The sequence below is a fragment of the Chryseobacterium proteolyticum genome, assembly GCF_046591535.1.
GTDB lineage: Bacteria > Bacteroidota > Bacteroidia > Flavobacteriales > Weeksellaceae > Chryseobacterium > Chryseobacterium proteolyticum.
The window spans coordinates 288357-346027 of the sequence record NZ_JBJLWK010000003.1 but is presented as its reverse complement, the minus strand read 5'-3'; the positions used below and the strand labels follow the sequence as shown (position 1 = coordinate 346027).

The 57671-nt window shown below is 35.2% G+C and carries 54 protein-coding genes and 4 pseudogenes (2 of these 58 cut by a window edge); 33 read left to right on the top strand and 25 right to left on the bottom strand.

What is annotated here, in order from left to right:
* Positions 1–856, top strand: partial view of a tRNA 2-thiouridine(34) synthase MnmA gene (mnmA, locus tag ACJ5H0_RS12480; protein ID WP_411249794.1) — the 3' portion only. Its footprint begins 332 nt before the window's first position; only the last 856 of its 1188 coding nucleotides appear in the window; its start codon lies off the left edge, out of view; it ends in the stop codon at positions 854–856.
* A 445-nt stretch (positions 857–1301) separates the two neighbouring features.
* Here mnmA and ACJ5H0_RS12475 read toward each other — a convergent pair whose 3' ends face one another.
* The 10 genes from ACJ5H0_RS12475 to ACJ5H0_RS12430 form a co-directional block, all read right to left on the bottom strand.
* Complete coding sequence (locus ACJ5H0_RS12475) at positions 1302–2045, bottom strand: LytR/AlgR family response regulator transcription factor (RefSeq protein ID WP_411249793.1); 744 nt, start codon at positions 2043–2045, stop codon at positions 1302–1304.
* A 63-nt stretch (positions 2046–2108) separates the two neighbouring features.
* Complete coding sequence (locus ACJ5H0_RS12470; protein ID WP_411249792.1) at positions 2109–2405, bottom strand: 2TM domain-containing protein; 297 nt, start codon at positions 2403–2405, stop codon at positions 2109–2111.
* Positions 2389–2688, bottom strand: a complete 300-nt coding sequence (locus tag ACJ5H0_RS12465; RefSeq protein WP_411249791.1) for a 2TM domain-containing protein — start codon at positions 2686–2688, stop codon at positions 2389–2391. The genes ACJ5H0_RS12470 and ACJ5H0_RS12465 overlap by 17 nt, the downstream gene beginning before the upstream one ends.
* A 234-nt stretch (positions 2689–2922) precedes the next feature.
* Entirely contained in the window at positions 2923–3486 is a 564-nt protein-coding gene (locus tag ACJ5H0_RS12460) for a methyltransferase family protein (RefSeq protein WP_411249790.1), read from the bottom strand.
* Between the two features lie 55 nt (positions 3487–3541).
* Entirely contained in the window at positions 3542–3847 is a 306-nt protein-coding gene (locus ACJ5H0_RS12455) for a 2TM domain-containing protein (protein ID WP_172281753.1), read from the bottom strand.
* Entirely contained in the window at positions 3834–5165 is a 1332-nt protein-coding gene (locus ACJ5H0_RS12450) for a 2TM domain-containing protein (RefSeq protein ID WP_411249789.1), read from the bottom strand. The genes ACJ5H0_RS12455 and ACJ5H0_RS12450 overlap by 14 nt, the downstream gene beginning before the upstream one ends.
* 140 nt (positions 5166–5305) lie before the next feature.
* Positions 5306–5956 carry a hypothetical protein gene (locus ACJ5H0_RS12445; protein ID WP_172281749.1) on the bottom strand — a complete coding sequence of 217 codons (651 nt, stop codon included), beginning with the start codon at positions 5954–5956 and terminating at the stop codon, positions 5306–5308.
* Between the two features lie 80 nt (positions 5957–6036).
* On the bottom strand, positions 6037–8280 hold the full coding sequence (locus tag ACJ5H0_RS12440) for a TonB-dependent receptor (RefSeq protein WP_411249788.1): 2244 nt from the start codon (positions 8278–8280) through the stop codon (positions 6037–6039).
* Positions 8281–8374: 94 nt separating this feature from the next.
* On the bottom strand, positions 8375–9118 hold the full coding sequence (locus ACJ5H0_RS12435; RefSeq protein ID WP_411249787.1) for an AraC family transcriptional regulator: 744 nt from the start codon (positions 9116–9118) through the stop codon (positions 8375–8377).
* Positions 9051–9278 (bottom strand): AraC family transcriptional regulator, encoded by a 228-nt coding sequence (locus ACJ5H0_RS12430; RefSeq protein WP_411249786.1) that lies wholly within the window; start codon positions 9276–9278, stop codon positions 9051–9053. The genes ACJ5H0_RS12435 and ACJ5H0_RS12430 overlap by 68 nt, the downstream gene beginning before the upstream one ends.
* A 150-nt stretch (positions 9279–9428) precedes the next feature.
* Between ACJ5H0_RS12430 and ACJ5H0_RS12425 the strand changes: the two genes are divergently transcribed.
* Positions 9429–9932, top strand: coding sequence for a superoxide dismutase family protein (locus tag ACJ5H0_RS12425; RefSeq protein ID WP_172281741.1), 504 nt, complete (start codon positions 9429–9431; stop codon positions 9930–9932).
* Positions 9933–10090: 158 nt separating this feature from the next.
* Here ACJ5H0_RS12425 and ACJ5H0_RS12420 read toward each other — a convergent pair whose 3' ends face one another.
* A complete protein-coding gene (locus ACJ5H0_RS12420; protein ID WP_345991147.1) occupies positions 10091–12220 on the bottom strand; it encodes a carboxy terminal-processing peptidase in 2130 nt (709 codons plus the stop codon).
* Between the two features lie 146 nt (positions 12221–12366).
* Between ACJ5H0_RS12420 and surE the strand changes: the two genes are divergently transcribed.
* Positions 12367–13137, top strand: a complete 771-nt coding sequence (gene surE / locus ACJ5H0_RS12415) for a 5'/3'-nucleotidase SurE (protein ID WP_411249785.1) — start codon at positions 12367–12369, stop codon at positions 13135–13137.
* Positions 13137–13799 (top strand): GNAT family N-acetyltransferase, encoded by a 663-nt coding sequence (locus ACJ5H0_RS12410; RefSeq protein ID WP_411249784.1) that lies wholly within the window; start codon positions 13137–13139, stop codon positions 13797–13799. Before surE ends, ACJ5H0_RS12410 begins: the two co-directional genes overlap by 1 nt.
* A 65-nt stretch (positions 13800–13864) precedes the next feature.
* Here the strand turns inward: ACJ5H0_RS12410 and ACJ5H0_RS12405 are convergent, their stop codons facing one another.
* From ACJ5H0_RS12405 to ACJ5H0_RS12395, 3 genes are read right to left on the bottom strand one after another with little or no spacing between them, the layout of a single operon-like run.
* Complete coding sequence (locus tag ACJ5H0_RS12405; protein ID WP_411249783.1) at positions 13865–15268, bottom strand: radical SAM protein; 1404 nt, start codon at positions 15266–15268, stop codon at positions 13865–13867.
* A gap of 9 nt (positions 15269–15277) precedes the next feature.
* Entirely contained in the window at positions 15278–15514 is a 237-nt protein-coding gene (locus ACJ5H0_RS12400; RefSeq protein WP_273650264.1) for a hypothetical protein, read from the bottom strand.
* Positions 15515–15516: 2 nt separating this feature from the next.
* Positions 15517–16272 carry a prolipoprotein diacylglyceryl transferase gene (locus tag ACJ5H0_RS12395; RefSeq protein ID WP_411249782.1) on the bottom strand — a complete coding sequence of 252 codons (756 nt, stop codon included), beginning with the start codon at positions 16270–16272 and terminating at the stop codon, positions 15517–15519.
* 59 nt (positions 16273–16331) lie between these two features.
* On the opposite strand from ACJ5H0_RS12395, the pseudogene ACJ5H0_RS12390 reads away from it, so the two are divergent.
* Positions 16332–17373: pseudogene (locus tag ACJ5H0_RS12390) on the top strand (GMP reductase).
* A 52-nt stretch (positions 17374–17425) separates the two neighbouring features.
* On the opposite strand, the gene fabG reads toward ACJ5H0_RS12390, so the two are convergent.
* From fabG to ACJ5H0_RS12370, 4 genes are all read right to left on the bottom strand, one after another.
* A complete protein-coding gene (fabG, locus tag ACJ5H0_RS12385; protein ID WP_273650261.1) occupies positions 17426–18169 on the bottom strand; it encodes a 3-oxoacyl-[acyl-carrier-protein] reductase in 744 nt (247 codons plus the stop codon).
* Positions 18170–18337: 168 nt separating this feature from the next.
* Entirely contained in the window at positions 18338–19810 is a 1473-nt protein-coding gene (locus ACJ5H0_RS12380) for a WG repeat-containing protein (protein ID WP_411249781.1), read from the bottom strand.
* The gene (gene rsmI / locus ACJ5H0_RS12375) at positions 19811–20485 is read right to left on the bottom strand and encodes a 16S rRNA (cytidine(1402)-2'-O)-methyltransferase (protein ID WP_411249780.1); all 675 of its coding nucleotides are present in this window, start codon (positions 20483–20485) and stop codon (positions 19811–19813) included.
* An 8-nt stretch (positions 20486–20493) separates the two neighbouring features.
* Positions 20494–21897, bottom strand: coding sequence for a ring-infected erythrocyte surface antigen domain-containing protein (locus tag ACJ5H0_RS12370; protein ID WP_411249779.1), 1404 nt, complete (start codon positions 21895–21897; stop codon positions 20494–20496).
* 61 nt (positions 21898–21958) lie between these two features.
* Between ACJ5H0_RS12370 and ACJ5H0_RS12365 the strand changes: the two genes are divergently transcribed.
* From ACJ5H0_RS12365 to ACJ5H0_RS12335, 7 genes and pseudogenes are all read left to right on the top strand, one after another.
* The gene (locus ACJ5H0_RS12365; RefSeq protein WP_172281718.1) at positions 21959–22549 is read left to right on the top strand and encodes a thymidine kinase; all 591 of its coding nucleotides are present in this window, start codon (positions 21959–21961) and stop codon (positions 22547–22549) included.
* A gap of 185 nt (positions 22550–22734) precedes the next feature.
* Positions 22735–25182 carry a bifunctional UDP-N-acetylmuramoyl-tripeptide:D-alanyl-D-alanine ligase/alanine racemase gene (locus tag ACJ5H0_RS12360; RefSeq protein WP_411249778.1) on the top strand — a complete coding sequence of 816 codons (2448 nt, stop codon included), beginning with the start codon at positions 22735–22737 and terminating at the stop codon, positions 25180–25182.
* A 4-nt stretch (positions 25183–25186) separates the two neighbouring features.
* Positions 25187–27344: pseudogene (locus ACJ5H0_RS12355) on the top strand (patatin-like phospholipase family protein).
* A gap of 4 nt (positions 27345–27348) precedes the next feature.
* Entirely contained in the window at positions 27349–27759 is a 411-nt protein-coding gene (gene ybeY / locus ACJ5H0_RS12350; RefSeq protein ID WP_273650255.1) for an rRNA maturation RNase YbeY, read from the top strand.
* A gap of 183 nt (positions 27760–27942) precedes the next feature.
* A complete protein-coding gene (gene mnmG / locus ACJ5H0_RS12345) occupies positions 27943–29805 on the top strand; it encodes a tRNA uridine-5-carboxymethylaminomethyl(34) synthesis enzyme MnmG (RefSeq protein WP_411249777.1) in 1863 nt (620 codons plus the stop codon).
* Between the two features lie 111 nt (positions 29806–29916).
* Entirely contained in the window at positions 29917–30738 is an 822-nt protein-coding gene (locus tag ACJ5H0_RS12340; protein WP_411249776.1) for a class I SAM-dependent methyltransferase, read from the top strand.
* An 860-nt stretch (positions 30739–31598) separates the two neighbouring features.
* The gene (locus ACJ5H0_RS12335) at positions 31599–32480 is read left to right on the top strand and encodes a C1 family peptidase (protein ID WP_172281696.1); all 882 of its coding nucleotides are present in this window, start codon (positions 31599–31601) and stop codon (positions 32478–32480) included.
* A gap of 70 nt (positions 32481–32550) precedes the next feature.
* Here the strand turns inward: ACJ5H0_RS12335 and ACJ5H0_RS12330 are convergent, their stop codons facing one another.
* Positions 32551–33741, bottom strand: coding sequence for a phosphoglycerate kinase (locus tag ACJ5H0_RS12330; RefSeq protein WP_411249775.1), 1191 nt, complete (start codon positions 33739–33741; stop codon positions 32551–32553).
* Positions 33742–34292: 551 nt separating this feature from the next.
* Here ACJ5H0_RS12330 and rpiB point away from each other — a divergent pair.
* The 8 genes and pseudogenes from rpiB (at position 34293) to tsaB (ending at position 41578) form a co-directional block, all read left to right on the top strand.
* Positions 34293–34727 carry a ribose 5-phosphate isomerase B gene (gene rpiB, locus ACJ5H0_RS12325; protein WP_411249774.1) on the top strand — a complete coding sequence of 145 codons (435 nt, stop codon included), beginning with the start codon at positions 34293–34295 and terminating at the stop codon, positions 34725–34727.
* Between the two features lie 269 nt (positions 34728–34996).
* On the top strand, positions 34997–35761 hold the full coding sequence (locus tag ACJ5H0_RS12320) for a hypothetical protein (protein ID WP_411249773.1): 765 nt from the start codon (positions 34997–34999) through the stop codon (positions 35759–35761).
* Positions 35762–35811: 50 nt separating this feature from the next.
* The gene (gene rnr, locus ACJ5H0_RS12315; RefSeq protein WP_411249772.1) at positions 35812–37917 is read left to right on the top strand and encodes a ribonuclease R; all 2106 of its coding nucleotides are present in this window, start codon (positions 35812–35814) and stop codon (positions 37915–37917) included.
* A gap of 66 nt (positions 37918–37983) precedes the next feature.
* Positions 37984–38670 carry a LysE family translocator gene (locus ACJ5H0_RS12310; RefSeq protein ID WP_172281688.1) on the top strand — a complete coding sequence of 229 codons (687 nt, stop codon included), beginning with the start codon at positions 37984–37986 and terminating at the stop codon, positions 38668–38670.
* Positions 38667–39597: pseudogene (locus ACJ5H0_RS12305) on the top strand (S66 peptidase family protein). Before ACJ5H0_RS12310 ends, ACJ5H0_RS12305 begins: the two are co-directional and overlap by 4 nt.
* Before the next feature lie 49 nt (positions 39598–39646).
* Positions 39647–40018, top strand: a complete 372-nt coding sequence (locus ACJ5H0_RS12300) for a YraN family protein (RefSeq protein ID WP_411249770.1) — start codon at positions 39647–39649, stop codon at positions 40016–40018.
* A 63-nt stretch (positions 40019–40081) separates the two neighbouring features.
* Complete coding sequence (locus ACJ5H0_RS12295) at positions 40082–40831, top strand: SDR family NAD(P)-dependent oxidoreductase (RefSeq protein WP_172281682.1); 750 nt, start codon at positions 40082–40084, stop codon at positions 40829–40831.
* A gap of 66 nt (positions 40832–40897) precedes the next feature.
* A complete protein-coding gene (gene tsaB, locus ACJ5H0_RS12290) occupies positions 40898–41578 on the top strand; it encodes a tRNA (adenosine(37)-N6)-threonylcarbamoyltransferase complex dimerization subunit type 1 TsaB (protein WP_411249766.1) in 681 nt (226 codons plus the stop codon).
* A 16-nt stretch (positions 41579–41594) separates the two neighbouring features.
* Here the strand turns inward: tsaB and porW are convergent.
* The 4 genes and pseudogenes from porW to ACJ5H0_RS12265 form a co-directional block, all read right to left on the bottom strand.
* A pseudogene (porW, locus tag ACJ5H0_RS23155) lies at positions 41595–44217 on the bottom strand (type IX secretion system periplasmic lipoprotein PorW/SprE).
* An 86-nt stretch (positions 44218–44303) separates the two neighbouring features.
* Positions 44304–44858: a Maf family protein gene (locus ACJ5H0_RS12275; protein WP_172281676.1), complete on the bottom strand. Its 555-nt coding sequence runs from the start codon at positions 44856–44858 to the stop codon at positions 44304–44306.
* A gap of 9 nt (positions 44859–44867) precedes the next feature.
* Positions 44868–45386, bottom strand: a complete 519-nt coding sequence (locus tag ACJ5H0_RS12270) for a KdsC family phosphatase (RefSeq protein ID WP_172281674.1) — start codon at positions 45384–45386, stop codon at positions 44868–44870.
* Positions 45376–46125: a Rossmann-like and DUF2520 domain-containing protein gene (locus ACJ5H0_RS12265; protein WP_411249756.1), complete on the bottom strand. Its 750-nt coding sequence runs from the start codon at positions 46123–46125 to the stop codon at positions 45376–45378. The genes ACJ5H0_RS12270 and ACJ5H0_RS12265 overlap by 11 nt, the downstream gene beginning before the upstream one ends.
* Before the next feature lie 95 nt (positions 46126–46220).
* Here ACJ5H0_RS12265 and ACJ5H0_RS12260 point away from each other — a divergent pair, with 95 nt between their 5' ends.
* From ACJ5H0_RS12260 to lepA, 5 genes are all read left to right on the top strand, one after another.
* Positions 46221–46778, top strand: a complete 558-nt coding sequence (locus ACJ5H0_RS12260; protein ID WP_172281670.1) for an RNA polymerase sigma factor — start codon at positions 46221–46223, stop codon at positions 46776–46778.
* 13 nt (positions 46779–46791) lie between these two features.
* Entirely contained in the window at positions 46792–47328 is a 537-nt protein-coding gene (locus ACJ5H0_RS12255; RefSeq protein WP_411249752.1) for a hypothetical protein, read from the top strand.
* Between the two features lie 8 nt (positions 47329–47336).
* Positions 47337–47846, top strand: a complete 510-nt coding sequence (locus tag ACJ5H0_RS12250; RefSeq protein WP_172281666.1) for a hypothetical protein — start codon at positions 47337–47339, stop codon at positions 47844–47846.
* A gap of 240 nt (positions 47847–48086) precedes the next feature.
* Positions 48087–49106 carry a hypothetical protein gene (locus ACJ5H0_RS12245; RefSeq protein ID WP_411249748.1) on the top strand — a complete coding sequence of 340 codons (1020 nt, stop codon included), beginning with the start codon at positions 48087–48089 and terminating at the stop codon, positions 49104–49106.
* Between the two features lie 78 nt (positions 49107–49184).
* Positions 49185–50981: a translation elongation factor 4 gene (gene lepA / locus ACJ5H0_RS12240; RefSeq protein ID WP_172281662.1), complete on the top strand. Its 1797-nt coding sequence runs from the start codon at positions 49185–49187 to the stop codon at positions 50979–50981.
* Between the two features lie 37 nt (positions 50982–51018).
* On the opposite strand, the gene ACJ5H0_RS12235 is transcribed toward lepA, so the two are convergent.
* Both ACJ5H0_RS12235 and ACJ5H0_RS12230 read right to left on the bottom strand, forming a co-directional pair.
* Positions 51019–51234, bottom strand: a complete 216-nt coding sequence (locus ACJ5H0_RS12235) for a hypothetical protein (RefSeq protein ID WP_273650241.1) — start codon at positions 51232–51234, stop codon at positions 51019–51021.
* Between the two features lie 313 nt (positions 51235–51547).
* Positions 51548–52180, bottom strand: a complete 633-nt coding sequence (locus tag ACJ5H0_RS12230) for a DUF1579 domain-containing protein (protein WP_411249742.1) — start codon at positions 52178–52180, stop codon at positions 51548–51550.
* A 134-nt stretch (positions 52181–52314) separates the two neighbouring features.
* Here ACJ5H0_RS12230 and ACJ5H0_RS12225 point away from each other — a divergent pair, with 134 nt between their 5' ends.
* The 8 genes from ACJ5H0_RS12225 to ACJ5H0_RS12190 form a co-directional block, all read left to right on the top strand.
* Positions 52315–52992, top strand: coding sequence for an NUDIX hydrolase (locus tag ACJ5H0_RS12225; RefSeq protein ID WP_172281656.1), 678 nt, complete (start codon positions 52315–52317; stop codon positions 52990–52992).
* A 270-nt stretch (positions 52993–53262) separates the two neighbouring features.
* The gene (locus ACJ5H0_RS12220) at positions 53263–53805 is read left to right on the top strand and encodes an NADAR family protein (protein ID WP_411249738.1); all 543 of its coding nucleotides are present in this window, start codon (positions 53263–53265) and stop codon (positions 53803–53805) included.
* Positions 53806–53992: 187 nt separating this feature from the next.
* Positions 53993–55000, top strand: coding sequence for an SPFH domain-containing protein (locus ACJ5H0_RS12215; RefSeq protein WP_411249735.1), 1008 nt, complete (start codon positions 53993–53995; stop codon positions 54998–55000).
* 49 nt (positions 55001–55049) lie between these two features.
* Complete coding sequence (locus ACJ5H0_RS12210; protein ID WP_411249733.1) at positions 55050–55955, top strand: NAD(+)/NADH kinase; 906 nt, start codon at positions 55050–55052, stop codon at positions 55953–55955.
* An 11-nt stretch (positions 55956–55966) separates the two neighbouring features.
* Entirely contained in the window at positions 55967–56440 is a 474-nt protein-coding gene (locus ACJ5H0_RS12205) for a macro domain-containing protein (protein ID WP_411249732.1), read from the top strand.
* 21 nt (positions 56441–56461) lie between these two features.
* The gene (locus tag ACJ5H0_RS12200; protein ID WP_411249729.1) at positions 56462–56887 is read left to right on the top strand and encodes an ADP-ribosylation/crystallin J1; all 426 of its coding nucleotides are present in this window, start codon (positions 56462–56464) and stop codon (positions 56885–56887) included.
* The gene (locus tag ACJ5H0_RS12195) at positions 56877–57062 is read left to right on the top strand and encodes a poly(ADP-ribose) glycohydrolase domain-containing protein (RefSeq protein ID WP_411249727.1); all 186 of its coding nucleotides are present in this window, start codon (positions 56877–56879) and stop codon (positions 57060–57062) included. The genes ACJ5H0_RS12200 and ACJ5H0_RS12195 overlap by 11 nt, the downstream gene beginning before the upstream one ends.
* 43 nt (positions 57063–57105) lie before the next feature.
* Positions 57106–57671, top strand: the 5' portion of a protein-coding gene (locus tag ACJ5H0_RS12190) for a TIGR02452 family protein (RefSeq protein WP_411249725.1). The gene runs 34 nt beyond the window's last position; the window shows 566 of its 600 coding nt (coding positions 1–566); its start codon is at positions 57106–57108; its stop codon lies off the right edge, out of view.

Genomic DNA, 57671 nt, shown 5'->3' with positions numbered 1-57671 from the left:
AGCAATGTCTTTGGGCGCGGATAAAGTTGCGACAGGACATTATGCCAGGGTAACCTCAACTTTTGATGAAAACGGAAAGGAAATTTTTCATTTACTGGCAGGTAAAGATAACAACAAGGACCAATCCTATTTCCTTTGTCAGCTGAGTCAGGATCAATTATCTAAGGCTTTGTTTCCTATTGGTGAACTTACAAAACCCGAAGTTAGGGAAATCGCAAAAGAAATCGGGCTGGTAACAGCGGATAAAAAGGACTCTCAGGGACTATGTTTTATAGGAAAAGTAAGTCTTCCTCAGTTTTTACAGCAGCAACTCAAGCCAAAAGAAGGTGAAATTGTAGAAATTTTCAGCGATTCTCCTTTATTTTCGAACGAAAAGCCTTCATTTTCCTCAAAGGAAGAAGAACTTCAATATTTATCACAAAAGATCAGTTATAAAAAATCCGACGGAAAAGTAATCGGAAAGCACCAGGGTGCTCAATTTTTCACGATCGGCCAAAGTAAGGGGCTTGGTATAGGCGGACATAAAGAAAGCTGTTTTATCGTGTCCAGAGACATCGAAAACAATATTATTTTCGTAGGAGAAGGTCATAGCTTCCCAGGACTGCATAAAAAAGCTTTAAAAATAAATAATCCTGAACTTCATTGGGTGAGAGAGGACCTAAGACTTTCCAATGGTGAATCCATGGAAGTAATGGCCAGGTTCCGATACAGACAGCCTCTTCAAAAGGCTACGCTATACCAGTTTGAAGATGCTTTTTATATAGAATTTGAAAATCCGCAGTCTGCAATTGCTGAAGGACAGTTTGCATCATGGTATATGGAGGATGAATTGATAGGAAGCGGAGTTATTGCATAATATAAAATTTTCAGTATACTCACCAAAAATTAAGACTAAATAATATATAATAAACCCGGAGCACTTTGTTTCGGGTTTATCTTTTGTTTGAGGAAATGAGTATTCAGAAAATTGTTTAATTGATTTAATATAATCCATTATAAATCATTGCCTTTATTTAAAATTAACGTTGTATTTTAAGGATAAAAAATATCAACGAAGAACTTAAGAATCCAGAATAAAAATTCCATGAATTGCATTTTATAAGTACATGTATTAGTTTTTAATATAAGAGCTTATTGCTCTATTCAAAATTCTTCAAAGAAGAAATTTCAACCTGCCTCAAATAGCTTTCCAATTAGTGGCGAAGTATGTGCTCTTATTATCAAACAACTTGAAGACACTAATTCTAACCTAATAGATTACAAATAGTTAATATTGATAACTGAATACCAAAATCTTTATTTTAGCCTACCAGCCACTCTTTAAAATCTTTCACACGGTCCCGGCTTACCGTAATTTCCTCTCCCGGCTGGAATTCCAGATCAACCTTATAATTTGGAGAAGTATGAATATTTCTGATATAATCAGAGTTAACGATAAATTGCCTGTTCACACGGAAGAATTTTTTCTCATCCAATGTCTCTTCCAGTTCATCGAGTGTAAAATCTGAAGGGTATGTTCTTTCCCGTGTCTGGAGGTAAACAATCTTATTTTCACTGAAAAAACAACTTACCTCGCTGGTCTGAATAATTTTCAGGTTATATCCTATTTTCACCAAAATTCTGGAAAGGGTGGATTTGTCCTTTTTTATCAGCTGTTTAATTTCTTCAGAACTAACCGGGTTACCGGAAGGAAGAAAAGATTTAAATTTATCTACAGCTCCTGCCAGGTCTTCTTCCAGAATTGGTTTTAATAAGTAATCAATACTGTTCAGTTTAAAGGCTTTGAGAGTATATTGATCAAAAGCCGTCGTATAGATGATAAATCCTTTTGATGGAACTTTTTCAAAAATATCAAAAGACAATCCATCTCCTAAAACAATGTCTGAAAAGATCAGTTGCGGATGTTCATTTTCAGAAAACCAAGAAACACCTTCTTCTACCGATTCTATTTTTGCAATTACCTGTATATCAGGAAATATACTCAACATCCGCTCTAATTTTCTTGAAGCTGGTTTTTCATCTTCAATGATGACAGTTTTGATCATAAATAACGGTTTTAGTTTTTCAAATTACAGCATTAAAAGTAGATAAAAGAATCCGGTTTTGAACTATATTTTCGGCTTACCCTTATGAAGTTGCTTGTCTAAGATTCTTTGTTCCCATTCGGAGTCAAAAATAAATAGCCTGACTGCTTTCATAGCTAATATTATTCCCCAAATAAGCAAAAGGATCGATCCATGAAAAGGAGAAAAATCAATTGTTCCGTGCTCAAAATAATCATTGAAAAACAAAATCCCTGCGATAACGCAATACCATGCAAGGCTTTTATAAAAACTCTTCAATCTTTTGACGCGTTCGTAGGCCTGGCTATATTCCATTGTATTTTTATTAAAGTACTTTTCCATGATTTCTTTTGTCTGTTTCCATTAATCCTTTTATTTTTCTCTCCTCCCATTCTTTCCCTATTCCAAAGACGTTTATGGCATGAACAATAATACCTATTCCCCATCCAAGCATCGGCCAATAGAACCACAAGTGGTCAGGTGATGTTAAAAGGTTTAAAACAAATAAAAATGGGATTACTAAACAATAGGAAGTCAGATTCCCATAGAATGCCTTTAATTCTTTTACCCGTCTTACTGCTTTTTTATAAGTCAGATTTTCCTTATCGAATGATAATGTTTCCATACTATTGAATTTTGATTATTTATTTTCTTGAATCAAATGTATCACGAAAACCACCTTCAAATCAACTATATCTTACTGAGTCGTCGAATATCCCTTCTGAGTAGCAAAAATCCCGACTCAATTGAAATCGGGATTTTTTTTATCTGGATTACTTATCAGTCTTTTCCTTAACTAAAGTCTTCCAAGCAGCAAACTTTATTTTATTCAGCATTTTATCATTCCGTATTTTTATTATTAATAAATAAATGGAATAAGCTTTTTTGTTGCTTTCCTGTATTGTATATAATCATCACCAAACTGTCCAATGAGCACCTGTTCCTCTATTTTAATCCTGTAACTAAATGCTATACATGGAGGAATAAACGCCAGGGCAAAGGAAATCCAGTTATTTAGATATAAGCCTAGTCCCAGGAAAGTTAACAATGCAAAAGTATAGGAGGGATGTCTCACATAATGATAAAGCCCGTCTTTTTTAATTTTATGATCTTCCCGTATTGTCACATCTACAGTAAAATATTTACCTAAAGACCTGATGATAAGATACCGGCATACAATTCCAATGATAATGAGGGCCTGGCCGGTATATACAATCCAGACTGAATCTGTAATCACAAAATCAGATATATGAGACACCATAACAGCACTTCCGATTGAAAAGATGATAACTATCCAAAGAATACTGAGAGTGGATTGATCTTTTTTCTGATCCTTATCTGCTGATTTCAATTTTTGTTTATAGATGATTTCACTAAGAAACCAGACTGCCATAGAAGCGTAAAATAAGATTTGTAGATTCATTTGTTATTGTTTTTATTCTTAAAAGTAGCAAAATGACGATTCGCTTTTAGCGATTTTACAATTTTTTATCCTTGTTCATCAGCTCCCTGATCTTCTTCTCTTCCCATTTTTTAGCAAAGTCCATTCTTGGCAGAAAAACAGAAAGTGCATGAGCGATAAGTCCTACTCCCCAGAATATCGCTGTAAAGAAGTTTTTAAACTGGAAATAGCTTTCTCCCGGGTCCAGGTTGGAATAATTGAAATAAGCAATTATAATATTTACACCAATGTAAGAGAATAAATGAGCATAAAATCCTCTTAGTCTCTCTACCTGTTTTTTAGCCTGCTGATACCGAATATCATTTTCATCAAACGTTTCCATTGTTTTTGTTTTTTTGTTTATCCATAATTTCCTGAATTTTCTTTTCCTGCCAGGATTCTCCAATGCCGAATACCTGGAAGGCATGAGAGGCAACACCAAATCCCCAACCCAGGAGTGGCCACCAAAACCAATGATAACGGCTCTGAGTATAAAGATTGATAAAGATTAAAAAGGAAATAACAAGGCAGTATGAAATAAGATTGGCATAGAATCCTTTGATCTCTTTTACTCTTTTCTGAGCTTTTTTATAGGCCTTATCTTCATCTTCAGGTTTAATACTGACAACGTTCGGTTTATCTGATAGAACCGGAAGTTTCACTTTAAAATAATCATCCGATTTCTCAATAAAAACATTTCTTTTGGTCAGCAGTGAGTACCTTTGTACAATATTGGCAAGTCCAATTCCGGCACTTTCTTTAATCTGTTCCCGAACCTGCAGATTATTTTCAATACAAAGTGTATCATTCTCCGAAAAAACTTTTATGATCAATGGTTTTGAAGAGGTTGCAAAATTATGCTTGATACAGTTTTCAAGAAGCAATTGAAGAGAAAGCGGAACGACATACCTCCTGTAATCTTCTTTCCGGACATCAAAAATAAAATCTACACTGTCCTCAAACCTTGTTTTCAGCAATTCGCAGTATGTTTTTGCAAATTCTATTTCATCTTCCACAGTAACAAGTTCCTTATCTTTTTGCTCCAGTACATAGCGGTAAATCTTTGACATAGAAGCTGTAAACTTTTGTGCCTGTTTTGGATTTTCATCAATCAGGGCACTTAGTACATTTAATGAATTAAAAAGAAAATGAGGATCGAGCTGATTTTTAAGGGTTTCAAACTGTGCATTGGCAGATTTTGCAATCAATTTCTGTTCTACCACTTCTTTTTTAGAAGTTTTTTTGAGCTCTTCCATGAAACCCCTGGCATGAAGAAAAGCTGAGATAAGAAGAGCAATATTCACCATGAACCAGTTGATGAAATTATATTTCCCAGAAAAGAACTCTTCTGACGTTGCATCTTTCTGGAAAAGAACAAAATTGATGTAATTGCAAATATAGACGAGAATAATATTGGCTATAAGGATCGAAATAACGCTTATAACGGCTCTTTTGGTGGTAGCTTCAGACCATGGAACCTTTTTATTTAAATAATCATTAAGCATGCCGTTTCCCATCCCCAGCACAAAAGAATAAAGACCAGAAATAAGAAAGGAAAGCATTAGATTGTCAATGGTCTTCTCCTTTGTAAAAAACAGGAAGAAGAATAATGCCGTTGCTATGGTTACCCAAAGCAGAACAATAAGGTTTTTGCGTTTCATGAGTTTATTTCTTGGTTCAAAATTAGCGGATAATAAATGTACCAAAAATTATTTTTCACTGAACCGTCAATTTCCTTTACTGAAAGGCAAAAATAAAGTCTTCCTGAATCGGGAAGACTTTATTTTCTTTTTATAGGCTGTTATTTTACGGGCTGGCTTATAAAATATTCTGCCTCTCCTCTTCCCCAGTTAGGATCCATGGAAGATTTTGGCTTATAGGCATTGTACTGCTCCAATGATTTCTTGAACATTTCGAGGCCTTTTGTTTTACTTCCTCCGTATTGTTCCGGAGTGAAATAAGTATCTTCCGCTTTTATCAGAGCTATTCTGGGATTGCCCGGATCTAGCTTTTCAGCGATTTGAAGTTCTTCAGCTGCCTTCATTCCGTCTGTCATATACCTTTGCTGGGGATTGACCATCATTCTTAAAGAATAAGCCATTTTTCTTAATAAATGAATCTCAGCATTATCGGCGCCCGCAAGATTCTGTGCGTTCGCAAGATGCTTTTCTGCCTGGTTGGCCACCTCATCCAGATCCTGGGTTTTTCCTTCTCTCATCATTACCCTACCCTTCTGGATATAAGAAAAAGCAGCATAATAGCTTGGTAGCCATTTCCCGCTTTCCTTACTTTCTATCCTTTGGAAATCATTCGCTAATGCCTGGAAATCTTCTGGTGTTTTGCAGGTTTCGATCTTTGCGATCTTTTCAGACATTATTTTTTCGTAATCAGACTGAGCAAAAGCAGTTAGGCTCATGCAAACTAAAGCAAAACTTAATAAATACTTTTTCATTGTTTCTTAATTTTTTAGGGTTCGTTTTATGTACCGAAAGGTATGTATTTCATCAGTAGGATGATCCCTTTCGTTATTTATTATAAGTTATTATTGATGGCATCCTGTGTTTTGTCTACTCCAAAGCTTATAAATGCCCCTACAAAAACAAAGGTATTAATTGGTGGGACAATAGCTGAACTTCTGGATCCGTCCTGTGAAAAATTGTATCCATACATATTCTTGGTTCCGAGCACATTGGAAATACTTAATACAAAAACAGTAAATGCTTTAGCATCTTTTTTACCCAGATTCGGAAGATAATTAAAACTTAAATTTAAAGCATTATAATCTTTCAACCTTCCCTCATTTCTGGTAAAATTAACCACATTTCCATTGATATCTTTTGTGGCAATATCATAATAAGGGCGTCCTTTGGCATAGGTGTAAGAAAGATTGACCCCTAATTTCCACTCCGGAATGAATCTTTTACCCACTACTGAAAGGGTATGTTCTGATGCAAAGTTGGGCTTTAAGCTTACCGGATAATTCATAAAATCCCTTTTCGAGTCCAGAAAAGAATAGCTGATCCAGTAGTCAATATTTTCAAATGTTTTTTTATCCCTCCAGAAGAGCTCTAACCCTTTTGCATATCCGAATCCTTCATTATTAATCGCAGTCTGGACCGGTTGATTCTGATTCTCAATATTGGCAATGTTTCTCACTTTTATAAGCTGGTCATATTTTTTATAAAAAGCTTCAAACCTTAAACTTCTGCCTTCTGATGCTCTTTGAACCTGTAGAATATAATGTTGCGATTTTTGAAAATCAAGATGTGCAGGTCCGTTAATGTATTTACTTTCAGGATTCTGGTAAAAAAGGCCATAAGCAAATGAGGTGGTCCAGTTCTTTGCCAGGCGATAAGCTAAGGCAAAACGCGGAGCAATATTACTTTTATTTAGAAAAGAAGAATTTTCTGCCCTTATTCCTATTTTAGCTGAAAACTCATTACTGAATCCCAGATCTGTTTCTGCAAATACAGAAGAAATAAGATCCTGATAATGTTTATTGACTTCTTCAAATTTCAGCTTTTCGTCAGTATTATTCAATTCAAATCCACCCCGAACAGCGCTTATTTTATTAATTTTTCTTTCCAGAACTGCTTTAAAATTAATATAATTACCATCTGTCAATAGCTGCGTTTTATCAGTTTCTATAGTATTGGTCTCTCCAGAAAAATTGAGGTCGGACCTGTTATAAGAATAAGAAGCGCCGGTATTCAGAAGATATTTTCCAAATTTTTGTTTAAAAGACAGGTTATGGTAGGTATTTTTTCCATTTATTCTTACCAATGCATAATCAGATCCCGGTTCAAGACTTTCTGTTCTTACCCCCATTTTATTCGTGTCATACATTCCGTAATACTTTAAAAATCCGCCTGATTTTGTTTTTATCCTGAAATTTGCATCTCCGTTAAATCCCTGGGGAGCATCTATAAAATCTGTATTGAAATTCAGAACTTTTTGCATCAGGCTCAAAAGAGAATATCCCAGAGTAGCACCATAAGAATGATTCTTATCTCCACTCAGTTTTTGGAAACCTGCATTCAGGAAGATGGGTGAAATCCCGAAATCATAAGAGCTCTGATCTGGAAGATCTACACTTTCCAACATTAAAGCTCCGGAAAGAGCCTGTCCGTACAAAGCTGAATATCCCCCACTTGAAAACACATTCCCTTTAAAAAGAGACGTATTGAAACGATCTCTTCCTGCAATACCTGGTACCGAACTAGAGAAATAGTTATTGATAAGGCTTCCATCCATAAAAATCCTGGATTCCGTTCCGGTACCTCCCCTGATAAATAAACCCTCGGATTCCCCTACTTTTTGCACTCCCGGAAGGTAGGTTAATGCAGAGGAGATCTGGCCATCCGCTCCTGCCGTTGTGTAGATATCAATTGGTGTCAATAATGCTGTTGCTCTTTTCCTATCACTTGCTTCTATCGCTCCTGCTGAGATTACTACTGCATCGATTTCATTGATCTGCTCTTTCAGTTCTGCATCCACAGAGATATCCTGATTCTCAATAACAATCTGTTTTTCAATATCATTATATTTCGGATGGGTAAAAGAAAGTGTATGATTTCCTTTTTCTGATGTTTCAAAAGAAAATTTTCCGTTAGAATCTGTAGTTGCCCCATCATAAGTCCCTTTTAGGGTCACATTTATTTCACCAATCCCTTTATTTCTAAACGTTACCCTTCCTGTAATTTTTACCTGGGCATAGCTCAGACAAAATGATAAAAGGGTGATGAGAAATAATAATCTTTGCTGTCGGGTTTTCATTGTTGTTAATTTTCGGATCAAAAATAGGACAGAAAATACCTTTCAGTGAAAAAAAATATGACTGAAAGGTATAGATTGTATACTGAGTGGGAAATTAGTGTATCGGAATGCAAAAATCAACATGCATCTTTCCTTCCGGATGCTCCCTGAAATTCGAATGATACACTTCGAATGGGTAAGATTTCCTAAAAGTATAATGGTTTTCATTCATCCACATAAAAAGGGATACCCAGCATTGTTCAAAATCATCTAATGTAAACTCTCCGCTGCCTACAATGAACCTTCCCGCTTCAATGGTTTCCGGGAAAACTTCTCCATCCTGTTCTTTTAGCTTATCATCCAATAGCATTCCTGCGTGGATCCTTACCTTATCCGGAGGTGTCACTTTAAAACTATCATGATATACCGATATCATTTTTACATCATCTCTAGGAAACAGATGTTTTCGCCTGGCCCATTCTATAAGAATGTCATAAGAAGGTTCAACGTTTTTGATCCCAATGCTCATGACTGAAGCCAGGTGCATTTCTTTAAGGGTGGTTACTTTAATTTCTATATTCATTTTTCTCCAGTTTAGCAGGTTTTCTACATTGCTAATGTACTGGTGAAAAATTGTATCAATTTGTCCGTTCTTGCTCTCTATAGGTAAAATCTTGTGAAAATTTTCCGGGACTGACCTTCGAAATTCGGATGGTGATTTTCCGTAATATTTCCTGAATGTTTTATAGAAAGCCGAATGGTTAGAAAAGCCAAGATCCATATAAATATCCTTAATGCCCAATTCCCTTTTTACCGCAAGATACAATGCGCTTTTTTCTGTTTTTTTTTCTGATGACATAGCTTTGAAGCGTCTCCCCTGTAATAAGCTTAAAAACCCTGTGAAAATGAAAAGGAGAATACGCTCCCAGTTCTGCTACTTTTTCAAGACTGAGTTCAGAATCAAGGTGATCTTCTATATACCGGATGATCTTTACGATCCTTTTTTTATACGCTTCCAATGGTTGTTTTCTACAAAAATACCGAGATTATACACATGAGACTTGTCTTTTATTGCGGGATTTCCGAAAACAGACCGGAATCATAAAGTGTTTTAAAAAATTATGTCTAAATTTAGGTAATTATAAAAAATCACTTAAAATCATTTCAAAATGAAGCTACAAAAATTTGTATTATTAACAGGACTGGCTTTATTTGCTGTTTCTTGTGGAACAACAAATACCTATATGGTTAACGCAAAAAGCGGAACACAGACAGGAGGTACAGCCAAGTTTACGCAGAAAGGTGATGAAGTTATCATGAAACTTGATGTAACGAATTTAACACCGGGAATCCACGCTGTACACATCCATGAAAAAGGAGATTGTTCAGCTGCTGACGGAACTTCTACAGGCGGACACTGGAATCCTGCGAAAGATGATCATGGAAAGTGGGGAGCTGAACACTTCCATATGGGAGACATTGGTAACCTTGTAGCGGATCAGAGCGGAACAGCAACACTTACGTTTAAAACCAACAAATGGTGTTTAGGATGTACTGATGAATCCAAGAATATTATTGGAAAAGGTCTGATCATCCATGCAGACAAGGATGATTTCCATACCCAACCAACCGGAAATGCCGGTGGACGTGTAGGATGTGTGGAGATCAAGTAAGATGTAAAGCTTGATTATTACAACACAAATAAGCCGTACGGCTTATTAAATACAAACGGAAACCATTAGATTTCCGTTTGTATTTTTACCAATTTATTTATGGAAATTCATTGAAAGGTTTATAAAAAATAACCAGGCTCTGAGAGCCTGGTTATTTTTTATGATTTTACATTCATATCTGCAATAATGTTCATTGCTTCCTGAAGGTAGGTATCTTTTTTAAGATTTTTGATCCACATTTCAGATTTCTTCTTAAATGCTTCATCTTTTTTCTCTCTTTCGATCTCGTTTGGATACATGGTGAATTGTAACCCGTTTACAAATTTAGTGAGTGCTTTGAATTTTTCAATCTGAGCTTTTCTCTGCTTCATGACTTCATTAAACTTCGTAATATTAAGGGTAATAGTTTCCTCTTTATCCAGCTTCTCTCTCCATTGAGCAGATTCCAATAACAACTGATAGTTTGAGTTTTTAGCCATTCTATCGTTACTAGCCTTCTCTAATGCTTTGATATCAAAATAATTTAACTTTTGGAATTGCGTTCCAGGAATTTTGTCCCAAGCCAGCGCAAAATCATCATATCTTTCTCCAATTTCAGCATAAGTAAAGAAGTCCTTCATCTGGATATCGGATACAATTCCTTTTCTTTGAGTAGATTCTCCCGTAATTCTGTAAAATTTCTGAATCGTTAATTTCAGTGATCCGAAATCATCTTCAGTATTTAAGAATCTGTTTAGGTCTACGAATGTCTGAACTGTTCCTTTACCAAAAGATTGAGGAGAACCAATAATCATTGCTCTTCCGTAATCCTGCATTACTCCGGCCAAAATTTCTGAAGCCGAGGCAGAAAGCTCATTTTGCATAATCACCAAAGGTCCTGTCCAGATCGGAGTTTCATTCTTGTTTTTTAACGTCTGAATTTTACCGTTCCCATCTTTTACCTGAACGTAAGGCCCTGCATTCATAAATAATCCCATGATATCACCAACTTCCGTTAATGAACCTCCTCCATTATTTCTCAGGTCTAAAACAATTCCTTCAATGTTCTGAGCCTTTAGTTTAACGATTTCATTTTTAATATCATCTGAAGCGTTTCTTCCCTTCGCATCTTCGAAATCAGCATTGAAGCTCGGCAGATTGATAAAACCATATTTTTTTCCATTAGGAGCATTAACCACAATACTTCTTGCGAATGTATCTTCAATCGCTACTTCCTCACGGATCATCGTAACTTCTTTAATGGTTCCGTCTTTTTTCTGTACTGTAAGAGTTACTGGAGTTCCTTTTTCCCCTCTGATCAGTCTTACCGCTTCGTCAGAAAGCATTCCCACTACATTTACGGCATCTTCTTTTGGCTTGGATTTTACTTTCAGGATCTTATCTCCTTCTGAAAGCTGCTTGGATTTCCAGGCCGGAGCTCCTATGGTTAAAGCCCCCAGATAAAGATTCCCTTTTTTCTCCTGGATAATCGCCCCAATACCAATCACTTTTCCTGCAAACTGAGTATCGAAGTCTTCTTTGTCTTTTGGAGAATAATAGTTGGTATGCGGATCAAAAACTTCAGTATAAGCATTCATGTATACTGTAAACCAATCCATTTTCTTTCTTTTCTTGAACCTTGTAAAAGTTTCTTTTACAAGATCTTTAACTTCATCTGTTGCTTTTATCCTTTTCTGGTCAGGAGTAAGGATCTGAAGCTTGATGGTATCTTTCAGATTATATTTTTGTACAGAATCTTTTTTCTCTTTCTGAGCCTGCTCCTTACTGTTCATCGACTCAATTTCCTGAAGGATATTGTATTTGATGAATTTTCTCCATTCGTTATACTGCTCCTGCTTATTCGCGGGTACCTTTTTAAGTTTTGGTTCCAGTGTAAGGGTTTCATCTTCTTCAAGATTAATCGGCTTGCTGAAAATGTCCTGGGTAATCTGGTCAATTTCATCCACTCTTTGGTATAATCTGTCGATAGTTAATTTATAGAAAGTAAGGTCTCCAAGGTTCAGATAATCATCCAGCTTTGTTTCGTGTTTACTGAATTCATCCATATCCGACTGAAGAAAATATCTTTTTGCAGGATCTACCAATTCAAAATAATGCTTATAAACATCTTTTGAGTAGGCATCATTAATAGGTTTTGGGCTGTAGTGCAAATAAGAAAGTGTATTTTTCACGCTCACCATTATCGTCTGCATCTTTTCATCGTCATTCTTAGGCGAGTTGAAACAAAACATTAGACTTGTCAATGGAATTAGGAGTAAAAATTTATTAAGTTTAAAATTTTTCCACATAAATCTTTAATGTATTTTATTAATTTTTTTCTAAAATATATAAATTAGTAGTAACATTTAAATTACTGTTACAAACTATCAAATTTAATACCTTATTTACAAATATCGGATAGTTTTAAGTATTTTTGTTAAAATAAAATTTTTTTATGGAAAGACCTCTTATTCTGGTTACTAATGATGATGGAATTACAGCACCTGGTATCAGAAATCTAGTCAATTTTATGAATGAAATAGGCGAAGTAATCGTAGTAGCTCCCAATTCTCCACAAAGTGGTAAAGGACATGCAATTACGATCAATTCTACCTTAAGTTATGAAGAAGTAAACCTTGATGGCCCGCAGCAGGATTTTTCCTGTAGTGGCACCCCTGTTGACTGTGTAAAAATGGCCCTTGACAAAATATTGAAAAGAAGACCTGATATCGTGGTTTCCGGCATCAATCATGGGGCTAATTCATCAATTAATGTTATTTATTCAGGGACCATGTCTGCTGCCGTAGAAGCAGGTGTAGAAGGAATTCCTGCTATCGGATTTTCGCTGCTCGACTTTAGCTGGGAAGCAGACTTTACGCAGGCTAAAGAGTTCATTCAGAATATTGTAAGAAGAACCTTGGAAAACCCAATGCCACGAGGGATCGTTCTGAATGTAAACATTCCAAAACTTCCGGCTCAAGAAATAAAAGGGATTAAAGTATGTAAACAGGCACATGCGAAATGGGAAGAAAGCTTTGACGAAAGGGTCAATCCGCACGGAAAAAAATACTATTGGCTGACAGGATATTTCAACAATATGGACGAGTCTGAGGATGCTGACGAAACAGCTTTGGCTAACGGATATATTTCCATTGTTCCCGTAAAGTTTGATTTAACAGCCTACGAATATATGAAAACCCTGGAAGAGGTAATGAATTTTGACTAATGTACGGTAAGCTAGACAATCCTGTTTATCATTCACTTAATGAATACCATAAAAAGTTTTGCTTAAACTTTGGAAATTCTAAATTTTACAATCCTGAGATTGCTGCTTTTGGGGGCGCATCAGACATAGGAAAAGAAGAAGATATTGCAGAATATGCAAAAATCTGTGATGATTTTCTTGTTTTTGGCGCTAAACCCACAGTTAACTTTGCAACTGCATTATCTCAGCTTGTCTGTGATCAGTATGTTTTGGAAAATAAAATAGAAATCGACTTTACAGAAGATATTGTCCTTATTACAGAGGAAAATCAGAAGGAACTTAACGATTTTATCCTGAAATTTTATCCTTATTATTTTAAAAAGAGAACACCGGAACTTGGCCGCTATTTTGGAATTTTTAAAGATGAAAAACTGGTTGCCGTAACGGGTGAAAGAATGCAGATGGACGATATGACTGAAGTAAGTGCCGTGATTACCGATACGGATTACCTGGGAAAAGGCTATGCAAAACAACTTGTTGCTTTTGTTTCAGGAAAAATATTTGATGATAACAAAACCCCGTTTCTCCATGTAGCGGAAAGCAACATGGGAGCCAAAAAGCTTTACGATAAGCTAGGATTCGGTCACAGGGGAAAGATCAATTTATGGGGTGTTAAACGATAGTTTTTCACCCCTTTTTATTTCTTGCTGATTTTGTTTAATCAAAGTGTATATAACAAGTCAGATTCTCAAAAAAGTACTTTATCCTCTTTTCTCAGTTCTTCAAGGTATTCTTTTTTTCCATCACGGTAGAAAAGATTCATGGTTTCAAAAGGGATTAATTTCAGGTCTTTATTAACGATGTGCACGCAGGATTTTTTAACCGCACGAACATCAAAATCATGGGCATCCATAAAGTTCATAATAATGATCCTAAAGAGATTATCATAATCAAGATCAGGAGCTGAAACTTCAGGAAGACAGCAGAGTAACTGGTTCACTTTAGGTTTTACTTTATCTACGGAAATTCCTGTACTGAAAATATCCAAAAGCTGCATATGAAGCCCGGCATCCTGTTCATAGACAATCGTGTTTCTGGATTCATTATTCAGTAAATCAGCCGGATTGATATATCGGGTTAAAGGAATAATTTCACCCTCCAGCTTTAAAATATATCCCATTGCCAAGGCATCCGGATTACAGGGAACCGGAATGATATCATCTGAATTAAGCAACGGAAACTGATTCAGGATCTCTTGTCTTACTTCTGTTAACGTAATTTTTTCATAAGCAGAGTCTTCTCTGTTCCTCCCTGCTATCTCAACGGGCTGAAATGTAATTCCCCGCACACATTTCTGTTTTAAGGCAAAATCAATGATCTTTCCTATTTCATCAATATTTTTGTCCTTTTGGAGTACGATAACTAATGTCGTGGAAAGATTTAATTCATTCAGCTTTTCAAGAGCCTTCATTCTGACATCAGTAAGATCTTTCCCTCTGAAATCCATTAAAACCTCCGGTTTAAAGGAATCAAACTGAAGATAAACCTCAAACTCGGGAGCATATGTCGCTAATTTTTCAGCAAAACCAGGATCATTCGCTATCCTTACTCCATTGGTATTTAACATTAAATGCTTGATCGGCTTTGTCTTTGCAATATCCATGATCTTAAAAAACTCAGGATGAATGGTTGGCTCTCCTCCACTGATCTGTACAACATCCGGCTCTCCTTCATTTTTTACAATGATATCAAACATCGCTTCGATTTCTTCCAGGCTCCGGTGGCTTCCGTAATGGGGTGATGACATTGCGTAGCATGTGGGGCAAGTAAGATTACAACGGTCTGTAACTTCTACGATAGAAAGACAGCTGTGCTGTTCATGATCCACACAGAGTCCGCAGTCATAAGGACAACCATATTCTACATCCGTACCAAAATGCAAAGGCATCTCCGAAGCTTTATTATAGTTTCGGATGTTTTTATAGTACTGAACATCCGAGGCAATTTTTGTTTTGAAAAACCCGTGATCAGGACACCGTTTAGTCATGAAAACGGCTTCATCCTCTATAATAACCTTAGCTCCCACTCTTTTAAGGCATTCGGGGCAAAGGCTTATCGTATAATCGTAATAGGTATAATTTCTTACCGGCATAATGTAATTTTAAAGTCCTCCACCACAAATATATCCGCTGATCAGTCCACAGATCAACAAACAGATAACCATGGTCTGTATGAATTGTTTTTTCGAAAATTTCCTTCCATCTTTTAATTCATAAATGATTTTTACAAATAAAGTGGCAATAAAAGAAACAAATAAGGCTCCAAAAATAATGATCGCAATGACCATTATAAAGACACCGGCATAATTGCCCCCTTCCAAAAAAGTTAATGGTATCATTTTCAAATATTTTGATGTGAATTTACACTTTTTGTCTGCTTGATTTTAAAAATGTAATAAATAATTACAAGTATGCACACAATCTGAATTGTTCCCAGGTTTCCAACCAGCTCAACCCTCGGCTTAATAAAATCCAGGAAAAATCTGAATGTGAAATAATTCAGCATAAAAAGCTGGAAAATATATCCGGAAGGATATTCCCCAGTACTTTGCTTAATCCTTAAAACAACCCAGAGGCTGATTAAGAAAGCGATCTCGTAAAGCGCTACGGGATGTCGCAAATACCCATCCCCCAGATGCATTCCAAAAACAGAACCTGTAGGAAGACCATATGTTTCTTCATAGATTCCGGTAAGAAAACATCCTATCCTACCAATGATGATGGCAAGTAATAGAGGATACACAATCAGATCTCCCGTACTTTCCTTATGCCCCACAATTTTCTTAGCGAGCTCCACTCCTATCAATCCAAAGGCAAGTCCTCCGACAATCGTATTATTCGACCATATATTTTTAAAGCTGAAGTCATTAAAAAGCTTGTAAGGATTTTCAAGATTCCCGATCAATTTTGACCCGATCAAAGCTCCTGCAGTAGCACCGATGAGAATCGCCGCTGAAACATTGAAGGATAACTTTTCCGGGGATTTTCTTTTTAGGTAAAAGTAATAACGCATTCCCATGAACATTCCCAACGCTTCAAAAAGAGGATGCGCCAGCATTGTTTTACCAAAGATTTGAAAAGTAACAGGAAAATCCATGCTTTCAAAAATACTATATTTAATATTATTTGCTAATTTTAATATTCTAAATAATCACAATGCGTATAGAATATGACATAAAGTTAGGGTTCAAGGATGTAATGTTCCGCCCGAAAAGATCTACTTTAAAATCAAGGTCCGAGGTTGATTTGGAAAGGGAATTCACATTTCGCCATACAAAAAAAAAAGTGGAAAGGAACACCTATCATTGCAGCAAATATGGACACTGTAGGTACTTTTGAAATGGCTGTTGAATTGGCAAAAGATAAAATTATTACGGCTGTGCATAAACATTATTCCATACAGGAATGGGATGAATTCCTGCATAACCAGCCGGAAAGTATTCATCAATATATAGCTCTGAGTACCGGAACAGGTAAGAATGACGAGGAGAAACTAAAACAAATCCTCGAAAGGCACCCAAAAATCGAGTTTCTATGCATCGATGTAGCCAATGGTTACTCTGAACATTTCGTAAGCTTTGTAAAGCAGGCAAGGGCCAATTTCCCGGATAAAATCATCATGGCCGGTAATGTGGTTACGGGTGAAATGGTTGAAGAACTTCTTTTAGTAGGTGCAGATATCATTAAAGTGGGAATCGGACCTGGTTCGGTATGTACTACCCGTGTAAAAACAGGAGTAGGATATCCTCAGCTTTCAGCGATTATTGAGTGTTCTGATGCAGCTCATGGATTAGGCGGCCATATTATTGCAGATGGAGGATGTAAAGTACCGGGAGATGTTGCCAAAGCATTTGGTGGCGGTGCGGATTTCGTTATGTTGGGAGGTATGTTTGCCGGTCACGATGAAAGTGGTGGTGAGATGATTGAAGAAAATGGAAAGAAATACCGGCTTTTTTACGGGATGAGCTCAAAAACAGCAATGGATAAGCATTCCGGTGGTGTTGCTGAATACCGGGCTTCAGAAGGTAAGACGGTAAAAGTAGCTTATAAGGGACCCGTTTCAGATACGGTAAAAGATATTTTAGGGGGTGTTCGCTCCACATGTACTTATGTGGGTGCTTCCAAACTTAAAGAACTTTCCAAAAGAACCACTTTCATTAGGGTTCAGGAACAGGAAAATCAGATATTTAAAGATTAAAACAAAAAAGCCGGATCGTTGATCCGGCTTTATATTTCTAATTAAGTTTTTTCTATGTCAGCATTCCTCCGTCAACATGTAAGGTTTGTCCTGTGATATAAGTTGACATTTCGCTTCCCAAAAATACACATGCATTAGCAACATCCTGAGGTTGTCCTCCTCTTTTCATTGGAATTCCGTCTCTCCATGCTTTCAGGGTTTTCTCATCTAACGAAGCCGTCATTTCAGTTTCGATAAATCCGGGAGCAATAGCATTGCAACGGATATTTCTTGAACCTAATTCCAAAGCAATAGACTTTGTAAAGCCAATCACTCCTGCCTTTGAAGCAGCATAATTGGATTGTCCTCCGTTTCCTTTCACTCCTACTACCGAAGTCATATTGATAATAGATCCTGCTTTTGCTTTCATCATAGGCTTAATAACCGCCTTTGTAAGGTTGAATACAGAATCAAGGTTTACTTTGATAATGGTATCCCAATCGTCTTTAGACATTCTCAGCAATAAATTATCTCTGGTGATCCCAGCATTGTTGACCAAAATATCGATGTTACCAAAATCAGCCATTACATCGTCCACTAATTTTTGAGCAGCATCATAATCCGATGCGTCTGATTGATACCCTTTGATCTGAGTTACAGAACTTAAAGTTGCTTCCAATTCTTTTGCTTTGTCTACAGAACCGGCATAAGTAAATGCTACTTTTGCTCCGTGTTGAGCAAAAACTTCAGCAATTCCTTTTCCGATCCCTCTTGTAGCTCCCGTAATTAGCGCTACCTTTCCTTCTAATAGTTTCATATCTATGACAATTATTTTCTTTCTGTTTTCTAACCTGTTGATTGACGGCTAATTTAAGATATTTATTTTTGTAAATAAACAGCCGCAAAGATATTATAATTTGTTATTCAACGCATTATTAATTGCAAATTACTTCAATATTTCCCGTTCTTTTTGGTTAGTATGCAATTAATCCCAAGCAGTTTTATCCTCTGAATGAGTAAAATACAAATATTCGGAATTCTTTCCTTTGATAAGTTTTAATCCTTTTCTATCAGAAGAATAGCTATCATATACAACCTCTTTAAGAGGTTCATTCTTATGATTGGTAACACCGAATTTACCATTCTTTTTTACAACCATCTCTTTGGCAGAAAGAAAAGTGACCATATCGTCGTAGATGGCAGGAATTACCTCTTTTCCGGTTTCATCAAGCATTCCGTATTTATCTTCTTTATTTTTGTAGATCAATCCAGGTAAAATTTCAAAAGGTTTTATGGAAACAACATCTGTTAATTCTTTATACTGCTTGTCTTTGGGTGAAAATCTATAAAATTTATTATCTTTCTTAACAATCAGATAATTGGCAAATATTTTTTCTATATCATACCCCTCCTCCAAAACATTTTTTAAATTTTTATCCAAAAGTGTTTCGGTATTGTTTTTCCGGAGATACATAAAATGTTCTCCCGCAATTTTCAAGGCATCCACATCATCATACTCTTGTGGCAGTACGATTTCACCATTAGTCATAATTACCGCAACTTTAGGATTTTTATGTTCAGGAACAGTCCTGAATAAACCTCCGAATAAATGATTCACATATTCAAAATCCGTTGCGTATACTTTTTTCTCTTTTTTAGAAAAGATGCTTACTTTATCATCCTTTTTAAGGTAAATGTATTCAGTTCCTACAAAAGCCTGGTCATAAATTTCTTCCGCAAGAACATTTTCCTGGGCATCTATAATTCCATATTTATCTTTGGGGATATTTTTGGTCACCATAAAAGGGTAAGAAACAATTCCATCAATATAATGATCCGAAATAGAGCTGATTGTCTTACCATTCTCATCAATCACCTCTCCTTTTCTGAATCCTGTAATGACATAAACCCTTCCTTTGTAAAAATGCAGATTTTCATCAAATTCCCTGTCAGAAACCAGGCGACCATCGAAATCATAAATCTTCCATACCTTTCCTCTTTTTACAAAAAGTCTCTTTTCGTTGGCAAACTCAATTTTATCAGAAAAAGGGATGATCTGTTTTCCGTTGTAATCATAAAGACAGTCCTTTCCGCCTTTAGAATAAATAAGCCTTTCTTTGTTCTCCCAAGTTCTGAATTTAAAATTATCCAGGGGGATCAGCTGGTTTCCTTTGGTATCAATTAAAGCCATTTTTCCATTGGAAGAACCTTCTTTAACCTTTAATATAAACCTTTCCCTGGCTAACCTGGAGATCTCATTTTTATATGGGAAAGCGGCTGTAACAGTTCCAAGGGAATCTATAATGCCTGATTTTCCTGCTTCAGAAATTATTCCATAGCCTTTTGAGTAAAGGCGTACTTCTTTACCCAATTGTTTTGATAATAAGATCTGTTTATATTGATCGGTTTGCTGCGCGATACAAGCCGATGAAAGTAGTATAAAAAATAGCTTTTTCAATTAAATAGAATTATTCACGATAAGAACAATTTCTCCTTTTAAAGTTTTACTTTTGGAAAATTCAATTAATTCATTGATAGTTCCTCTTTTAGTCTCTTCAAATTTCTTGGAGATCTCCCGGCTCAGGCTTACTTTTGTATGTTCACCGAAGAAATCTTTGATCTGTTCCAGTGTTGTGTTTATTTTATGAGGACTCTCATATAAAACGATTGTCTTTTTCTCTTCAGCAAGTTGCTTCAGCTTCGTTTGTCTGCCCTTTTTCTGGGGAAGAAAACCGGCAAATAAAAATTCATTATTCGGGAGTCCTGATACCACAAGAGCAGGAACAAACGCTGTAGCACCAGGTAGACAGATCATTTCAATATGATGATCAGCTCCTGCTTTTCCCAGTAAATATCCGGGATCAGAAATTCCGGGTGTACCGGCATCAGTAATTATGGCTACATTCTGGCCACTTTTAAGGTCTGCAATTACCTTTTCTGTTGCCTGATGTTCATTATGCAGGTGATAAGATTTTAAAGGTTTAGAAATCTCAAAATGTTTTAAAAGAACACCGGATGTTCTTGTATCTTCACATAAAATGTAATCCACTTCTTTCAGTACATTTACTGCTCTGAAGGTCATATCTTCCAAATTTCCTACAGGCGTAGGAACAAAATATAGGGTTCCGCTCAAAATTAGAATTATAAAAATTTATTTTCCACCAGTACCCATAACCTCTGGGCATATTCATCTACTTTTCTCCAGTTTTTGGAGTAATACAAATCACTTAAATACTCTTTTGCTTCTTCCAGTGTTCTGAAGCTGTTCAATTCGGAAATTACCTCATTAAGCTCGGACTGGCTTCCGTCAAAAAGCACTTTTGAAAATGCAATTCTGTCATTGAGATCCAATTTGAATTCAGGCTTTGACTTCTCAGCCTCCATAAAATTCGTTGGAATATTCGTTTTAAGCAAACTTCCACTGTCTTCTTTGATGTTTGTTTCAGTCTTTTCCTTCGAAATTTCCCTCTCTAACGGGTCATCATCAAACAGTGATTGAATGGATTTAAGTCCCTTGATATTAGCAAGCTTGATTTTCTTCTCCTGATTATAGGCATCCAGATTTTCAAAACTTTCGTCAGAAGGATGTCTTTCCTTTTCAGATTCATGCTGCCCATGATCTATATCAACGATTTTTCTCTTGTTATTTTCCTCTGAAGCTGTTTGTTCTTCCCTCTTTTCTTCGGTCTGAGCATCGCTTTTAATCTCTGTAACAATATTTTCAACATTAGACGTTTCCATTGCCATTTCTCCCTGCTCTATTGAAATATTAGAAGAAATAAACTGTGAATCAACCTCTTCTATTAGAATTTCATCATCTTCCAAAACCTCTGTATCAAAAATACTAGGGATTTTTTCATTCACCTCAGAAAAATTGCTGGTATCATTTATGAAAGCTTTTGCCCTGTCTGTAGCTTCATCGTTTTCTATGCTATTCTGAATATTTTCTTCTTCATCAAAGGAGTTATTACTAGATTCCTGATAATCAGAAGGCTCATTTTCAAATTCATTAATCTCATTCAGCTGGTTGGTAAAAATTACTTCTTCCTCTATCGGATCATCAAACGATTCTTCCGCTTTAAGATCAGCAGCTTTTTCTTCAGCAAAATGCACCATATTTTCATGGTATTCATTTTCAACTATTTCTGTCAATTGATTATTGAATATTTCCTCCTGCTCAGTCCCGTTTTCATCCGCCTGTTCATCATCATCATATTCCATCCCTTCATTTTCATCAATTTCATTCAGCTCGTTATTGAAAATCGCTTCCTCTTCCGTCACTTCGTGATTTGAATCCTGATTTTCAAATTCTTTCTGCACAGAAGAAGTATGGTTTGGACTTTCCGAACTCTGTAATGAAGTATGGGGGATAAAATATTCAATATTTTTCTCTACCATTCTTAAAAAAGAAATCCTATTAGCAAGTTCATCCACAAGATCCTGCTTGGAAAGTAATTCATCCACGTTATTTATTTTTTCCAGTATATCGATGATATTCTTGGATTCGAAAAAAATTTTTTCCTTTAAATCTTGGATATTCTGCATATAAGATTCTTGTTAAAAATTGCGTACTTTTGATGTTAAAATATTACGGCTAATTTAACAAATGTTTTTAGAAAATACAATTAATCACTCCAAACAAAGCGGTTGGATGGAAGTTATTTGTGGCTCAATGTTTTCCGGAAAAACCGAAGAGTTGATCAGAAGGCTGAGAAGAGCAGAAATGGCAGGGCAAAATGTGGAAATTTTTAAACCGAAAACGGATACGAGATATTCTGAAGAAGATGTGGTCTCACATAATAAGAATAAAATTCGGAGTACAGCAGTAGAAAACCCAAACGAAATTCTCTTATTGGGTTCTAATTGTGATGTGGTGGGAATTGATGAAGCACAATTTTTTGATGAAAGCATTGTTGAAATTGCCAATGAATTGGCAAATAGCGGTATAAGAGTTGTTATTGCAGGATTGGATATGGACTTTTTAGGACGTCCGTTTGGGCCGATGCCTAATCTTATGGCAACTGCGGAATATGTAACCAAAGTTCATGCTATTTGCAAAAGAACAGGAAATCTTGCCAATTACTCGATGAGAACATCTCAGGGAGATAATCTGGTAGAGCTCGGAGAAACGGAAAGTTACGAAGCGGTAAGCAGAAGAGTCTTTATTGATGAAGTCCTGTTAAAAAAGAAGAAATAATTAAAATATATATTGGCGGAAACGCTGAAAATACAAAGTTGTAAAGTCATTAAACTGTTGAATTGTAAAATTGGTTTTTCTTGTAGTTTTATAAACCTACCGGACCCTTTTTACAATTTTTGCATTCTTTGATTTTGTAATTTTACACTTTTGCAGTTTCCTCACAAAGAGAAGAAAGAGCACCAATGAACTATACAGCAAACCAAATAGCACATATCACCAATTCAAAAGTAATCGGAGATGGTAATGCCATCATCAAAAATATTGCTTTTGACAGCAGAATCATCTATTCCATTAAAAACACTGCATTTATAGCTATTAATACCAAAAAAAATTCTGGTGAAAAATTCATTGAATCGGCGATCGACAGAGGTATAAAAATTATTATTTCCGAACATCAGTATCCTCAGTTTGAAAATATAACGTGGATCATCGTCAGCAATTCTGTTGACTTTCTTCAAAAGCTGGCCAAATATCATTTTGAACATTCTCATCTGAAATCCATCGGAATTACCGGAAGTAACGGGAAAACTATTTTAAAAGAATGGTTATATCAGTGTCTTTGGAATGAGTTCTCCACTGTAAAAAGCCCTAAAAGCTTCAATTCACAGATCGGTCTTCCCCTTTCTTTACTTCAGATCAACAATTCCTATGAGCTTGGGATCTTTGAGGTTGGAATTTCCAAACCTCATGAAATGGAAAAACTGGAGGATATTTTCAGCCCTGAAATTGGACTTCTTACTCATATTGGAACCGCTCACGCTGCAAATTTCGATTCCGAAGAGGCCTTAATTAATGAAAAGATCAAACTTTTTAAAGATTCCGGTGTTATCATTTACAATGGTGACAATTCCCTTGTTGATCAGAAAATAAAAACATTATACGCTTCTAAAAAATTGATTTCCTATGGCTTTAGAGATAATAATCAGGTATTTATTAAAAGTAATATTTCAAGAGAAGAAAATATAATTGTACAGTACTTTAATGAAGAAATAAGTTTTCCTGTACACCAAAGGGATGAAGCCACTTTAACCAATGCCATGGCTCTTATTGCCGTTTTAAAGGAGTTGAATATCGACAATAATAAAATTGTCGAAAAGATCAATGCCTTAAAGACTATTGAAATGAGGCTTGAAGCTATTGAGGGAAATAAAAATAACATCATTATTAACGATTCCTTTAATCTTGATCTTGATTCCCTGAAAACTGCACTGCAGTTCCTGAACGAATATAATAAGCCGAAAAAATCTCTGGTTTTAACAGATATTGTAGGAGTAAATTCGAATTCACAGGAATTGTATGAGGAAGTTTCTGAACTTGTCAATGAACAGAATTTTGACTCTCTGTTCCTTGTCGGAAATGAAATTACTGCATTCAGCCATCTTTTTAAATCTAAAACTTTTACTTTCATTAATACTCAGGAATTAATTGAAAGCAAACATCTTACAGATATTGAAAATCAGATTATCCTGTTAAAAGGTGCGAGAAAATTCGAGATAGAAAGGCTTAAAGATATCCTTGAGCTCAGAAAACATGATACTGTTCTTGAGATCAATTTAAATGCGATTCTTCACAATATTAATTATCACAAATCCCTGCTAAAACCTGAAACCAAAGTAATGGCAATGGTAAAAGCAAATGCGTACGGATTAGGAAGCTATGAAATATCGGAATTTCTGCAGCACCATCATATCGATTATCTTGGTGTAGCGTACACTGATGAAGGAGTAGAGCTCCGAAAAAAGGGAATTACAACTCCTATTGTAGTAATGAATGCAGCTCAGCATAGCTATGATGCTATCATACAATACAACCTGGAACCTGAAATTTACAGCTTCAGGGTGCTGGAACTATTTAATGATGCAGTTCAGAAATCAGGATACGATCAAAAATTCCCTATTCACATTAAACTGGAAACAGGTATGCATCGTCTTGGTTTTAAAGGTTTTGAACTGGATCAATTAAGTGAAAACTTAAAAAATATGAATGTCCGGGTTCAGAGTATCATGACACACCTTTCTTCTTCTGATATGCCGGATGAAAGAGAATTTACTTTAAACCAGTTCGATACTTTTGAAAAAAATTCCGGGTACCTGATCGAAAAGTTGGGATATCAGCCGATAAGACACATCCTGAATTCATCAGGAATAACAAACTATCCTGAATACCAGTATGATATGGTAAGAATTGGGATCGGAATGTTAGGTGAATCACCAAATAGTGAAATACAAAAACAGCTGCAATCAACGGTTAGTTTTAAAACAGTCATTTCTCAAATATCAAATGTAGAAAACGGAGAATCCATTGGCTACAGCAGAAGATATAAAACAGATCACCGTACAAAAATAGCTACTATACCTGTAGGATATGCGGATGGAATTCCAAGACTAATCGGAAATCAGATAGGTAATGTAGGAATACACAAAACATTAGCTCCTATCGTGGGAAGTATCTGTATGGATATGATGATGATCAATGTAGATCACATTCCTAATGTAGAAGAAGGTGATACAGTGACTATTTTTAATGCAAAGCCAAGTTTAAAAGAATTCGCAGATTACTGCAAAACCATCACTTACGAAGTATTAACCTCCATTTCGCCTCGGGTGAAACGGATTTATATAAAAGACTAATCCTATGAGAAAACTCCTGGTCCTCCTGTTCATATTCCAATTACTTTTGCTGCAATCGCAGGTAAGAAAAGGACTCGTGATTCCAAAAAATCCAAGGATAGGACTTTCACTTGCCGGCGGAGGAGCTAAAGGATTTTCTCATGTTGGAGTATTAAAGGTACTCGACTCCCTGGGAGTAAAAGTTGACTATGTTGCAGGAACCAGTATGGGAGCTATTGTTGGAGGACTATATGCTTCAGGATATTCCGGAAAAGAAATAGAAAAAATCGTTATGGATACCGATTTCTATTCTCTGATCATGGATCCTAAATCCAGAAAGGAAAGCACATTCTTTAATAAATCTGTTGACAAATATCTTCTTTCCATTCCCATTAAGCATGGTAAGATCAATCTCCCCTCTTCTATCAGTACCGGACAGAAAAATGTTTACCTGTTAAAGGAACTGTTTAAAAATGTTTCGAACATTGATGATTTCTCCAAATTACCAATTCCTTTTATGTGTGTTGCTACCAATCTGGAAAGTGGGAATATGCAGATTTTTGAAAAAGGTGATCTCGTAGAATCTATTATGGCAAGTTCCGCATTTCCGTCTTTAATGGATCCGGTAAAAGTTGGCGACAGTATTTACATAGACGGAGCTATGACTGTTAACTATCCATCAAAGCCATTAAAGGACAAAGGAATCGATATCGTTATTGGTGTGGACCTTAACCAGGACTTATCAAAAAGAGAAGATTTAAACAATATTATAGCCATTCTTAACCAGGTTATTGATATGAATATCCACAAGGATACAAAACGTCAGTACAAGTACACTGATATTAACATCAAACCGGACCTTAAAGGAATGTCCGCGACCAGCTATGATGAAAAGAAAAAAATCCTGGATAGCGGATATGTTGAAGGACTCAAATATGTTGATATACTGAATCAGTTACCCAAGCGTTCTTTTGACCGCCTCAGACAGCGCGTAAATCCAATTTATTCCAACGTATATAAGATTGACAGCATTTCTTTAATTGGAAGCAAAATTTACGGTAAAAACTATGCTCTGGGGAAAATGGGATTACACCTTCCCTCTATGGAAACTTACGGTAGCATTAACAAAAAAATAGACCGACTGGTAGCAACTAATAATTACAAGTTCATCAATTATGATATTGTATCGGAAAATAATGCCAATTATCTTAAATTGTATGTAACCGAAGACGATGCCAGACATTTTTTTTAAATTCGGATTACACTATGATGATGTCTTCAAAACAGGATTGCTTCTAAACTATTCTGCAAAAAGACTCTTATTCAGAAATTCAAATCTGTCGCTTGACGTTATTGTGGGTGACCAGCCGAGGTATTATCTCAATTATTTCATTGATAACGGATACATTCCGGGATTCGGAATCTACTCTTCGGGAATGAGCATTGATCTTAAAGACATCAATAATAATGTTGTTGACAGCTGGAAATGGTTAAGAAATGAAGCCTATATCCAATCCGTATGGAAAGATAAGTTTGCAATCGGCGGCGGGATCAGCCACGATTATTTCAGTGCTGACATGAATGGATCAAATGAAAGAGTAAGCCGTTTCCTTAATCCCTATGTATTTATAAAAAGCGATACTCAAAACGATAAGGATTTTCCTACAAAAGGAATTTATATAGCTGCTGAAGGAAAAGTGGTCGATCTGATGAAATCTGAACTTGAAAAAAGAATTGTTCAGGTAAAAGCTGATATCAGAATAAATATTCCTTTGGCAAAACAATTTACTTATCGTCTGAATTTATATGGAGGAATAACAATCGGTGAAAATCTTCCGGAATTCTATAAATATAAACTGGGAGGAATTTTTGAACAGAATGTAGTTAATTTCAGAAGTTTTGCAGGATTTTATTTTGCACAGCTAAGTACTAACAACGTTGTTTTAGTATCTAATGATCTTCAGTTTAAATTCAACAAAAATTATTTCATAAGTGGAAACTTCTCTTTTGCGAACCTTTCCAACGATATAACTTTTGAAAACGCAGCTAAACTTAACTACAGTTCCCTGGGAATAACAGCAGGATATAAATCTCCGTTCGGACAAATTAAAATTAATTTCAGTCACTCTCTAAAAAATAATCAAAAAGGCATATTCAGTGTAATACTAGGACACTGGTTTTAAAAAAATGATACAATTCTTTTACGAAAACTTACCGGAATCTGTGAACACAGATTATACAAAATGGCTGGAAGATATCATTCTTTCAGAAGGAAAAAAATTGGGTGAAATCAATTACATCTTTTGTGATGATGAATATTTACTTAAAATTAATCAGGATTATTTACAACATGATTACTATACAGACATCATCACTTTTGATTATGTTAAAGGCAAAACAATAAGCGCAGAGATTTTCGTATCTTTGCAGCGCATTTCAGATAATGCTTCTACCCTATCAAAAAATTATGAAGAAGAATTAAGAAGGGTTTTAGGACATGGCATCCTTCATCTTTGCGGATATAAGGACAAGACCGAAGAAGAAGAAAAAGAAATGCGAAGTAAAGAAGATTTCTATTTAGCTAAATACATTGGATAATGTAGTTTGGCATTTGTAATCTTTACACCATGTTTTTTTTTAATTTATTTTTTTGAATGAAACGAAATAAACATGGCGAAAAACAATGAATACAGGCTTATTAAAGCAGTATTTTAAAATAATGTTTCACGTGAAACATTTAGTAAAAAGATTAAAATTTAAGCCTTAAAACAGGTATAAAAAATGATTTCAGAAATATATGACGTAATAGTAGTAGGTGCAGGCCATGCAGGTTGCGAAGCTGCAGCCGCAGCTGCAAACCTTGGATCAAAAACCCTACTCGTTACAATGAACATGCAGACCATTGGTCAAATGAGCTGTAACCCTGCTATGGGAGGAATAGCTAAAGGGCAGATCGTACGTGAGATTGATGCTATGGGAGGATATTCAGGAATTGTAGCTGACAAATCAGCCATACAATTTAAAATGCTGAACCTTTCAAAAGGTCCTGCGATGTGGTCACCCAGAACCCAGAACGATAGAATGCTTTTCGCTGAAGAATGGCGTTTAGCATTAGAAAATACACCCAATCTTGATTTCTTTCAGGATATGGTAAAGCAGCTTATTATCAAAAATAACCAGGTAGTTGGTGTGGTAACTTCTTTAGGAATTTCAATTAAAGCTAAATCTGTAGTCCTCACAAACGGTACTTTCCTTAATGGTTTGATCCACGTTGGCGATAAACAATTGGGAGGTGGAAGAATGGGAGAACCCAGAGCTTTTGGCATTACAGAACAATTGATATCTTTAGGTTTTGAAGCCGGAAGAATGAAAACCGGTACTCCACCGAGAGTAGATGGAAGAAGCCTTGATTATTCCAAAATGGAAGAGCAAAAAGGAGATGAAAAGCCACAAAAGTTCAGTTACTTAGATACTCCGAAGTTAACCAAACAATTAAGTTGTCATATCGTTTACACCAACGAAACCGTACACGATATTCTACGCGAAGGTTTTGACAGAAGCCCTATGTTTAATGGCACCATTCAGAGTTTAGGTCCAAGATACTGCCCTAGTATTGAAGATAAAATCAACCGATTTGCTGAACGTACAAGACACCAGTTATTTGTAGAGCCAGAAGGCTGGAGAACGGTAGAAATATATGTAAACGGCTTTAGTTCTTCCTTACCGGAAGATGTACAAATCAAAGCTATGAAACATATTCCAGGATTCGAAAACGTAAAGGTTTTCCGTCCGGGCTATGCCATTGAATACGACTATTTCCCCCCTACCCAGTTAAAGCATACCTTAGAAACAAAACTAATTGATAATTTATATTTTGCCGGACAAATTAATGGTACTACAGGATATGAAGAAGCGGCCGGCCAAGGTTTAATGGCAGGTATTAATGCCCATAATAAAGTACATGGTAAAGAAGAATTTATTCTTAACAGGGATGAAGCATATATAGGAGTTTTAATTGATGATCTTATTACCAAAGGTACAGAGGAACCTTACAGAATGTTTACCTCACGTGCCGAATACAGACTCCTGTTAAGACAGGATAATGCGGATATCAGATTAACTGAAAAAGCGTATCAACTAGGACTTGCAAAAGAAGAAAGATTAAGAAAAGTTGAGCAAAAAATAGCTAAAAGTGAGGAACTTGAAACATTCTTACGAGAAACTTCTTTAAAACCCGGAATCATCAATCCGATTCTAGAAAGTGAAGAAAGTAATCCTGTAGATCAAGCCTACAGAGCTTCTCAGTTTCTTACCAGACCTAATATTACATTAGAAAAGCTTGAAAATATTGATATTATTAAAGAAGTAGCCTCCCAATTTGACGATGAAGTAAGGGAACAGGCTGAAATTAATATCAAATACAAAGGATATATTGAAAAGGAGAAAGAAAATGTTGCAAAACTGAACCGTTTGGAAAACATTAAAATTCCAGAAGATTTTGATTATCTAAAACTCTCTAGTTTATCATCTGAGGCTAAACAAAAAATGAATAATGTAAGACCAAAAACAATTGCCCAAGCAGGAAGAATCAGTGGTGTATCCCCTGCTGATATCAACGTTTTACTGGTCTATTTAGGACGATAATTACATTATGTTTCACGTGAAACATAATTAAATTTAAAACAAAAATTAAGGTATTTACGAGCTTTATATAAACTCTGAATATCTTAATTTTTACTATAAAAGAATATTTTAATGAAAATTAAAGATCACTTTCTGACTCAGGAAATATTTGAAATTAAAGAAACAGAAACTAAAGGAGTTTTCAAAACCTCCCCTATTCCATCCAACATTTCAAAATACTACGAAAGCGAGGATTACATTTCACATCATCAGGATTCAGGAAGCCTAAAAGAAAAAGTATATAAATTCCTTCAGTCTTTCAATCTTCAGTATAAGAAAACAATTCTCATAGATCGTATTAAAAAGAATTCAAAAGTTCTGGATTATGGTTGTGGCGCCGGAGAATTTGTAAAATTTATAGAAAATGATTTTCAGACGTTTGGATATGAACCTAATCCAGATGCAAGAAAAGCTGCCCAGAGCAAAGTAACAAAAGCTAAGATAATAGATAACGTTACTTCCTTAGAAGATAATAGTCTTGATGCAATTACATTATGGCATGTTTTTGAACATATTGAAAATCAGTCAGAGATCCTGGAAATCTTTCATAATAAATTAAAAGAAAAAGGACTTCTGATCATTGCCGTACCCAACCCTACTTCGTATGATGCAAAACACTACAAAGAATATTGGGCTGCTTATGACGTTCCAAGACATATCTTTCATTTTTCAAAAAAAGGGATGGAAAATTTAATATCAAAAAATCCAGATTGGAAATTAAGAAAAATCAAACCACTTGTCCTGGATTCATATTACATCTCAATGCTCAGCGAAAAATATAAAAAATCACCACTTTTTTGGCTGAAAGCTATCATCTACGGAACGATTTCTAACGTAAATGCCCTTTTTTCGAACGAATTTTCAAGTTTGATATACATTATCGAAAAAAGATAGAAAATCGATTTTTGATATATTTCTGAAGGTCAATTTTTGACAAATTTGGCTCCAAAATAAAAAAGTGAAGAAATTAATAATTAAAAATTCAAGATAATTTGTAAAATTACCTTGAATAAAAGGTCTGATATTTTATCAGACCTTTTTTATTTATTTATGTTTACTATTCAAAATATAAAATGTAATAAGAATCGACAAAACTTAAATCAATAAATAATGTTTATCTCCAATTCTCATTTAACATTATTTCCAACTCTGCAATAGATCGTTAAATCAAAATGAAAAATATATTTCCAAATTTCTCTCCTACCCTATCGATTTAAAAATTACCTTTGGATTATTAAAAATCACCATCTTAATAAATCTATAGACAAATACCATCTCACTTTTAAACTTAGTATATTAATTAATAAAATCAACCATATTAGAAATAATAAAAAACATATTAATAACACCACTAATTCACTAGAGATATTTAAAAAATTACCAAAAACAAACATTTAACACTATTTTTTTCATTTCAAAAAGGAAAAATTATGAATAAAATCAAAATTTCAGGTTAAAACTTGAAAAAAAATATAAATATTTTAAATTATATAAAATAAATTATTTAGTTAAATAATTTATTTAAAGAAAAAAAATAAACAAAATAACTTAATTAGTAATAAAAACACACTAAATATTAAAATATTTAAAACAAATGATAAAATATAAAAATAAAATAAACAGAAATAAAAATAATTAAGTAAAAAATATTAATAATTACATTTTGTTTATCAATTCTTATGTTTTACATAAAATAAATCATTGATATGTGAAAATAATTTATACATTCACAGAACCATTTTAAATATTAATCAATGAAAAATTTTAAACTCGTAATGATAGCAATAGGAATGCTATCCATTACAGCATGCGAAAAAAGAGACGAAGATTTAAACACGCAATCTTCAGAAAAACAGCAACTTCACTCATTGGGAGCAAAGCTGATTGATCAAACTACTTACAACAATTTCGCTAAAGTAAACATCAATGAGCTAACCTTAAGACTAAAGGGTAAGACCGAAAAAGCAGCAAAAAATGCACTTGCTTCAAGTTATTTAATTCCCGGTCTTCCCGCAATTGGAGACCAGGGAGCAGAAGGTTCTTGTGTTGCCTGGGCAACAGCTTACACCACAGCTAGTGGTCTGGAATCTAATTTCAAAGGAGTTACTGCCAAAAGAAGCCCCGAGTACGTTTATAATCAAATCAAGCTCGGATCTTGTGATGCTGGTGCTTATGTAAGTGATGGATTAAATCTGATTAAAAATCAGGGTGTTTGCAGTTGGGCGGAAATGCCTTATACAGATACAGGATGTTCTACTCAGCCAAATTCCTCACAGAAAAATGCCGCAAGCACTCACAAATTTACCACCTGGGCAACGGTTGATAAAACGGATATCAGTAATGTAAAAACACTTCTAAGCATGAATTTACCCATAGTTATCGCAGTAACAGTAGATTACAGCTTTGATCATTTAAGTTCATCTAACGGATGGATCTGGAAGTCACATTCAGGTAGCAGCAGAGGTGGCCACGCCATTGCGGTAATAGGATATGATGATGCTAAACAGGCATTTAAAGTCCAAAACCAATGGGGAACAAATTGGGGGAACAATGGATATTTCTGGATCGATTATTCATTCTTTGCCAAAACAACTAATGGTGCGATTAACGAATGTTACGTAGCATATGTTCAATAAATAATGATTTCAAAAAAAAATAACCTTCTCACATTGAGAGGGTTATTTTCTTTATATATAATAACAGTTTTTATTTATTGATCGCAGCAATACCAGGAAGTTCCAGTCCTTCAAGACTTTCAAGCATCGCTCCCCCACCGGTAGATACATAGCTCACTTTATTTCCGTAACCAAATTGCTTAACGAAAGCAACACTGTCACCTCCTCCTACTAAGGAAAAAGCTCCCAGCTTTGTTGCCTCAGCTATACTGTCTCCAAGTGCAATAGTTCCGGCAGCGAAATTTGACATTTCAAATACTCCTATAGGACCATTCCATAAAATAGTTCTTGAATTCAAGAGAACGTCATTAAACTGATCTCTTGATTTTGAACCTGCATCCAATCCCATCCATCCTTCAGGAATAGCATATATATCTACTTCCTTCCTATCAGCATCATTATTAAAACTTTCTGCAATGATCGTATCAGATGGCAGATAAACTTTCACATGATGTTCTTTTGCTTTAGCCAAAATTTCCAGTGCTAAAGGTAACTTGTCCTCTTCCACCAAGGAATTACCTATTTTACCTCCAAGAGCTTTAATAAATGTAAATGCCATTCCACCACCAATAATTAAATTATCAATGGCAGGTAGAATATTTTCTATAATGGTAATTTTAGTTGAAACCTTTGATCCTCCAAGTATCGCAGTTACAGGCCTTTCACCATTCTTTAAAACTTTATCAATAGCTGTAAGCTCATTAGCCATAAGTAAACCGAAAAATTTAGTTGAATCAAAAAACTTAGCGATTACAGCTGTAGAAGCATGTGCACGGTGTGCAGTACCAAATGCATCATTCACATAGGCATCTCCTAATTTAGAAAGCTGCTCAGCAAAGCCTTCATCTCCTTTCTCTTCTTCATTATGAAATCTAAGATTTTCCAATAATAAAATTTCACCAGGTTTAAGTTCGGAAGCAGCCTGCTCAGCTTTTGGTCCTACAGATTCTTCTACGAATTTTACCTCTTTTCCTAAAACATTGGATACTTCCTCAAGAATATGCTTCAATGAAAACTCGTCTTTCACCTCTCCTTTAGGTCTTCCAAGGTGAGTCATTAAAATCACAGATCCTCCATCATTAAGAATTTTATCAATAGTTGGTTTAACCGCAGCAATTCTTGTATTATCCGTAACTTTAAGCTGATCATCTTGCGGAACATTAAAATCCACCCTTACTAAAGCCTTTTTGTCTTTAAAATTGAAATCATTCACTGTTTTCATAAATATCTTAGAATTTTCGTTTCACAAATGTAAGATTTTAAACTTTTGAAAAAGATCGAATAAAAAAAAGTTTTCAAAAAACTTCTCACAAGCCCAACACTCACTAACCAACAATTTTTTTTTTTTGATAAAAGAAGAATGAGTATTGTTGTTGAGTGTTGTGAGTTTCGGGGATAACTTTACCCTAAAAAGTTGATAACACTAAATTTTTATGTAATTCATATTTAATTCACAATATAATTTCTTGTAAATCTGATTATTTAGAGGGTTACTAACAAAAATCGTTTAGTTGTTAACAATTTTAATTATTAATTACTCATTTATGGAAAAGCTAATGAATTCTTCCAAAAAAGATTTTTGAAATTTTCCGTTGGCTTTCCAAAGATTTTTCTCATTAGTAAATTTTAGTATTGGAAAAATATTTAGTTTATAAAAGTTTTCCACAGTTATTCACAATGCTTTTCACAATTAACCAATGATCAACTAACAATTGATATTTAATACTTAAATTTGTAAGGAAATAAATCTATATAAAGTTTAATATAACTACTATGAAAAGAAAAATTGCGATCGCAGCCGATCATGCAGGCTTTGAATATAAGGAGATTGTTAAAAACTATTTTTCAGAACGATTTGATATTCAGGATTTTGGAACGTTTTCCACAGACAGTGTGGATTATCCTGACTTTGTACACCCTGCAGCAACTTCCGTAGAAAATGGGGAAAACGAATTAGGAATTCTGATCTGTGGAAGTGGAAATGGTGTACAGATCACTGCTAACAAGCATCAGAAGATCCGTTGCGCTCTTTGTTGGATGCCGGAGATAGCTTCGTTGGCAAGACAGCATAATGATGCCAATATGATTTCAATGCCAGCGAGATTCATATCAAAAGAATTAGCAATAGAAATCGTTGAAAAATTTCTCTCTACTAATTTTGAAGGTGGCAGACACCAAACAAGAGTAGATAAGATAGCAGTTTGCTAAAAAGATATAAAGGCTTGTAAATCAAATTACAAGCCTTATTTGTTTTAAAATACTTATCTTTGTGACCATAAATAGAAACATATTCTATATTCTTCTCCAAGAACCTACACTATTCATATTAAATATATTTATAATAGGTTTTCTCCCCTCTTCTCCTTTTTTGTATTAAATTTATACGAACTAAAACCCCCGTTGTTGAAAGATTGGAAGGAAAATTGATGATGTGCAACATATGGATATTTGTAACCTTCTTAAATAAGAATGGATGAATGGATACATTATTTTTTGTAAAGACTACTATGAGTAAAAAGATGAAGTTCTTTACCGCCGTATTTTTTTTGAGTAATCTTTTATTGATTAAAGCTCAAACCAAAGATACTTTGAAGGAATTGAGGAGGCCAGATTGTACAGAATATGATAAAAAGATAGAACAGGCATATCATAAGTTAATAGAGGACTCAAAGACTATAGATTACTCAGGTTTAAAAGATTTGATTGTTGAAAATATCAATCCAAATAATTTTAAATATGATAACTTAAAAATTTATTTGAAGAAGGTACGAACGATCTGTGGAGCTGAGATTGACTTTTCAATGTGTTCTCCGAAGAAAAATCTTATGGATCCATTGTATAATGAAACTATCTTTTGGGACGAAGAAACGATAATCGGTATTAATGAAAAACTAAATAGAAATTTAATTTTTGCTGTTAAATATTATGGTTTTGGTAATTCAGAAGCTTTTGTTAGCAATGAAGAATATGGAAAAAGGTATACTACAAATAAATTAAGAGAATATATAACCCATCAAAAAAAAGGGATTTATCAAGAGAGAAGTTTTTATTATCTACCTTCAGGAAGAAATACTAAGATTGATATTGAGAATTCAGACTATTTGAGTTTACAATTTCGCAATTATGCAGCAGATATTATAGTAGTAAAATATGAAATCAATTATGCAGATTTCTTTAAGGCCTTCCAATATAAAAATAATGAGTGGGAAGAAATAGATAATAAAGAAGAATTTAAATTTTAAACTAATGAAAAAAAAGAAAATATATAAGTCAAAAAAATGACCATAAATTAATGGAGATCGGTAGATTGATCCTGAGATTTATGAATGAAAATTCGTCCAAGATCTATAATTATAAGCAGATCGCAGACGGAATAGATTACAAGAATCCGAGACAAAGGGAACTTGTGATCCAGGCTTTGCACAAGCTGCAGGCTTCTGAAAAAATAAAAGAGACTGATAAAGGAAAATACATTATCAATTTAAAAATCGCCGGAACACTTACCGGTGTGATTGATTTTAACCAATCCGGCAACGCCTACGTAAATGTGGAAGGAATGACAGATGATATCTTTATCCATTCAAAAAATGTGAAGGATGCTTTACAGGGGGATAAAGTACTGATTGTTACTTACACTTACAAAGGGAAAAAATTAGAAGGTTCTGTTCTTGAAGTCCTGGAAAGAACACGTACAGAATTTGTGGGGACCTTACAGGTGGTAAGCCATAAGGATTTCGGATTTGTAGTTTGTGATAAAAAGACGATCAATACAGATATATTTATACCGAAAGGAAAATTTGGAGGTGCTGAAGATGGTGACAAGGTTGTTGTGAAAATGACTGAATGGAAACCAGGAGATAAAAATCCGGAAGGGGAAATTATTAAGGTTTTAGGTTCTCCGGGAGAACATGAAACTGAGATCCACTCTATTCTTGCAGAATACGGCTTACCTTATGAATTTCCTGAAGAAGTAGAACAGGATGCGGATAAGATTAACAGACAGATTACAGATGATGAAGTAGCAAAACGTCGTGATATGCGTGGGATCTGTACTTTTACCATAGACCCTAAAGATGCAAAGGATTTTGATGATGCGTTATCCATCCAGAAACTAAAGAATGGGAATTGGGAAATCGGTGTCCACATTGCGGATGTTTCCCATTATGTAGTTCCCGGAACTATTTTAGATGACGAAGCTTATCAGAGAGCAACCTCTGTTTATCTGGTGGATCGTGTGGTTCCGATGCTTCCTGAAGTTTTAAGTAATGATGTATGTTCACTTCGTCCGAATGAAGATAAATATACATTCTCTGCGGTTTTCGAATTGAATGATAATGCTGAGATTCAGAAACAATGGTTTGGAAGAACAGTTATTCATTCCGACAGAAGATTTACCTATGAAGAAGCTCAGGAACGTATTGAAACACAGCAGGGAGATCTGGCTGAAGAGATTCTTGTCCTGGATAAACTGGCAAAAATTATGCGTGAAGGACGTATTAAAAACGGCGCAATTACTTTTGACAGAAGTGAAGTACGATTTAATCTTAATGAAAACAATGAGCCCATCGGCGTTTATTTTAAGATAAGCAAGGATTCAAATCACCTGATTGAAGAATTCATGCTTTTGGCCAATAAAAAAGTTTCTGAATTTGTTTCTTTAACGAATAAAGGAGGAATGACCAATAATACCTTTATATATAGGGTTCACGATGATCCGGATCCGGCAAAACTGGAAGCATTAAGAGATTTTGTTTCCACATTCGGATATCAGATGAATCTTGCCAATACGAAGAAAGTAGCTGAATCCCTGAATAAGCTATTGTACGATGTAAAAGGGAAAGGAGAAGAAAATATGATCGAAACGCTAGCTATGCGAAGTATGAGCAAGGCAGTCTACTCTACTGAACCTATTGGACATTACGGTTTAGGATTTGAGTACTATTCCCACTTTACCTCTCCGATCCGTCGTTATCCCGATTTACTTGCACATCGTTTACTCCAGCATTATCTGGATGGTGGAAAATCTCCGGACAGAGCTGAATTGGAAGAAAAAGCAAAACACTGCAGTGCCATGGAAAGACTGGCAGCAGATGCTGAAAGAGATTCTATTAAGTTTATGCAGGTGAAATTCATGGAGAAACATCTTGGAGAAAACTTCAAGGGAGTGATTTCCGGAGTTGCGGAATTCGGATTCTGGGTAGAAATTCCTGAAAATGGAGCTGAAGGACTTATTAAACTAAGGGATCTTGTAGATGATTCCTATGTGTATGATAAGACAACCCATGCTGTTTATGGTTCACGAACAGGTAAAAAATATCAGTTGGGAGATGAAGTTCACATCAAAGTAGTGAAAGCTAATCTGATTCAGAAACAACTGGATTTCAAGATTGTTGATTAATTAAATCATAAAGTCTAAATTTGTACAAAATGAGATGGATTTTTTTCCGTTTTAAAGCCATATTAAATGTTTGAACTTGTACTTTCTGCTGTCATATTAGGATTCATGTTAAGCCTGGTTTTCATAGGACCTATTTTTTTCCTTTTAATTGAAACCAGCTTCTCAAGAGGTCCCAGACATGCTTTGGCGCTTGATCTTGGAGTAATTACGGCAGATTTGCTTTGCATTGTGGCCGCCTATTATGCGAGTGCGGATCTTGTGAACCTGATTGATAAGCACCCTGGATTTTACAGGATTACATCCATTCTTATTTTTGTATATGGGGTTGTTATGCTGGTTACCAAAACCAAGATGCATATGCCCGGTGAAGAAAGAATCATTGGTCAAAATTATTTTAAGACTTTTATTAATGGTTTTTTCTTCAATCTTTTAAATGTAGGTGTTATTCTTTTCTGGTTGGTTACTGTTATTTCGGTAAGAAACCAGTACCCTGACATCAGTAATTTTATTCTTTATATAGGGATTGTAATAGGCACCTATTTATGCATTGATCTTGCTAAAATTTTCCTTGCCAAACAATTCCATGACAGGCTTACTCAAAAGCTGGCCAATAAGATCAGAAGAATCGTAGGTGGAATTCTTATTATTTTCAGTTTTTTCATCTTTTTACAGAGCTTTAAAAAATTTAATCAGTTTGATAAACGTCTGGAAGAAGCAGAGAAAAAAGAAGTCAAATATCAAAAATCAAAATGAAAAAAAATATCTTTCCAAAGTCCCTTAAAAAAGGAGATAAGATAGCTATTATTTCTCCTGCAGGAGCAGTTGATGAATCCCAGCTCGAAAAAGGAATTTCCATGATTAAAGCGAAAGGTTTTGAACCTGTTTTAGGAAAACATTTGTATACCAGATATTCTAACGGATACAACTATGCCGGAACAGAAAAGGAAAGATTGAAAGATATAAACTGGGCCTTCAATGACTCCGAAATTTCTGCGATCTGGGCCTCCAGGGGCGGATACGGGTGCCAGCATCTTATCCAGCGCATAAAACTTACACAGTTTTTAAAAGATCCAAAATGGTATATCGGATATTCAGACAATACAGTAATCCAAAGTTATTTACTGAAAAAAGGATTTGTATCTATTCATGGCCAGACAATTAAAACTTCCAGTTTCGGAGTTACAGAAGAAAGCTATGATTTAGTTTTTGATATTCTGAAAGGAAAAGCTCCAAAATATGGTTTACAGACCAATCAATTGAATAGAGAAGGCAATATTGAAGGCGAATTGATTGGGGGAAATTTAGCTCTGATCTATGCACTTTTAGGAACTCCCTACTCTTTTGATTTTAAAGGTAAAATATTATTTATTGAAGATATCGGAGAAAATTACTATGCCCTGGATCGAATGATCATGAGTTTGGAATTAGCCGGAGTTTTAAAAAAAAATCAAAGGACTTATTGTTGGTGGAATGACCAATATGGGTGATGAAAAGGAGAATAAAAATTATGAGGAAAGTTTCGATGAATTTGCCTATAAACTAATCTCAGAAAGAATTTCAAAATATAAATTTCCCGTTATTTTTGGTTTTCCAAACGGACATATCAAAGACAACAGACCATTGATTATCGGTGGAAATGTGAAAATGAAAGTTGGAAGTAAAGTTAAGATAGAATTTTAATCAGGCATTAATTTTCACTTTTTTAATCTTTTAAATGTAAAAAAGACAGATGGCATCTCACAATGATTTTGGAAAAATAGCAGAAGATTTTGCAGTAGAACATTTGCAGAGAAACGGATATAAAATTCTTGCCAGAAACTACCGGTTTCAAAGAGCCGAGATTGACATTATTTCGGAAATAAAAAATCTGATTGTAATTATTGAAGTAAAAGCACGTTCTACAGATGCTTTTATGCTGCCTCAGGAAGCTGTTACGAAAACAAAGATCAGATCTATTGTTAATGCTGCTGATCATTATCTCGAAGAGTTTAATCATGTGAAGGAAGTACGCTTCGATATTATTTCAGTTTTGCCGGATGAAAAAGGAAAATTGGTTCTTGAACATATTGAAGATGCATTTCAGGCATTTGACGCCAACTAAAATTTAATTCAAAATGTACCGTGATTCACTGATCGGGTTACTAAGAAATTGCTACAATAAGATATGAAAACAATATTAATAACCGGAGCAACTTCCGGGATTGGAAAGTCAACAGCAGAGCTTTTTGCAAAACAAGGAAACAGGGTTATTATCTGTGGAAGAAGAAATGAAGTACTGGAGTCTGTACAAAGCGAATTATCAGCTTTTACAGAAGTACTCAGCTTAAAATTTGACGTTAGAAACCTGGAAGAAGTACAAAATGCAATCAATTCTCTTCCTGAGGAATGGAAAAATATTGATGTTTTGGTTAATAATGCCGGAAATGCGCATGGTTTAGATCCTCTTTCGGCTGGAAAAACGGACGACTGGGATTCTATGATCGATGGAAATGTAAAAGGACTTTTATATGTTTCTAAAACGATTATTCCAGGAATGAAAGAAAGAAATTCCGGACATATCGTTAATATCAGCTCAGTAGCTGCCAGACAGACCTACGTCAATGGTGTTGTATACTGTGCGACCAAAAAGGCAGTTGATGTCGTTTCCGAAGGAATGCGTTTGGAGCTCACTGAATTCGGAATAAGAGTAACTAATATTCAGCCGGGAGCTGTAGAAACAGATTTCTCTTTGATACGATTCAAAGGGGATCATGAAAGAGCTTCTACCGTATATGCTGGTTATGAGCCTTTAAAGGCTGAAGATATAGCAGATGCTATTGCCTATTGTGTAAATGCTCCAAAACATGTGAATGTGTCAGATATGACAATCTATCCGAGTGCACAAAGTGAACCGAGAACAATCTACAGAAAATAGATTTAAAAGGATTAAATTTGCAGATATTATTTAAGTGTATTTAAACCTGCCGATAAGCTTACAAAAATGAAAATATTATATCTAGAAACCTCTTCTAAAAACTGCTCAGTTGCCATTTCAGATAATGATAAACTCCTGTGTGTATGTGAAGAAGTTTCTGAAAACTATAAACAATCCGAAAGCTTGCATACCTTTGTAGAGTGGGCATTGGAAGGGGCAGGAATTTCCATTAAAGAGATTGAAGCAATATCCTTGGGAAAAGGCCCCGGCTCTTATACTGGATTAAGGATTGGTGCAGCTTCTGCAAAAGGATTTTGTTATGGTTTAAAAATTCCTCTGATTGCGGTGAATTCTCTCGAAAGCATGAAAGAGCCCTTTTTAGGACAAAACTATGATGTAATCATACCCTTAGTTGACGCAAGGAGAATGGAGGTTTATACGGCAGCTTATGACGGTATTACGGGAAAAGAGATTTCTTCTACGGAAGCTAAAATTCTTGATGAACAATCTTTTAGTGAATGGTCGGATAATAAAATACTTTTTGTAGGAGACGGCGCTAAAAAGGCAAAAGAAATACTGCAGTTACCCAACGCAGAATATAATGAAGAGGTATACCCTTCCGCACAACACCTGATAAAGAAGACGCTTGAAAAAACAGAAAGTAAAGACTACGAAGATATTGCCTACTTTGAACCTTTTTATGTAAAAGATTTTCATGGAGTAAAGAAAAAGAAAAGCGAAGATTAAATCTTCGCTTTTTTATTTATTTTGGCCTTGGAGGCTGTGAATTCGGATTCTGCATTTGAAGATCCTGCTTATTCTGATCAGGATTCCCAAACCTTTTTGATTTTTTCTTTACAGGTGGCTGGCCGTTAAAGTCCTGTATTTTTTGAGGATCGTTATTATCCGGGCTGGTAGGAACATTATTCTGTGAAGCAGGTTGTACTGGTACATTATTCTGGTTCTGAGGTATCGTATTTCCTTTGTTGTCCGTTGCCTGGAACGCAAGATCACTCTTCAGATAGTTAAGCATTTCCTTAGCTTTAATACCTTCCGGTGTTTTGGCATAATTTAATGCAATCTGTTCCAATTGTAGAATCATTACTTCTTTACCACTGGACTTTCCGGTATTGAAAGCATTCAGTAAATACAATTTTGGGACTAATGCATCTTTTGGATACTTCTCAATAGTCTGGTCAATGACATTCTTACTATCACTGAATTTTTCTGCTTCATATAATGCGTATGCTCTTTTGTACTCATTTTCAACATCTTCAGAGGATTTTACAAATGAATTATTTTTAGGATTTCTTGCAAATTCCGCATACGAAGTATAAGGATAATCTGTCAACAGGATCTGTTTTGCCTTCTCTGATGCCTGTGGGTTTTTCTCATAATTCATTGCAAAAATTTCATACAACGCCTGCAATAGTACTTTTTCTTCCGGCTTTACATCAACCAGATCATACAGTGTTTTAGTAGCTAAAGGGGTGTTGGTAAAATAGTTCTGGTACATGATCCCTAATCCTAAAGAAGCCGTATCTCTATCCTTTTTCAGTTGTCCTAGTTTACCCGCATCCGTTGGAATCTGTTCAATATAGAAAGCAGGTTCAAAACGTCTCGGATCAGGAGCTGATGTTACTCCCAGAGCTTCATTCTTCATATCATCAATAGAAGACATTTTTTTAGAATAACGCCAGTTATCACTTAATGCCCTGTCACCCCAAACCTGTTTAAATGAGGAAGTACCCTTGCTTACAGTTCCCGTATTGCTAAAATAAAATCCTTTAGGAGCTGTTCCGAAATCTTCAAAAGAAGTTGAACTATTGGCGAAAATAGAGTTGGAATTATAATCTCCCGTGTCAAAACCTTTACTTCTTTCAGCACGTCTTCTTTCCAATTCTTCTTTTTCTTCCTTGGCTTTTAATTTGGCAATATGCTTGGCAAAAAATTCAGTTTTTTGAGCATCGGTCATTTTTGCTAATGAAAGAATACTGTCATTTTTTTTTGATCAGGTAATAGTTTCTTGAGATCTTTTTAATATTCTCGGACTGATCTTTTAAAAGAACTTTAGATGGTTCATAGGTCATAACGGCAAGCGCAGAGTCATAATATGCTCCGGCACCGATGTAATCATTTTTGTCCAGGTAATTTTTTCCTATCTCGTAATAAGCAAGACCGCGAACCTGCGGATCAGATACCTTTTCCGTCAAAGATTTTCTGAAAAACTGTTGCCCCTCTTCTTTTTTACCCGCCTTGTTGGCCATAAGTCCTAAAGCATAATAAAATTCATTCTTTCTAGACATGTAAGTTCCCTTGTTACTGATTTTCTCCAGATAATTCTTAGCACCATTATAATCCCCTTTTCCATTGAAGGTTTTTGCGATTTCAATCTGCGATTTAACTTCAAATTCAAAATCATTCGCATATTTATAAGCAGCTAAAAAACTTTCTCTGGCCTTTTCATTCTGGCCCAGTCCTTCCAGGATTTGTCCTCTTAAATATGAAATTCGGCTTTTTAATTTACTGTTATTGTTAAGTTCAAATGCTCTGTCAAGTTCTTTTACTGCCTCTTCTTTTTTACCTGCATCCAAAAGAGTTTCCGAATTATAAATGCTCAACAATTTATCATCATTTTTACTGATACCCTCTCCTTTCAGCTTAGTGAAAATCTCCTGAGCTTTATGATAATCTTTCATCTGGGCATAAGCCTGTCCCTGATAAACCTTAGCTAATGGTAATCTTTTGTCTTCTTTCATATGAGTGAAAACATAATTTAAGGCATCAAGGGCTTCTAAAGGTTTGTCCTGATAGATCCGGGATTGAACAAGGATCATATAGGCATCAAAAATCTGTTTATTCTTTTCTTCCCCATTTCTCACTACCGAATACTTATTGATAGCTTTTAAAGCCTTTGATTCTGCAATTTGAAGCGCGGTAGCTCCTTTTACCTCAGGCTGATTGGAATCATTTCCCGTTAGACCTGCAACAGCGGAATTAACTTTGTCTTTTACCATACCGGGAATATCCTGGAGACCAGGCTTACCCGGAGGCCCGCTTGCTCCCCTTCCGGAAGAATTAGAAGGCTTATTTACTTCGGCCATTTTCATAGAATTTTCTGCAAAGGCCGTTGATTGTCCAAGATCACTTCCCAAGGGCTGATTTTCATAGGTAAGTATAGGAATATAAGGAGCATAAAAGTTATCTTTATGTCCCTTATCTCTGGTCGTAAATTCACTGTTCAATGCATCTTTTGCATTAAATAAAGTGTTATAATATGTGGAAAAACCTTTTAAGAACTTTGATCGTTGCTCCGGTTTTTTTACCTTGGTGGCACAGGATACAACAAAACATGCTGCTAAAAGGAATAAAATATTCTTTTTCATTATTTCAATATAACTAGCTAATCTACTTTTTATTATCAAAAGTTTGATGATTTTGTAAAAATAATAAAATTTTATATTGGAAAAATTTATATTTCTTTCAATATTTTGTAAACCAGATGGGTTGGAAGCCCCATTATTGTATAAAAACTACCGGATAATTTTTTGATCTTTGCCATTCCCAGCCATTCCTGGATACCATAACTTCCTGCTTTATCAAAAGGTTTGTAATGGGTAATATAATAATCAATTTCCTCATTGGAAATTTCATCGAGTTCCACATCTGCAACATCCGTTTCTGTAAAAACCTGATCAACCGTCTGTATGGTAATTCCTGTATATACCTGATGCGTTTTTCCGGAAAGCAATCGCAGCATATGCTGAGCATCGGCTTCATCTTTCGGTTTTCCAAGAATTTGATTATTTAAGGCAACAACGGTATCTGCAGTGAGTAAAACTTCACCCGCCTCAAGTGGACGGAATGAGTTTGCCTTTAATTGAGAAAGATAGGCAGCCGCATTTTCAATAGCCATATCATCAGGAATGATTTCTTCACAATCTATTGTTACTACTTCAAAATCAAATCCAAGGCTGGAAAGCAATTCCTTTCTTCTGGGTGATTGTGATGCTAAAAGTAATTTCATATTAAGTATTTATACAGATTGTGTGTTGTCATCATGCCAGTTTCCCTGCACCTTCATTACCTGCTCGATGACGTCACGTACGGCTCCACTTCCACCCTGCTTTGTGGAAATATAATCAGCTATGCCTTTGATTTCGGGAACAGCATTTTCTGGACAGGCTGCGATGGCTGAACTTTCCATAATATGCAGGTCAGGAAGATCATCACCCATTGTCAGGATCTCTTCATTTTTAAGATTGTATTTCTTTTTAAAATCTTCAAAATCAGCCATTTTATCATGTGATTTGGCATAATAATCTTCTATACCCAGATAATTGATGCGATGTTTTACCATCTCATCATTTCCTCCGGTAATCACCCCTATTAAATAATTATTTTTTAAAGCTTTTACTACTGCATAGCCGTCCAGGACATTCATCACTCTGCTCATATTTCCACCCGGCATCAGATACACACTTCCATCGGTAAAAACACCGTCCACATCAAATACGAATGCTTTAATATCTTTTAATTTCTCTTTATAACCCATACATTTTTTTAATAGAATGATTCATTACTTTATATATTTCAAGGCTTTCATCCTTTAGCAATTGCTCATGAAGTTCCAATACCCTTACATCATTTCTTACAGCCGGACCCGTTTGCGCAAGCCTGGGTTCAATTTCATGAATTTTTTGAACGGTTTCATCAATTAACGGAAGAAAATAGTCGAACGGAATCTCCTGGGAATCCGATATTTCTTTGGCTTTAGAAAAAAGGTGATTCACAAAATTACAGGCGAAAACCGCTGTAAGATGGATATATTTTCTTTTGTCATGACTACTTTCCATTACATGATCAGATATTTTGGATGCCAGTTTAAAAAGAATCTCTTTATCTTTTTCGGTTTCTGTCTCTATGAAAAAAGGGATTTTCTTGTAGGTGAGATCTTTGGATTTAGAAAATGTCTGTAAAGGATAAAAACTTGCTTTCCTGTACTCCCCTGCTAAAAGCTCCTTAGGAAGCGAGCCTGAAGTATGAGCAACAAGTGAATCTTTTTTAGTGATCATTGCTGAAACATTCTGTACAGAGTTATCACTTACACAGATAATATATAAATCGGCATCTTCCAGCTTTTCCGTAGAATAAGGAATATGTAACTCCGCAGCTATTTTTTCCAAATCCTTTTCATTTCGTCCAAAAATCTGAGCTAACGGAATGTTATTCAGAACAAAGGCTTTTGCCAGATGGTATGCGACATTTCCGGAACCTATAATTACAATTTGCATATAACAAAGATAATATTTTATGAGTTTTGGACTGAAAATTGAACAAAGTATTTAACTTTTAGATATTTTTGTAATCCAAAACAGTGAAAGCATCTATGAAGATTAAGGACGCGGAAATTATTACGCTGATGCAAAATCCCCGAACTCAGGATAAAGGAGTTCGTGCCTTGATGGATGCTTATCAAAGTAGATTATATTGGCATATACGAAGAATTATTGTAGACGGAGATCTTGCTCAGGATACGTTGCAGGATACTTTTATAAAAGCCTATCAGAATTTTCACCAGTTCAAAAATGATAGCCAGCTGTATACTTGGTTGTACAGAATAGCTACCAACGAAGCATTACAGCAAGTTAATAAAATGAAAAAAATGCAGAAAACTGATGAAGATGCTGAGTATCATATGCAAAATCTTGTAGCGGATAATGCTGAAAAAGATGCCGATGAAATACAGGTTTTATTACAGAATGCTATACAGAGTCTGCCTGAAAAACAGAAACTCGTATTTATGATGCGGTATTATGATGATTTGCCTTACGAAGAGATATCAAAAATTGTTGATATGTCCGTAGGAACCTTAAAAACAAATTATCACTATGCCAAACAAAAGATAGAAGAATATATTAAAGAAAATTACGAGAATAATTTTTGATTAACATAATAAGATGAAAGAGTTCGATATAGAGAAATTAGAACGTAAAAACATTTACAAAGCTCCTGATGATATGTTTAATATGATCCAGGAAAGAGTGATGAATGACGTGAAGGCAAATAAAAAAGCACCCATATTTAAATTAAATTGGATGTATGCGGTTGCCGCGTCATTAGCTTTGATCTTTGGAAGTATTTTTGTTTTCAATTCCGATCAAAATAAAATAAAAGATTCTGGTATTTCTGAAGTAAGTTATGCAAAGAATGACCAGGCTCCAAAGAGTGAAAGCGAGCTTGCCTACGAAACTTTGAAATCTGATTTAATTTCTGTGGAAAGCACGGATCAAATAGTTCAAAACAAGAAAAGTGCAGAGATAGACGATTCTCAAGATACTGAAGCAGAAACAGTTTCAAAACCCCAGAACGGAGTCGCTGTTTCAAAGCAGACTGAAACTAAAATGAACGAATATCTGGATTCATTTTCTAATTCTGAGATTGCAGAACTAGCCAAGAATTCAACAGAAGACGTTTATTTAGATTTATATAATTAAAAGAAGAGATGAAAAAGATATTATTTACCCTTTTTATTATTTACGGCTTTTGTTTACATGCTCAAAGGACGGATTATGACTGGAAAAAGATGGACCCTAAACAGAGAAAGGAGATCATCAATAACCTTTCTCCGGAAGAGAGAAAAGATCTTTTGAAAAAATTCAGAGATAATATGATGCTGGACAATCTGAATGTAGATGAGAAAGATAAAGCAGAATTTACGGCTATTTATAATGAATACATAGATAATCAGAAACAGATAAAAAGCCAGTTTAACCCTGATTTTGATCCTGATAAAATGTCTGATGAAGAAGCCAAAGTCAAGCTACAGCAAAGCTTTGAGCTGGGACAAAAATTACTGGATAATAGAAAAAAATATGCTGAGAAAATGCAGCGGGTAGTTCCCTGTCAGAAAGTACTGAAATTGTTCCAATCGGAGTGGAGGATGAGAGATAAGATGAATGACAGAAAGCCTCACGATCATAACAATTCGGGAACGCCGAAACAAAACCCATAATAGTTTATTTTTTTTAATGTTGGACGACTCTTACGAATCTTTTTGTAAGAGTCGTTTGATTTTATGTTTGAAATGATATTTTGTGGGAAGCATTGTAAGAACAATTATCGTTACGGGAGACTACATTTTTTCAAAATAAGATTTAAAATAATATAGAGATTAATAACTTTTATGAATGTTTTTTGTTTGGTGTAGTTGGTTTAAAACTAATCTTTACTTTTGCAAAAAATATAAAAAAAGATGAAGAAATTACTTCAGACTGCAAGCCTTTTTATTGCAATCACCGTATTATCTCAGGGAAAAGAATACATCAAATTCAAAGGGAGTATTCCAAATTACGGAAAAGAAACTTATAAGACTTTAACGGTTATTGATCAAAGAGAAGACAAAAAAATAGGAATTCTTCCTTTTGGAAATCAAAAAGAAGAGAAGGAAGTTGTTTTCCTTACAAGCCCGGGAAATGATTTAGGAAACTGGTATAAAAAAGGAAATGATGAGGGAGGAAGTGCAGACCTGGTTCTGATTTTAAAAAAGCTTAAATTAAGTGTTGGAGAAACAATTGGAAAAAATACAAGTGGGAGCATTGATTTTTCAGCCCAGACTTTTTCAAAGGAAGGGGATCAATATCGTTTCCTATATAAAAAAGATACTGTAGTTACACTCAATAATAAGGAAATTGCAGAACTTTTAGTTAAGAATGTTCCTAATGTTTTTTTTGATTTATTCATGAGAACATACAGAAAGAGACCTTTTGGAAATGCTGTATCTATCAACGAGCTTTCTGATTATGAATCATTTGTCAGGAACAATTATGCAGTATATAAGAGCGATCAGTTAAAGGATGGGATTTATTTGGATCACGTTTCATTCTTTAACCAGACTCCCGAGCCCGGAAATTATCTACTTGAAAGGAATGAAAAAGGGGAGGTGACAAAAGCACTCAAAGAGGAAAATGGTAAAAAGAATAAGATCCCTGCCTACAAAATGTTTGCTTACGTGGAAAACGGAAAGGCTTATAAAAAGGGATTATCAGGCTTTCTGGATTTAAATAGAAATGAAAAAGGATTTTATGTGGTAAGCAACAGAGGATATCTTTTTCCTGCAGCTTCTAATAATACATTAGGAATGTTTGGTTTAATTGGAGGTGTTGCTGATGCAATTCAACAGGGAGCGGAACAAAAGAAAATGAAAAAAGGAGATAAGTTTGAAATCTATATTGATCCTTTAACCGGAGAATACGATTTTCCTTCGGAATTATAAATTAATTTCACTGATTAAAATTAACAGCAATGAATTGTCTTGCTTTTTTTTTATCTTTGCAAATTACAAGGTTCTTAAATGAAAAACATACGAAATTTTTGCATAATCGCTCATATTGACCACGGTAAAAGTACTTTGGCGGATCGTTTATTGGAATATACCAATACAGTTACCCAGAGGGAATTACAGTCTCAGACGCTGGATGATATGGATTTGGAGAAAGAACGTGGGATTACGATTAAATCTCACGCGATCCAGATGGATTATGAATATAAAGGGGAAAAATATATTTTAAATCTGATCGATACCCCGGGACACGTGGATTTCTCTTATGAGGTTTCCAGATCAATTGCTGCCTGCGAAGGAGCGCTTCTTATTGTAGATGCCGCTCAAAGTATTCAGGCACAGACTATTAGTAATCTTTATCTTGCATTGGAGAATGATCTGACGATCATTCCTATTCTTAATAAAATCGATTTACCTTCAGCCAATCCTGAAGAGGTGACTGATGAAATCATGAATTTAATTGGTTGCGAATATGAAGATGTATTAAGGGTTTCCGGGAAAACCGGTGAAGGGGTTCACCATCTGCTTGAGCAGATTGTGGAAAGAATTCCTGCTCCTGTAGGAGATCCTGATGCACCACTTCAGGCTTTGATCTTCGATTCCGTATACAATCCTTTCCGTGGTATAGAAGCCTATTTTAAAGTAGTAAATGGAAGTATTTCCAAAAATGAAAAAATAAAATTTTTTGCCACTGGAAAAGAATATGGAGCTGACGAAGTAGGGACTTTAAAGCTGAAGCAGGTTCCTAAAAAGACAATTGGATGTGGAGATGTAGGATATTTGGTTTCTGGAATTAAAGATGCCAGAGAAGTTAAAGTAGGAGATACCATCACTTCTTTCGATAAACCCGCTAGTGGACCGATTGAAGGATTTGAAGAAGTTAAACCGATGGTATTTGCAGGGATTTATCCTATTGATTCTGAGGATTTTGAGGAGCTTAGATTTTCATTAGAGAAATTAAGGCTTAACGACGCTTCTTTGGTTTTTGAACCGGAAAGTTCTGCTGCTCTGGGCTTTGGGTTCCGATGTGGTTTCTTAGGAATGCTGCATATGGAAATTGTTCAGGAGCGATTGGACAGGGAATTCAATATGAACGTTATCACTACGGTGCCGAACGTTTCTTATTTCGGATATACTAAAAAAGAACCGGATGTTCCTATTTTGATTAATAACCCGTCTGAAATGATGGATCCATCTACAATGGATAGAGTGGAAGAACCGTTTATTAAAGCTTCTATTATTACCAAATCTGATTTTGTAGGATCGGTAATGACTTTATGTATTGAGAAAAGAGGAGAGATCGTTAACCAAAGTTATTTAACTTCTGAAAGAGTAGAGCTGATATTCAATATGCCTTTGGCAGAAGTTGTATTCGATTTCTACGATAGACTGAAATCCATTTCTAAAGGATATGCATCATTTGATTATCATCCGATCGGATTCAGAGCTTCCAAGCTTGTAAAAATGGATATCCTGATCAATGGCGATATGGTAGATGCACTTTCTTCATTGATTCACGATAGTAATGCCTATCATATCGGTAAAAAGATGTGTGAAAAGCTTCGTGAACTGATCCCTAGACAGCAGTTTGATATTGCGGTTCAGGCGGCATTGGGAACGAAGGTTATCGCGAGGGAAACCATTAAAGCTCTAAGAAAAGATGTTACCGCGAAGTGTTACGGGGGAGATATTTCCAGAAAACGTAAGCTTTTGGAAAAACAGAAGGAAGGTAAGAAAAAGATGAAACAGATTGGTAGGGTAGAAGTACCGCAATCTGCATTTATGGCCGTATTAAAGCTAAACGATTAATATAAAAAAGACCGATATCATATCGGTCTTTTTATTTTTATAGATTTCTCTGCTTATCAATCAGGTTTCTCTGCACTACCAGCGCTCCTAATCCCAGAATAATTTCAACGATACCAAGCATGGTTATCAGTTTAGTACCGCATACAATACATTCAGGCTCAGGAAATGGTTTTTTGCCTATTACAATAATAATAACTCCGCCAATAATGACGATAATTACAATAAGTACTCTTAATAAATTTTTTGCATTCATGATAATGTTAGTTTGTTTTATGCCTACTTTTTAAGGTTTTCGGCCTGGACCTTTTTACTATATCAAATTTCTATAATAAAAGAAAGTGTAGGATCAGGTAAATCACTGAAAATGAGATGTGTTTTTTACTATTGTTAATGTTTGCTGATAAGTATGATCATAAATATATGTTTTCAACTCCACAACGAAGACATGGAGCGGGCAGGTCTACAACGTTAATTATTTAAACAATAATTTCAGCGTTCCGGAAACAAGTGCATCAGAAACCAATTAGCATAAAAAACCGCTTCAGAGGAAGCGGTTTTTTTATTTTCTATTTTTTACGGGTGAATTTTATTTCCATTGTTTTCATTTCCTTACCGGTTTTGGAGCCGGGACCATACATTTCCATGATTTGAGTGTTATCATCCACGAATGTAAAAACTTCCCTTACATCGCATTCTTTTCCAGGTCTTGCAATGTCAGGCATTTTACCTTTAAATTCAATTGATTTCTTTGATGCGTTCCAATCTCCTGTAGTATACATTATTCCTGTTCCCATATTATCCATCCATGTACTTACAAATTTTTTAGTCGCATTATCGTATCCAACAATGCTCCTTCCTTCAAAAGGCATTCCCCACATATTACCGGTGTGTACGCTCTCCTGATAACGTCCGCCAAAGATCATTTTATTGGTACACTCAGATGTACTTTTGATAGGTTTTCCTCCTTCTTCCATCCACATAGTCGTTTCTCCGGTCCACTTCCCATCTGATTTAGCAAGCATTTTGTGCATCTCTCCGGGAGTAGCATATTCAGTCCATGCCTTTACAGCAGTAGCAGAATCTACAGGTTTCCATGCTGCAGAATCAGATCCTGTGGATTCCTTACCCATATCGGGTTTTCCTTTTTCGCAAGCCGTCAATAGAAAAGCTGCGATTACAATGAACAGTAGATTTTTCATAAATGTTTAGTTTTAAGTTGGTTATAATTTTAAATTAAAGGTAAGAAATTTTATTTTGTTGGTTTTTGCCTTTTTAACGGTGGAGTTTTTAATTCAAAACATTAACTTTGTGTATTCACAACGCAAACTATATTATGCAGAATATTAAAGTAGCAGTAGATGCAGTTATATTTGGATACTTTGATAAGAAGGATCTTCAGGTTCTTTTGATAAAAAGAAAAATTGATCCTTTCAAAGGAGGATGGGCATTACCGGGCGGATTGGTTCTTGATGATGAAAATCTTGATGATGCTGTAAAAAGGGAACTGTATGAAGAGGCTGGCATAAAGCCCGATTTTCTGGAACAACTTTATACTTTTGGTAATGTGGGTAGGGATCCCAGGAACAGAGTCGTTTCTATAGCTTATTTAGGCTTGGTAAACCCTTCTTACTATGAACTATTTGCAGATTCCGATGCCGAAGACGCACAATGGTTCAGTGTTAATCAGCTTCCAAAGCTTGCTTTTGATCATAAAGGAATACTGGATATTGCGTTAAAAAGACTTCGTACGAAAATTCAATACCAGCCGATTGGTTTCAATCTTCTTAATGAGGAATTTCCGTTTTCTGATCTGGAAAACCTCTATAAAACAATCATTGGCCAGGAAATAGACCGTAGAAATTTCCGTAAAAAGATCATGAGCTATGGTCTTCTCAATGAAACCAACAACCTTAAAAAAGAGGGGAGCGGAAGACCGGGAAAACTATTTACTTTTAATCAGGAGAAATATAAGGAACTAGAGGAGCAGGGATTTTATTTTGAAATCAAATAGAAGTATAAACCATATATTTCTAAGTAAATACATAATAACAAATGATCATCATATCAAATGAAACGGGCTTTAGCCTGTTTTTTTTACAAGTTAACCCTAAATAAGTGTGGTAAACTAATTGATTCGATGGACTGTTTAAAATGAAAATGAACAGTAATAAATTAATATAATTGAAAATCAATAGTTTGCGCTCATTAGTGTAAAATTAACGCAAATAAATTTGGAGGGAAATAAAGTATTCTCTTACATTTGTGTAATAATAACGCAATCATGAAATATAATATGCAAAATATCATCCAAAAGTTTCAAAATAAAGAGGAGTTGGAATTCTTATTTTTCTGGGGTCATACAGCCAAAGATCAGATCACGAAGGCGTGTTTCAGTCAGTGGTATCCGACTGAACTTGAAGAAGGAGGAGTTATTTATAAAACGGCAGAGCATTATATGATGGCAGAAAAAGCAAGAATATTTAATGATAAGGATATCGAAGCTCTTATCATTGAAGCACAGGACCCAAAGGAGGCAAAGGGATTAGGAAGAAAGATTAAAAACTTTGATCATCATATCTGGGATGAGCATAAATATGAAATTGTAAAGAGAGGAAACTTTTTTAAATTTTCGCAAAACGCAGAGCTTAAAAAATTTCTGTTATCAACGGGTGATAAGCTTATTATTGAAGCAAGTCCTTATGATAAGATCTGGGGAATAGGGATGCTGGAATCAGATCCTGAAGCAAAAAATCCGCTTCATTGGAAAGGAGAGAATCTTTTAGGGTTCGCTTTAATGGAGGTCCGGGATGATCTAAAAGAATGATATGGTCCGGGGGATTTATTATCCGTTAAGGAACTAAGGTAAGATAGTAATCAGCAGTGAAAATATGCATTCGGGAAGGATGTTATGTTCATCAATGAAGAATACATTCTTTTAAACAAGATAAACTTATGTCCTGTTTAATTAGCGTAAAAACAACACAAATATTAACTCTTAAAAAAGTAAAGCTATGTTTGGTTTCAGACACATCAAATTCGATTCAATGACTTACGTTCTTCATTTTAAAAATGGGAAAACCGTAAGAGAAGGAAGAGGGCTATCATTCTTTTATTTTGCCCCAAACAGTTCTATTGTAGCAATTCCGATGGGAAGTAATGATCTGCCGTTTATTTTTAATGAAAATACGCTTGATTATCAGACGGTAAAAATCCAGGGACAGATCAGCTATAAAATTATTGATCCAAAAGCTTTATCCAATACATTGGATTTTACGGTTAACGAATCAGGAGTATATAAGAAAAATGATATTGAGAAGCTTAACCAGAGAATCATTAACCTGGCACAGACTTCTACTTCATCATTTATCCATGAAATGAGTTTAAAAGATGCCATCCGCTCCGCTAAGAAGATTGAGGAACATATTTTAGTGGGACTTAAGGCTTCAGAAACCATCCAAACGATGGGCATTGAAATATTGGGAGCCAGTATTCTGGCGGTTCAAACCACTCCGGAAATGGCCAGGGCATTAGAAACGGAAACCAGGGAGAAACTCCAGCAGCAGGCAGATGAAGCCATTTATGAGAGAAGAAACTTTGCCGTGGAGCAGGAAAGAAAGATCAAAGAATCTGAGCTGAATACAGAGATAGCAGTTGAGGAAAAACAAAAACAGATCGAAGAAAAAAGAATGGAAACAGAGATCCAGCAGGAGGAAAATAACAAGATCCTTAGAGAAATGAAGATTGCTGCTGATATTTCCGTTGAAAATCAAAGAAAACAGCTGATAGAGCAAAAGACAGAAAATGACAGAAAAGAAGCTGAAACCCAGGGCTATGTATTGGAAACCTCATTGAAACCATATAAAGAAATGGATTGGAGGGTTCTAAGTGCTTTGAGTGGAAACCAGGATGCAAGATCCAATATTGCACTGGCTTTTAGAGAGCTTGCTGAAAATGCAGGAAAAATAGGAAACTTAAACATAAGCCCGGATTTATTGGAAAATCTCTTAAAACAGCATTAAGCGATGAAAGGAATGAAAAGCATTTAAAATAAGCAATTGAAGTAAAGCCATGAAACCAGAATACGCAATTATTATTAAGAACAAAACGAGATTGGAAGCTTTGATTGAACGGTTCAATACAAAAGCACAGGCCCGGTTTTACATTGAAAGTTCAGGGGGTGATTTTCAAGAATATGTTACTGAACATGAAAAGTTCTATCAGTCATTTCTTGAAGTCCAGACAAAACTTTCCAAAGTAATTAAAAATAAAGTGGTAGAACGAGAATTTATACCCTCCTTTATTTTCTCTGAAAAGAATTTAATTGTGGTGGTTGGGCAGGATGGATTGGTAGTGAATGTAGCAAAATACTCTAAAAATATACCTATCGTAGCAATTAACCCTGACCAGGAAAGGTATGATGGAGTACTGCTTCCTTTTAATACAAAAACCTTTCTGGATGGCATTCATTCTGTTATAAACGAAAATTTTAGTTCAAAGAGAATGAAGTTTGCTGAAGCAGTATTGAATGACGGACAAAAGCTCCTGGCTGTAAATGATCTTTTCATTGGTGTTTCTTCCCATAGCTCAGCAAGGTATAAGGTGGCTATGAACGGAAAAGAAGAGATGCATTCTTCCAGTGGAATTATTGTTTCTACAAAGACAGGAAGTACCGGCTGGCTAAGCTCGATCTTTAATATGGCCTATGGAATTTTAGGATCTAAAGAACTGGAATATCCGGAACTCAATGAAGATGATCTATACTTTGCGGTGAGAGAACCTTTCAAAAGTAAAGCAACACAAACGGAAATTTGCAGTGGGCGCATAAAAAGAGGAAATAGGCTCGTGATAGAGTCATTAATGCCAAATAATGGTTTTATATTTAGTGATGGAATTGAACAGGATTTTTTGCAGTTCAATAGTGGTGCAACCGTAGAAATTAAGCTGTCTGATGAAGAGGCGGTTTTGGTGATATAACAAAATAAAGCATGAAAGGGATACAGTATTTAAAAGGAGACGCAACGGACCCTCAAAAAGATGGGAATAAAATTATTGCACATATCTGTAATGATATAGGTGGTTGGGGAAAAGGTTTTGTATTAGCTATCTCCAAAAAGTGGAAGTATCCTGAAAAGGAATATAGAAATTGGTTTAAATCTGACATAAATTTCAATCTTGGAGAGATCCAATTGGTTAAAGTTGAATCAGAAATATGGATCGCTAATATGATAGGTCAACATAAAGTTATTACTAATTCTCAGGGAGTGCCTCCAATACGATATAAAGCTGTAGAACAATGTTTAGAGAAGCTATCTATTGAGGCTTTGAGGTTAAAGGCAAGTATCCATATACCTAGGATAGGTTGTGGCCTGGCCGGTGGAAAATGGGAGGAAATCGAACCAATCATTGGAAGGACATTGGTGAAGTATAAGATTGAAATATATGTTTATGATTTTGAATAAGCATTAAGAATAAAAAGAACAATGGAAACAATAACACTTTACAGACCTGTAGGAGAAAAGGAAATGATATTAATTATTAAAAGTGATTATAAAAAATTTCCACCAAGACTGGAATGGCAACCTATTTTCTATCCGGTATTGAATGAAGATTACGCTTCAGAAATTGCTGAGAAATGGAACACAAGGGATGAAGCTGGGAATTATCTTGGATTTGTAACGAAATTTGAAGTTCTCCGGAATGAGGTTGATAAATACCCAGCTGAGAATGTAGGTGCTAAAAACCATAATGAATTGTGGGTACCAGCAGAAAATTTAGATGAATTTAATCAGGCTATAATTGGTGAAATTAAAGTAGTAAAAGTATTTATTGGAGTTGATTATGTCACCTCTGAGTATAAAGAAATAACCAACCTGATATTAGATATAAACAACAACAATGACAAATAAAGGAATGGCTAAAAATACATTGGAAATTTTAGCTAATAAATATTATATAAATACGAAGGGAAAGAAGATAGAATTAAGTAATGAAATTGAAATTTGTAAAAAAGAAACAGTATTATTTACTTCAGATGAATTATCAATATTGTCCGAAACTATAAAAGAAAAAAAACATTTTTGAAACACAAATTGAAACATGGAATTGTAGTTCTTTAAAAGCGATTTTGCAATTAGCCATAGAAGAAGATGAGGAAAAGCTAATGTGTCTCAATTTTGCATCTGCTAAAAACCCCGGCGGAGGATTCATTAGTGGAGCCGAAGCACAGGAAGAAAGCTTGGCAAGAAGTTCAGCGCTTTATATCAGTCAACTTGAAGCTGAAAACTTTTACAAAACTCATCGTGGAATGAAATCTTGTTTTTATACGGATAATATGATTTACAGCCCATATGTCCCAGTTTTTAGAAAAGATAAAGGAGAACTGTTAGAAAAGCCTATACTGTGCAATTTTATAACCTCTGCAGCTGTAAATGCAGGAGTTGTAAAAAGACAAGAACCAGAAAAGGCAGATCAAATTATAAATGCAATGGATGTAAGAATGGATAAGATGTTTGCTTTAGCACTTAATAAAGGAAATGAAACCTTGATTTTGGGGGCTTGGGGCTGCGGTGTTTTTAGGAATAATCCTAATGATATTGCTCAATTATTCAGAAAATACTTAGAAGGAAAATATAAGAATAGATTTAAAAGAATCATTTTTGCTGTTCTCACCAAGAATGAAGAGATGTTAAA

Coding starts and splice junctions, on each gene's coding strand:
- ACJ5H0_RS12370 (WP_411249779.1), bottom strand. CDS start 21,897: ATGCAGAATATCCAAGATTTAAAGGAAAAAATTTTTTTCGAATCCAAG.
- ACJ5H0_RS12215 (WP_411249735.1), top strand. CDS start 53,993: ATGTTTGGTTTCAGACACATCAAATTCGATTCAATGACTTACGTTCTT.
- ACJ5H0_RS12340 (WP_411249776.1), top strand. CDS start 29,917: ATGAAAATTAAAGATCACTTTCTGACTCAGGAAATATTTGAAATTAAA.
- ACJ5H0_RS12465 (WP_411249791.1), bottom strand. CDS start 2,688: ATGGAAACATTATCATTCGATAAGGAAAATCTGACTTATAAAAAAGCA.
- ACJ5H0_RS12365 (WP_172281718.1), top strand. CDS start 21,959: ATGTTTTTAGAAAATACAATTAATCACTCCAAACAAAGCGGTTGGATG.
- ACJ5H0_RS12425 (WP_172281741.1), top strand. CDS start 9,429: ATGAAGCTACAAAAATTTGTATTATTAACAGGACTGGCTTTATTTGCT.
- ACJ5H0_RS12275 (WP_172281676.1), bottom strand. CDS start 44,858: ATGAAATTACTTTTAGCATCACAATCACCCAGAAGAAAGGAATTGCTT.
- ACJ5H0_RS12205 (WP_411249732.1), top strand. CDS start 55,967: ATGAAAGGGATACAGTATTTAAAAGGAGACGCAACGGACCCTCAAAAA.
- ACJ5H0_RS12245 (WP_411249748.1), top strand. CDS start 48,087: ATGAAGAAATTACTTCAGACTGCAAGCCTTTTTATTGCAATCACCGTA.
- ACJ5H0_RS12255 (WP_411249752.1), top strand. CDS start 46,792: ATGAAAGAGTTCGATATAGAGAAATTAGAACGTAAAAACATTTACAAA.
- ACJ5H0_RS12460 (WP_411249790.1), bottom strand. CDS start 3,486: ATGAATCTACAAATCTTATTTTACGCTTCTATGGCAGTCTGGTTTCTT.
- ACJ5H0_RS12235 (WP_273650241.1), bottom strand. CDS start 51,234: ATGAATGCAAAAAATTTATTAAGAGTACTTATTGTAATTATCGTCATT.
- ACJ5H0_RS12320 (WP_411249773.1), top strand. CDS start 34,997: ATGGATACATTATTTTTTGTAAAGACTACTATGAGTAAAAAGATGAAG.
- ACJ5H0_RS12435 (WP_411249787.1), bottom strand. CDS start 9,118: ATGTCATCAGAAAAAAAAACAGAAAAAAGCGCATTGTATCTTGCGGTA.
- ACJ5H0_RS12445 (WP_172281749.1), bottom strand. CDS start 5,956: ATGAAAAAGTATTTATTAAGTTTTGCTTTAGTTTGCATGAGCCTAACT.
- ACJ5H0_RS12260 (WP_172281670.1), top strand. CDS start 46,221: ATGAAGATTAAGGACGCGGAAATTATTACGCTGATGCAAAATCCCCGA.
- ACJ5H0_RS12470 (WP_411249792.1), bottom strand. CDS start 2,405: ATGGAAAAGTACTTTAATAAAAATACAATGGAATATAGCCAGGCCTAC.
- fabG (WP_273650261.1), bottom strand. CDS start 18,169: ATGAAACTATTAGAAGGAAAGGTAGCGCTAATTACGGGAGCTACAAGA.
- rnr (WP_411249772.1), top strand. CDS start 35,812: ATGGAGATCGGTAGATTGATCCTGAGATTTATGAATGAAAATTCGTCC.
- ACJ5H0_RS12295 (WP_172281682.1), top strand. CDS start 40,082: ATGAAAACAATATTAATAACCGGAGCAACTTCCGGGATTGGAAAGTCA.
- ACJ5H0_RS12420 (WP_345991147.1), bottom strand. CDS start 12,220: ATGTGGAAAAATTTTAAACTTAATAAATTTTTACTCCTAATTCCATTG.
- ACJ5H0_RS12195 (WP_411249727.1), top strand. CDS start 56,877: ATGACAAATAAAGGAATGGCTAAAAATACATTGGAAATTTTAGCTAAT.
- ACJ5H0_RS12475 (WP_411249793.1), bottom strand. CDS start 2,045: ATGATCAAAACTGTCATCATTGAAGATGAAAAACCAGCTTCAAGAAAA.
- tsaB (WP_411249766.1), top strand. CDS start 40,898: ATGAAAATATTATATCTAGAAACCTCTTCTAAAAACTGCTCAGTTGCC.
- ACJ5H0_RS12440 (WP_411249788.1), bottom strand. CDS start 8,280: ATGAAAACCCGACAGCAAAGATTATTATTTCTCATCACCCTTTTATCA.
- ACJ5H0_RS12335 (WP_172281696.1), top strand. CDS start 31,599: ATGAAAAATTTTAAACTCGTAATGATAGCAATAGGAATGCTATCCATT.
- ACJ5H0_RS12265 (WP_411249756.1), bottom strand. CDS start 46,125: ATGCAAATTGTAATTATAGGTTCCGGAAATGTCGCATACCATCTGGCA.
- ACJ5H0_RS12300 (WP_411249770.1), top strand. CDS start 39,647: ATGGCATCTCACAATGATTTTGGAAAAATAGCAGAAGATTTTGCAGTA.
- ACJ5H0_RS12230 (WP_411249742.1), bottom strand. CDS start 52,180: ATGAAAAATCTACTGTTCATTGTAATCGCAGCTTTTCTATTGACGGCT.
- ACJ5H0_RS12310 (WP_172281688.1), top strand. CDS start 37,984: ATGTTTGAACTTGTACTTTCTGCTGTCATATTAGGATTCATGTTAAGC.
- ACJ5H0_RS12200 (WP_411249729.1), top strand. CDS start 56,462: ATGGAAACAATAACACTTTACAGACCTGTAGGAGAAAAGGAAATGATA.
- mnmG (WP_411249777.1), top strand. CDS start 27,943: ATGATTTCAGAAATATATGACGTAATAGTAGTAGGTGCAGGCCATGCA.
- ACJ5H0_RS12395 (WP_411249782.1), bottom strand. CDS start 16,272: ATGGATTTTCCTGTTACTTTTCAAATCTTTGGTAAAACAATGCTGGCG.
- ACJ5H0_RS12210 (WP_411249733.1), top strand. CDS start 55,050: ATGAAACCAGAATACGCAATTATTATTAAGAACAAAACGAGATTGGAA.
- surE (WP_411249785.1), top strand. CDS start 12,367: ATGGAAAGACCTCTTATTCTGGTTACTAATGATGATGGAATTACAGCA.
- rpiB (WP_411249774.1), top strand. CDS start 34,293: ATGAAAAGAAAAATTGCGATCGCAGCCGATCATGCAGGCTTTGAATAT.
- ACJ5H0_RS12270 (WP_172281674.1), bottom strand. CDS start 45,386: ATGGGTTATAAAGAGAAATTAAAAGATATTAAAGCATTCGTATTTGAT.
- ACJ5H0_RS12405 (WP_411249783.1), bottom strand. CDS start 15,268: ATGCCGGTAAGAAATTATACCTATTACGATTATACGATAAGCCTTTGC.
- ACJ5H0_RS12400 (WP_273650264.1), bottom strand. CDS start 15,514: ATGATACCATTAACTTTTTTGGAAGGGGGCAATTATGCCGGTGTCTTT.
- ACJ5H0_RS12455 (WP_172281753.1), bottom strand. CDS start 3,847: ATGGAAACGTTTGATGAAAATGATATTCGGTATCAGCAGGCTAAAAAA.
- lepA (WP_172281662.1), top strand. CDS start 49,185: ATGAAAAACATACGAAATTTTTGCATAATCGCTCATATTGACCACGGT.
- ACJ5H0_RS12225 (WP_172281656.1), top strand. CDS start 52,315: ATGCAGAATATTAAAGTAGCAGTAGATGCAGTTATATTTGGATACTTT.
- ACJ5H0_RS12410 (WP_411249784.1), top strand. CDS start 13,137: ATGTACGGTAAGCTAGACAATCCTGTTTATCATTCACTTAATGAATAC.
- ACJ5H0_RS12450 (WP_411249789.1), bottom strand. CDS start 5,165: ATGAAACGCAAAAACCTTATTGTTCTGCTTTGGGTAACCATAGCAACG.
- ACJ5H0_RS12250 (WP_172281666.1), top strand. CDS start 47,337: ATGAAAAAGATATTATTTACCCTTTTTATTATTTACGGCTTTTGTTTA.
- ybeY (WP_273650255.1), top strand. CDS start 27,349: ATGATACAATTCTTTTACGAAAACTTACCGGAATCTGTGAACACAGAT.
- ACJ5H0_RS12360 (WP_411249778.1), top strand. CDS start 22,735: ATGAACTATACAGCAAACCAAATAGCACATATCACCAATTCAAAAGTA.
- ACJ5H0_RS12220 (WP_411249738.1), top strand. CDS start 53,263: ATGAAATATAATATGCAAAATATCATCCAAAAGTTTCAAAATAAAGAG.
- ACJ5H0_RS12330 (WP_411249775.1), bottom strand. CDS start 33,741: ATGAAAACAGTGAATGATTTCAATTTTAAAGACAAAAAGGCTTTAGTA.